Origin of the sequence: Massilia sp. Root335, assembly GCF_001425685.1 — a bacterium.
Lineage (GTDB): Bacteria > Pseudomonadota > Gammaproteobacteria > Burkholderiales > Burkholderiaceae_D > Telluria > Telluria luteola.
The window spans coordinates 2,900-60,305 of sequence record NZ_LMCY01000026.1 but is presented as its reverse complement, the minus strand read 5'-3'; the positions used below and the strand labels follow the sequence as shown (position 1 = coordinate 60,305).

50 protein-coding genes and 2 pseudogenes (1 of these 52 only partly in view) are annotated in these 57,406 nt (G+C 64.6%); 26 read left to right on the top strand and 26 right to left on the bottom strand.

Going from position 1 to position 57,406, the window contains the following annotated elements:
* The 6 genes from ppk2 to ASC93_RS14320 form a co-directional block, all read left to right on the top strand.
* Positions 1–153, top strand: partial view of a polyphosphate kinase 2 gene (gene ppk2, locus ASC93_RS14345; RefSeq protein WP_056443130.1) — the 3' portion only. It extends 768 nt beyond the left edge of the window; only the last 153 of its 921 coding nucleotides appear in the window; its start codon lies off the left edge, out of view; the stop codon is at positions 151–153.
* Between the two features lie 86 nt (positions 154–239).
* Positions 240–1,676 carry a glycoside hydrolase family 30 beta sandwich domain-containing protein gene (locus tag ASC93_RS14340; protein ID WP_056443127.1) on the top strand — a complete coding sequence of 479 codons (1,437 nt, stop codon included), beginning with the start codon at positions 240–242 and terminating at the stop codon, positions 1,674–1,676.
* Positions 1,677–1,897: 221 nt separating this feature from the next.
* Positions 1,898–2,230, top strand: a complete 333-nt coding sequence (locus tag ASC93_RS14335; RefSeq protein WP_056443123.1) for a hypothetical protein — start codon at positions 1,898–1,900, stop codon at positions 2,228–2,230.
* 82 nt (positions 2,231–2,312) lie between these two features.
* Positions 2,313–3,830 (top strand): Do family serine endopeptidase, encoded by a 1,518-nt coding sequence (locus ASC93_RS14330; RefSeq protein WP_056443120.1) that lies wholly within the window; start codon positions 2,313–2,315, stop codon positions 3,828–3,830.
* Between the two features lie 170 nt (positions 3,831–4,000).
* Positions 4,001–4,663: a response regulator transcription factor gene (locus ASC93_RS14325; RefSeq protein WP_056443118.1), complete on the top strand. Its 663-nt coding sequence runs from the start codon at positions 4,001–4,003 to the stop codon at positions 4,661–4,663.
* A 7-nt stretch (positions 4,664–4,670) separates the two neighbouring features.
* The gene (locus ASC93_RS14320; RefSeq protein ID WP_056443115.1) at positions 4,671–5,990 is read left to right on the top strand and encodes an ATP-binding protein; all 1,320 of its coding nucleotides are present in this window, start codon (positions 4,671–4,673) and stop codon (positions 5,988–5,990) included.
* Between the two features lie 99 nt (positions 5,991–6,089).
* Here ASC93_RS14320 and ASC93_RS14315 read toward each other — a convergent pair whose 3' ends face one another.
* The gene (locus ASC93_RS14315; RefSeq protein ID WP_229412727.1) at positions 6,090–8,474 is read right to left on the bottom strand and encodes a TonB-dependent siderophore receptor; all 2,385 of its coding nucleotides are present in this window, start codon (positions 8,472–8,474) and stop codon (positions 6,090–6,092) included.
* 126 nt (positions 8,475–8,600) lie between these two features.
* Between ASC93_RS14315 and ASC93_RS14310 the strand changes: the two genes are divergently transcribed.
* Both ASC93_RS14310 and ASC93_RS14305 read left to right on the top strand, forming a co-directional pair.
* A complete protein-coding gene (locus ASC93_RS14310; RefSeq protein WP_056443113.1) occupies positions 8,601–9,569 on the top strand; it encodes a threo-3-hydroxy-L-aspartate ammonia-lyase in 969 nt (322 codons plus the stop codon).
* Positions 9,570–9,740: 171 nt separating this feature from the next.
* Positions 9,741–10,139, top strand: coding sequence for a VOC family protein (locus ASC93_RS14305; protein ID WP_056443110.1), 399 nt, complete (start codon positions 9,741–9,743; stop codon positions 10,137–10,139).
* A gap of 2 nt (positions 10,140–10,141) precedes the next feature.
* On the opposite strand, the gene ASC93_RS14300 is transcribed toward ASC93_RS14305, so the two are convergent.
* Positions 10,142–10,525, bottom strand: coding sequence for a VOC family protein (locus ASC93_RS14300; protein WP_056443108.1), 384 nt, complete (start codon positions 10,523–10,525; stop codon positions 10,142–10,144).
* Positions 10,526–10,571: 46 nt separating this feature from the next.
* Positions 10,572–11,354, bottom strand: coding sequence for a PhzF family phenazine biosynthesis protein (locus ASC93_RS14295; protein WP_056443105.1), 783 nt, complete (start codon positions 11,352–11,354; stop codon positions 10,572–10,574).
* Between the two features lie 78 nt (positions 11,355–11,432).
* On the opposite strand from ASC93_RS14295, the gene ASC93_RS14290 reads away from it, so the two are divergent.
* Genes ASC93_RS14290 through ASC93_RS14280 form a run of 3 tightly spaced genes read left to right on the top strand, consistent with a single transcriptional unit; the run spans position 11,433 to position 18,096 of the window.
* Complete coding sequence (locus ASC93_RS14290) at positions 11,433–14,663, top strand: error-prone DNA polymerase (RefSeq protein ID WP_082548046.1); 3,231 nt, start codon at positions 11,433–11,435, stop codon at positions 14,661–14,663.
* 56 nt (positions 14,664–14,719) lie between these two features.
* Positions 14,720–15,448: a 4Fe-4S dicluster domain-containing protein gene (locus ASC93_RS14285; protein WP_056443103.1), complete on the top strand. Its 729-nt coding sequence runs from the start codon at positions 14,720–14,722 to the stop codon at positions 15,446–15,448.
* A complete protein-coding gene (locus ASC93_RS14280) occupies positions 15,448–18,096 on the top strand; it encodes a molybdopterin-dependent oxidoreductase (protein ID WP_056443100.1) in 2,649 nt (882 codons plus the stop codon). Before ASC93_RS14285 ends, ASC93_RS14280 begins: the two co-directional genes overlap by 1 nt.
* 14 nt (positions 18,097–18,110) lie before the next feature.
* On the opposite strand, the gene ASC93_RS14275 is transcribed toward ASC93_RS14280, so the two are convergent.
* The 4 genes from ASC93_RS14275 to ASC93_RS14260 all read right to left on the bottom strand — a co-directional run bounded on the left by ASC93_RS14275 (position 18,111) and on the right by ASC93_RS14260 (position 22,731).
* Positions 18,111–18,512: a PRC-barrel domain-containing protein gene (locus tag ASC93_RS14275; RefSeq protein WP_056443098.1), complete on the bottom strand. Its 402-nt coding sequence runs from the start codon at positions 18,510–18,512 to the stop codon at positions 18,111–18,113.
* A 102-nt stretch (positions 18,513–18,614) separates the two neighbouring features.
* Positions 18,615–20,309, bottom strand: coding sequence for a methyl-accepting chemotaxis protein (locus ASC93_RS14270; RefSeq protein WP_056443095.1), 1,695 nt, complete (start codon positions 20,307–20,309; stop codon positions 18,615–18,617).
* 252 nt (positions 20,310–20,561) lie between these two features.
* A complete protein-coding gene (locus ASC93_RS14265; protein ID WP_056443092.1) occupies positions 20,562–21,611 on the bottom strand; it encodes a M48 family metallopeptidase in 1,050 nt (349 codons plus the stop codon).
* A 10-nt stretch (positions 21,612–21,621) separates the two neighbouring features.
* On the bottom strand, positions 21,622–22,731 hold the full coding sequence (locus ASC93_RS14260) for a YjgN family protein (protein ID WP_056443090.1): 1,110 nt from the start codon (positions 22,729–22,731) through the stop codon (positions 21,622–21,624).
* A 157-nt stretch (positions 22,732–22,888) separates the two neighbouring features.
* On the opposite strand from ASC93_RS14260, the gene ASC93_RS14255 reads away from it, so the two are divergent.
* From ASC93_RS14255 to ASC93_RS14235, 5 genes are all read left to right on the top strand, one after another.
* A complete protein-coding gene (locus ASC93_RS14255) occupies positions 22,889–24,568 on the top strand; it encodes a CTP synthase (RefSeq protein WP_056443087.1) in 1,680 nt (559 codons plus the stop codon).
* Complete coding sequence (gene kdsA / locus ASC93_RS14250) at positions 24,565–25,416, top strand: 3-deoxy-8-phosphooctulonate synthase (protein ID WP_056443084.1); 852 nt, start codon at positions 24,565–24,567, stop codon at positions 25,414–25,416. The genes ASC93_RS14255 and kdsA overlap by 4 nt, the downstream gene beginning before the upstream one ends.
* A 238-nt stretch (positions 25,417–25,654) precedes the next feature.
* Positions 25,655–26,941, top strand: coding sequence for a phosphopyruvate hydratase (gene eno, locus ASC93_RS14245; protein WP_056443079.1), 1,287 nt, complete (start codon positions 25,655–25,657; stop codon positions 26,939–26,941).
* Positions 26,942–27,009: 68 nt separating this feature from the next.
* Entirely contained in the window at positions 27,010–27,357 is a 348-nt protein-coding gene (ftsB, locus tag ASC93_RS14240) for a cell division protein FtsB (RefSeq protein ID WP_056443077.1), read from the top strand.
* Between the two features lie 4 nt (positions 27,358–27,361).
* Entirely contained in the window at positions 27,362–27,640 is a 279-nt protein-coding gene (locus ASC93_RS14235; RefSeq protein ID WP_056443074.1) for a hypothetical protein, read from the top strand.
* A 610-nt stretch (positions 27,641–28,250) separates the two neighbouring features.
* Here the strand turns inward: ASC93_RS14235 and ASC93_RS29915 are convergent.
* From ASC93_RS29915 to ASC93_RS14205, 12 genes and pseudogenes are all read right to left on the bottom strand, one after another.
* The gene (locus ASC93_RS29915; RefSeq protein WP_267874943.1) at positions 28,251–28,505 is read right to left on the bottom strand and encodes an RHS repeat-associated core domain-containing protein; all 255 of its coding nucleotides are present in this window, start codon (positions 28,503–28,505) and stop codon (positions 28,251–28,253) included.
* Complete coding sequence (locus ASC93_RS30800) at positions 28,481–28,738, bottom strand: hypothetical protein (protein ID WP_157201925.1); 258 nt, start codon at positions 28,736–28,738, stop codon at positions 28,481–28,483. The genes ASC93_RS29915 and ASC93_RS30800 overlap by 25 nt, the downstream gene beginning before the upstream one ends.
* A 1,099-nt stretch (positions 28,739–29,837) precedes the next feature.
* Positions 29,838–30,377 (bottom strand): hypothetical protein, encoded by a 540-nt coding sequence (locus ASC93_RS14230; protein WP_056443072.1) that lies wholly within the window; start codon positions 30,375–30,377, stop codon positions 29,838–29,840.
* Positions 30,378–30,936: 559 nt separating this feature from the next.
* Entirely contained in the window at positions 30,937–31,446 is a 510-nt protein-coding gene (locus tag ASC93_RS30795; protein WP_157201924.1) for a hypothetical protein, read from the bottom strand.
* Positions 31,443–31,992, bottom strand: a pseudogene (locus tag ASC93_RS32825) (RHS repeat-associated core domain-containing protein); the annotation flags it as partial. The gene ASC93_RS30795 and the pseudogene ASC93_RS32825, both read right to left, overlap by 4 nt.
* Before the next feature lie 182 nt (positions 31,993–32,174).
* Positions 32,175–32,459: a hypothetical protein gene (locus ASC93_RS30790; RefSeq protein WP_157201923.1), complete on the bottom strand. Its 285-nt coding sequence runs from the start codon at positions 32,457–32,459 to the stop codon at positions 32,175–32,177.
* A gap of 26 nt (positions 32,460–32,485) precedes the next feature.
* Positions 32,486–33,038: pseudogene (locus ASC93_RS32140) on the bottom strand (RHS repeat-associated core domain-containing protein); the annotation flags it as partial.
* A 1-nt stretch (position 33,039) separates the two neighbouring features.
* Positions 33,040–36,790: DUF6531 domain-containing protein (locus ASC93_RS32820; RefSeq protein ID WP_368854533.1), on the bottom strand; the 3,751-nt coding region annotated here is incomplete at its 3' end.
* Positions 36,791–37,311: 521 nt separating this feature from the next.
* On the bottom strand, positions 37,312–37,731 hold the full coding sequence (locus ASC93_RS14220; protein ID WP_056443064.1) for a PAAR domain-containing protein: 420 nt from the start codon (positions 37,729–37,731) through the stop codon (positions 37,312–37,314).
* Positions 37,732–38,039: 308 nt separating this feature from the next.
* Complete coding sequence (locus ASC93_RS14215; protein ID WP_056443061.1) at positions 38,040–38,525, bottom strand: Dps family protein; 486 nt, start codon at positions 38,523–38,525, stop codon at positions 38,040–38,042.
* Between the two features lie 136 nt (positions 38,526–38,661).
* Complete coding sequence (hslO, locus tag ASC93_RS14210) at positions 38,662–39,618, bottom strand: Hsp33 family molecular chaperone HslO (RefSeq protein ID WP_056443058.1); 957 nt, start codon at positions 39,616–39,618, stop codon at positions 38,662–38,664.
* Between the two features lie 3 nt (positions 39,619–39,621).
* Positions 39,622–40,146, bottom strand: a complete 525-nt coding sequence (locus ASC93_RS14205) for a gamma carbonic anhydrase family protein (protein ID WP_056443055.1) — start codon at positions 40,144–40,146, stop codon at positions 39,622–39,624.
* 154 nt (positions 40,147–40,300) lie between these two features.
* Here ASC93_RS14205 and ASC93_RS14200 point away from each other — a divergent pair, with 154 nt between their 5' ends.
* The 9 genes from ASC93_RS14200 to bamC all read left to right on the top strand — a co-directional run bounded on the left by ASC93_RS14200 (position 40,301) and on the right by bamC (position 48,426).
* The gene (locus tag ASC93_RS14200) at positions 40,301–41,179 is read left to right on the top strand and encodes an alpha/beta fold hydrolase (protein ID WP_056443052.1); all 879 of its coding nucleotides are present in this window, start codon (positions 40,301–40,303) and stop codon (positions 41,177–41,179) included.
* A gap of 84 nt (positions 41,180–41,263) precedes the next feature.
* Complete coding sequence (locus ASC93_RS14195; protein ID WP_056443049.1) at positions 41,264–42,103, top strand: 3',5'-nucleoside bisphosphate phosphatase; 840 nt, start codon at positions 41,264–41,266, stop codon at positions 42,101–42,103.
* A gap of 194 nt (positions 42,104–42,297) precedes the next feature.
* On the top strand, positions 42,298–43,197 hold the full coding sequence (gene htpX / locus ASC93_RS14190) for a protease HtpX (RefSeq protein WP_056443044.1): 900 nt from the start codon (positions 42,298–42,300) through the stop codon (positions 43,195–43,197).
* Positions 43,194–43,817, top strand: a complete 624-nt coding sequence (locus ASC93_RS14185) for an L-threonylcarbamoyladenylate synthase (protein WP_056443042.1) — start codon at positions 43,194–43,196, stop codon at positions 43,815–43,817. The genes htpX and ASC93_RS14185 overlap by 4 nt, the downstream gene beginning before the upstream one ends.
* Positions 43,818–43,922: 105 nt before the next feature.
* Positions 43,923–44,516 carry a site-2 protease family protein gene (locus tag ASC93_RS14180; RefSeq protein WP_307188999.1) on the top strand — a complete coding sequence of 198 codons (594 nt, stop codon included), beginning with the start codon at positions 43,923–43,925 and terminating at the stop codon, positions 44,514–44,516.
* Between the two features lie 7 nt (positions 44,517–44,523).
* Entirely contained in the window at positions 44,524–45,726 is a 1,203-nt protein-coding gene (locus tag ASC93_RS14175; RefSeq protein WP_056443037.1) for a tryptophan--tRNA ligase, read from the top strand.
* Complete coding sequence (locus tag ASC93_RS14170) at positions 45,726–46,280, top strand: bifunctional 2-polyprenyl-6-hydroxyphenol methylase/3-demethylubiquinol 3-O-methyltransferase UbiG (RefSeq protein ID WP_056443035.1); 555 nt, start codon at positions 45,726–45,728, stop codon at positions 46,278–46,280. Before ASC93_RS14175 ends, ASC93_RS14170 begins: the two co-directional genes overlap by 1 nt.
* Before the next feature lie 101 nt (positions 46,281–46,381).
* On the top strand, positions 46,382–47,278 hold the full coding sequence (dapA, locus tag ASC93_RS14165) for a 4-hydroxy-tetrahydrodipicolinate synthase (protein WP_056443031.1): 897 nt from the start codon (positions 46,382–46,384) through the stop codon (positions 47,276–47,278).
* A 32-nt stretch (positions 47,279–47,310) separates the two neighbouring features.
* The gene (gene bamC, locus ASC93_RS14160; RefSeq protein WP_229412726.1) at positions 47,311–48,426 is read left to right on the top strand and encodes an outer membrane protein assembly factor BamC; all 1,116 of its coding nucleotides are present in this window, start codon (positions 47,311–47,313) and stop codon (positions 48,424–48,426) included.
* A gap of 299 nt (positions 48,427–48,725) precedes the next feature.
* On the opposite strand, the gene ASC93_RS29905 is transcribed toward bamC, so the two are convergent.
* From ASC93_RS29905 to ASC93_RS14150, 3 genes are all read right to left on the bottom strand, one after another.
* Positions 48,726–48,992, bottom strand: coding sequence for a hypothetical protein (locus ASC93_RS29905; RefSeq protein ID WP_082548044.1), 267 nt, complete (start codon positions 48,990–48,992; stop codon positions 48,726–48,728).
* A 276-nt stretch (positions 48,993–49,268) separates the two neighbouring features.
* Complete coding sequence (locus ASC93_RS14155) at positions 49,269–49,748, bottom strand: hypothetical protein (RefSeq protein ID WP_056443025.1); 480 nt, start codon at positions 49,746–49,748, stop codon at positions 49,269–49,271.
* Between the two features lie 2 nt (positions 49,749–49,750).
* Positions 49,751–50,872 carry a cupin domain-containing protein gene (locus ASC93_RS14150; protein ID WP_056443023.1) on the bottom strand — a complete coding sequence of 374 codons (1,122 nt, stop codon included), beginning with the start codon at positions 50,870–50,872 and terminating at the stop codon, positions 49,751–49,753.
* A 127-nt stretch (positions 50,873–50,999) separates the two neighbouring features.
* On the opposite strand from ASC93_RS14150, the gene ASC93_RS14145 reads away from it, so the two are divergent.
* On the top strand, positions 51,000–51,542 hold the full coding sequence (locus ASC93_RS14145) for a peptidylprolyl isomerase (RefSeq protein WP_056443020.1): 543 nt from the start codon (positions 51,000–51,002) through the stop codon (positions 51,540–51,542).
* 149 nt (positions 51,543–51,691) lie between these two features.
* Here the strand turns inward: ASC93_RS14145 and ASC93_RS14140 are convergent, their stop codons facing one another.
* From ASC93_RS14140 to ASC93_RS30785, 4 genes are all read right to left on the bottom strand, one after another.
* Positions 51,692–52,687 (bottom strand): hypothetical protein, encoded by a 996-nt coding sequence (locus ASC93_RS14140; RefSeq protein ID WP_056443017.1) that lies wholly within the window; start codon positions 52,685–52,687, stop codon positions 51,692–51,694.
* Positions 52,688–52,689: 2 nt separating this feature from the next.
* On the bottom strand, positions 52,690–55,335 hold the full coding sequence (mutS, locus tag ASC93_RS14135; protein WP_056443011.1) for a DNA mismatch repair protein MutS: 2,646 nt from the start codon (positions 55,333–55,335) through the stop codon (positions 52,690–52,692).
* Positions 55,336–55,718: 383 nt separating this feature from the next.
* Positions 55,719–56,684: a PA14 domain-containing protein gene (locus ASC93_RS14130; protein ID WP_056443009.1), complete on the bottom strand. Its 966-nt coding sequence runs from the start codon at positions 56,682–56,684 to the stop codon at positions 55,719–55,721.
* A 38-nt stretch (positions 56,685–56,722) separates the two neighbouring features.
* Complete coding sequence (locus ASC93_RS30785; RefSeq protein ID WP_157201922.1) at positions 56,723–57,049, bottom strand: hypothetical protein; 327 nt, start codon at positions 57,047–57,049, stop codon at positions 56,723–56,725.
* Between the last annotated feature and the right edge of the window lie 357 nt (positions 57,050–57,406).

Below are 57,406 nucleotides of genomic sequence, written 5' to 3'. Positions count from 1 at the left end.
CGGGCGCGCCTGAACTGCATCCACCACCTGCTGCGGCAGATCCCGTACGAGGAGGTCGACCGGCCTTCGATCCAGCTGCCCGAACGCGAGTACCACGACGACTACGTGCGGCGTCCCGTGCCGCAAACGATCATCGTCCCCGACGTGTATTGATCCCTCGCTCCCGTTGACTTCGCGAACACAGCTGCTATAGTTGGCGCGGCCAGGTTGGCAACGTTTCCAATTCGAGGAGATGCCGCATGCCGCAACCGTTCGACCCCCGTCGTATTCTGTCCATGCCGTGGGCCGCCGCCTTCGTTGCTCTCGCTGCGCTGGCGCCGGGCGCCGCCGCCGCGCAGGTGCAGGCCTGGATCACCACCGGCGACCAGTCACGATTACTCGCGCGCGCCGCCGATGCGCGCATGGAGGCGAACAACGCCGCCGACCCCGGCGCCGCCACGATCACCGTCGATCCGGCCACGCGCTATCAAGAAATCGCCGGCTTCGGCGCGGCCATCACGGATGCGTCGGCGTACCTGATCCAGCATATGGACCCGACCCGGCGCGACGCGCTGCTGCGCCGCCTGTTCGGCCGCGAGGGCGAGGGCATCGGCCTGTCGTTCACGCGCCTGACGATCGGCGCCTCCGACTTTTCGCGCACCCACTACAGCTTCGACGATATGCCGCCGGGGCAGTCCGACCCGCGGCTCGCGCACTTCTCGCTCGCGCCGCAGCGGGACACCGTGCTGCCGACCGTGAAGGCGGCGCTGGCCATCAATCCGCACTTGAAGGTAATGGCGTCGCCCTGGAGCGCGCCGGGCTGGATGAAGACGAGCGACAGCCTCGTGAAGGGCACGCTGAAGCCGGAAGCGTTCGACGCCTACGCGCGCTACCTGGACCGCTACCTCGCGGAGATGCAGGCCGCGGGCGTGACCGTGTCGGCGCTCACCCTGCAGAACGAACCGCACTTCGAGCCGGACGACTATCCCGGCATGCGCGTCGATCCGTTCAAGCGCGCCGCGTTCATCGGCGGCCACCTCGGGCCGCTGCTGGCGAAGTCGCATCCGGGCACCGCCATCTTCGACTGGGACCACAACTGGGACGAGCCGGAGTCGCCGGCCATCGTGCTGTCCGATCCGACGGCGGCGCGGTACGTGAGCGGCATCGCGTGGCACTGCTACGGCGGCGACGTGCGCGCGCAGGGCCGGCTGCACGGCCTGTTCCCGGCCAAGGACACCTGGTTCACCGAATGCTCGGGCGGGCGCTGGTCGCCGGACTGGGCGAAGAACCTGCAGTATTTTGCGAAGACGCTCGTCATCGACACGACGCGCAACTGGGCGCGCGGCGTCCTGTTCTGGAACCTGGCGCTGGATGCGCACGACGGCCCGCACCTGGGCGGCTGCGCGAACTGCCGCGGCGTGGTAACCATCGATGCGGCCACCGGCGCCGTCACGCGCAACGTCGAGTACTACGCGCTGGCCCACGCCAGCCGCTTCGTGCTGCCGGGCGCGCGCCGCATCGCCTCGAGCGGCGACGACAACGTGGCGTTCGCCAACCCGGACGGCTCGTTCGCGCTGCTGGTGGCGAACGGCGCCGCGCAGCCGCGCGCGCTCGCGGTACGCGTGGGCACGCAGGGCTTCCGCTACACGCTGCCGGCCGCCAGCGTGGCGACGTTCACCTGGCGCGCCGCGCCCTGACGCGCGTTGCGCGCGCACGCCACGTCTTGACCTCGGATTTTAATCGCGACAATCATGCGGCTTGGTTTGGCAACGTTTCTGACTCCCGCACCATCACAACGATGCTGGAGACATGAAGCAAGGCTCAGTGCTTCACGGTCGACCACCGCCGCGGAGGCCGGCTGGCGGCACGCGCGCTGCTCGATCACGCGCACCGCGAGATCGCCGTCATCGCCGGCCCGATGACGGTCGCCGACAACGTCGACCGCATCGACGGCTTCATGGCCGAACTGGCCGACGCCGCCATCGACACGGGCGCCGTCTGGATCACGGAGCGCGACTTTTCATCGGCCCAGGGATGCGCCGCCGCGGCCTGTTCGGCGCCGCGCCTCACCTCCGTGCACATCCCCTGGCGCGAGATGACGAAGAACGGCATCGCCGAACTCCTCAACCTGTGCTACGGCTTCAACCGCCCCGTCACGCGCACCTTCCCGGTCAGCGTGAGCCTGCGCGCCTCGGTGGCCAAGCGCCGGCGCACATCCTCCCGGGCGTCCGCGCGGCCTGCCGATTTTTAAGGAAGGTCTAAGACTGCTGCGCCAATATACTCCCTACGAAAAGCGCAGTCTTCAAACCACTTTCCAATCCGGGAGCACGTCAATGCCTAACCAAGGTACCGTTACTGCCATCACCGCAAAACGTCTCACGCTGGCCCTGTGTGCGGCCGGTGTCATTGGCGGAGCGGTAGGTGCGATCGCAGTCGAACACAAGGACGCCACCGCCGCCGCGGCCGTCGCAACCGTGCCGGCGTCGCCGGCCCCTGTCGCCGCCACCGCGGCGCCGGTGGCGGGCAATCCGGCCGGCGTGGCCTTGCCCGACTTTACCCAGATCGTCTCGCACAACGGCCCGGCCGTCGTGAACATCCGCGTCGTCGGTACGACCAAGGTGTCGCAACGCCAGATGCCGCAGTTCGACGAGGACGATCCGTTCTTCGAATTCTTCCGCCGCTTCCAGCCGCAGCAACCGCGCGGCGGCGGACGCGGGGAACTCGTTTACGGCGCCGGATCGGGCTTCATCGTCAGCCCGGACGGCGTCATCCTGACCAATGCGCACGTGGTGCGCGATGCCGACGAAGTCACGGTCAAGCTGCAGGACCGCCGCGAATACCGCGCGAAAGTCCTCGGCTCCGATCCGAAGACCGACGTCGCCGTGCTGAAGATCGACGCGAAAAACCTGCCCGTCGTCCCGCTCGGGAACACGCGCAACCTGCAGGTCGGCGAATGGGTGCTGGCGATCGGTTCGCCGTACGGCCTGGAGTCGACCGTGACGGCCGGCGTGGTGAGCGCCAAGGGCCGCAACATCGACCAGAACGGCGTGCAGTTCATCCAGACCGACGTCGCCGTCAACCCGGGCAACTCGGGCGGTCCGCTGTTCAACACGCGCGGCGAGGTGGTCGGCATCAACTCGCAGATCTACAGCCAGACGGGCGGCTACCAGGGCCTGTCGTTCGCGATCCCGATCGACGTCGCCGTGCGCATCAAGGACCAGATCGTCGCCACCGGCAAGGTGCAGCACGCCAAGCTGGGCGTGGGCCTGCAGGACGTCAGCCAGGGCTTCGCCGATGCGTTCAAGCTGCAGTCGCCGGACGGCGCGCTCGTGTCGAACGTCGAGCGCGGCAGCGCGGCCGACAAGGCCGGCCTCAAGGCGGGCGACGTGATCCGCAAGGTCAACGGCCAGCCGCTCATCACGGGCGGCGACCTGTCGGCCATCGTGTCGGTGGCCAAGCCGGGCGACAAGCTGGCGCTGGACGTCTGGCGCGACGGTAAAATCGTGCAGCTGAACGCCACGCTGGCCAACGCCAAGGACAAGCCGGATCCGGCCAGCCGCGACAACCTCGCCGGCATCGACAACGGCGCCAAGCTGGGGCTGTCCCTGCGTCCGCTGGACCCGTCCGAGCGCAACCAGTCCGGCATCGCGGCCGGCCTGCTGGTCGAGGATGCGGCCGGCGCGGCGGCGGTGGCCGGCGTGCAGCCGGGCGACGTCGTGCTGGCCGTGAACGGCAAGCCGGTGAGCTCGGTGGGCCAGGTGCGCGACGTCGTCAGGAAGTCCGCGAAGTCGGTGGCCTTGCTGGTTCAGCGCGGAGATGACAAAATATTCATCCCCGTGCCGATCGGCTGACCGGAACGTCGCCAAACCTGCTGCGCGTTGCAGGTTTGGTCTGCGATGCTCGCTGTACTCCTCGTACAGCTGCGCTTCTCGACCAAACCTGCGGCCGCTCGCGACGGTTTTGCGAGGTTCCTTACATTGACGTTTGAAATCGGCAGGGTTTCTGAGAATCGGGGGATTGGATGCGGCTGCTGCTGGTGGAAGACGATACGATGATCGGCGAAGTGGTGCTCGACCTGCTCAGGGCCGAGCACTACGCCGTCGACTGGGTCAAGGACGGCGAGATGGCCGACACGGCCCTGATGCAGAACCAGAACTACGACCTCGTCGTGCTCGACCTGGGCCTGCCCCGCAAGGACGGGCTCGAGGTCCTGCGCGCGATGCGTGCGCGCAAGGACCGCACGCCGGTGCTGGTCGCGACGGCGCGCGACGCCGTCTCGCAGCGCATCGCCGGGCTCGATGCCGGCGCGGACGACTACGTCCTCAAACCCTACGATCTCGACGAACTGCTGGCGCGCATCCGCGCGTTGCTGCGGCGCGCCGCCGGGCGCGCCGAACCCGTGTTCGAGTACAAGAACATCACCATCAATCCCGCCACGCGCGAAGTGCTGGTCGACGGCCAGCCGGTCGTGCTGTCGGCGCGCGAATGGGCCGTGCTGGAAGCGCTCGTCGCGCGGCCCGGCGCCGTGCTGTCGCGCGCCCAGCTCGAGGAAAAGCTGTACAGCTGGCGCGACGAAGTGTCCAGCAATGCCGTCGAGGTCTATATCCACGGCCTGCGCAAGAAGCTGGGCAGCGACTTGATCCAGAACGTGCGCGGCGTGGGTTATATGGTCCCCAAGGTGTGAGGGTCCCATGAAAGTGAGGGTCACGCATTCCCTGCGCGGGCGGCTGCTGTGGTTCCTGCTGGCGGCGATCACCATCGCGGCCGTCGCGCAGGCGTCGATCGCCTACCGCACCGCCCTCAACGACGCCGACCAGATATTCGACTACCACATGCAGCAGATGGCATTGTCGCTGCGTTCGCGCGTGCCGCTGACGAGCGCCGAGGACGCGAACGCCGATGCGCCCATCAGCGGCAACGACGATCTCGTCGTGCAGGTGTGGTCGCCGGACGGCGTGCGCGTGTTCCGCAGCGCCTCGCACGCGCACCTGCCGCAGCGCGCCGTGCTGGGCTTTTCCAACGTGCGCGCGAACGGCACGACGTACCGCATCTTCTCGATCCAGACCGACAACCAGACCGTGCAGGTCGCGCAGGACCTGGCCGTGCGGCGCAGCATGGCGAGCAACCTCGCGCTGCGCACGCTGGGGCCGATCGCCGTCATGATGCCGATCCTGATGCTCGTCGTGTGGTGGGTCGTCAGCGGTTCGCTGGAACCCGTCGCGCGCGTGCGCAAGCAGGTGGCGTCGCGCCAGGCGGACGATCTGTCGCCCGTGTCGGAAGCGGGCCTGCCGGACGAGGTGCGTCCGCTCGTGCAGGAACTGAACCTGCTGTTCGGCCGCGTGCGCACGGCATTCGACGCCCAGCAGCATTTCGTGGCCGACGCCGCGCACGAGCTGCGCACGCCGCTCGCCGCGCTGAAGCTGCAGGTGCAGAGCCTGGAGCGGTCCGACAGCCCGGACGCGAAGCGCGTCGCCGTCGGCCGCCTGACGGCCGGCATCGAACGGGCCACGCGCCTGGTCGAACAGCTGCTCGTGCTGGCGCGCCAGGAGGCGAGCGTCGCGCCGCGCCAGCGGATCGATATCGCGGCCGCGGCCAAGCGTGCCGTCGCCGACATGGCGGGCGTCGCGCAGGCCAAGGGCATCGACCTGGGCCTGCCGCGCGCGGACGCCGCCGAGGTCGAAGGGCAGCCGGACGCGCTGATGATCCTGCTGCGCAACCTGGTCGACAACGCGATCAAGTACACGCCGCACGGCGGCACGGTCGACGTGTCGGTGGTGGCGGAATCGCACGGCGTGCGCGTGACCGTGGAAGACAGCGGGCCCGGCATCCCGCCGGCGGAACGCGAGCGCGTGTTCGACCGTTTCTATCGCGTGCCGGGCAGCGACGCGGCGGGCAGCGGGCTCGGTCTCGCCATCATCAAGTCGATCGCGGAGCGGCATGGGGCGACGCTGGCGCTCGGGGAATCGAAGCGCTTGGGCGGGTTGGAAGCGACCGTCACGTTTCCGGCGTAACGCTTGCGATATGTTGGCGTCCGCGTGGGCTCCCCGAGCCCACGCGGACGCCGGCAGGACGCGACCGTCACTTGCCGGCACCCCGCGCCCACCATGCGGTCAGAACTTGTGCGACAGACGCGCGAAGTACGCCGCGCCGTTCAGGCCGAACTGCACGCTTTCATACTTGAAGCCGTTGTCCGTCTCGTCCGGATTCTGCTGGGTCGGATGCACGTTGAAGATGTTCGTGCCGCCGACGGTCAGCTTGGTCTTGTCGCTGAACGCCCACGTGAACGCGAGGTCGGCCGACGTCTTCGACTTGTAGTACTGGTTCGGCACCGGCGGGCCATCGAACGTGCCCAGCGTCTGCGGGCCGTAGTGGATGATGCGGAAATCCGATTCCAGCTGGCCGAGCGTGTAGTCGAAGTCCAGCGTGGCCTTGCGGCGCGGGCCGCCCTGTTCGATGAACAGGCGCTCGCGGTCGGACAGCAGCACGTCCTCGTAGCCGGCCAGCACGGCCGGGGCGTGCACGCCCGTCACTTCGGTCTTGCTGAAGTTCATGGCGAGGTAGGTGTTCAACTTGCCGCCGCCCACGGTCGTGCGGTGCGACGCGGTCAGGTCCAGGCCCTGCGTGCGCGTGTCGACGGAGTTCACGAAGAACTGCGCCTGGCCCACGCCCAGCGCTTGCAGGGTGGCGCCCAGGGCCGGGTAGTTGTCGGCGTCGAAGCGGCCCGACAGCACGATGCGGTTGTCGATCTGGATGTGGTACAGGTCGGCCGTGACGGAGACGGCCTTCGTCGGCGTCCACGTCGCGCCCAGCGTGTAGCTCTTCGATTTCTCTTCATGCAGCTTCGGGATGCCGGCCGCGTCGGCGACCTTGCCGCCGTTCGGCGCGAGCACGACGTCCATCGGCACGCCGGCGACGAAGTCGGTGAACGTGGACGAGAAGTAGACCTGCTGCAGCGACGGCGCGCGGAAGCCGGTGCTGGCCGAGGCGCGCAGCAGCAGGTCGTCCGTGGCCTTGAAGGCGCCGGCCAGCTTGCCTGTCGTCGTCGAGCCGAAGTCGGAGTATTTCTCGTGGCGCAGCGCGGCCTGCAGCTTGGTGCGCGGAGCGATGTCCGCCTCGAAGTCGAGGTAGGCGGCCGAGCTGTGGCGGTCGCGCGAGGTGGCGTCGCCCGGCTGGAAGCCCGGGAAGCCCTGGCTGCCGGCATTGCCGCCGAAGCCCAGGCCGTCGACGTCGTTGTACGAACCCGGCTCGCCGGCGAAGATCTGGTAGTTCTCCTTGCGGTATTCGAAGCCGAATGCGGCGTTCAGGCCGCCGAGGATGTCGTCGTAGAAGCGGCTGAAGTCCGCGTTGGAGGTCAGCTGGCGGAACGAGAAGCCGCCGGCGTCGAACTGCGACGGGCTCACGCCCTTGCCGCCGTTGATCAGGTCCAGGTTCGCGATCGACGCGTTGAGCGTGTGCGCAATGTTGTAGCGCATGCGGTTGTAGCCATAGGTCTGCGAGAAATCGCTGGCCCATTCGCCGATGCGGGTGCGGTAGCCGACGATGCCGTAGCGGTCGTCGATGTCGCCGTTGATGAACGGGACGAAGCCGTCCGGGTACATGGCGGCCGAGTTGCGCGACGGGATGTCGTCCGAACCGACGCCGCCGCGCGCCCACGCGGCCGACGAGGCGTCGCGGGTCTGGGCGCCGGCCGTCAGGTACAGCTTGCCCGGGCCGACGGGGAATTCGCCGTTCACATAGACGGTCTCGTTCTTCGACTTGGTGTCGCCGATGATGCGCAGGCTGCCCGGGTCGGAGCGGTTGGAGCGGCCGCGGTCGTAGTATTCGCCCGTGATGCCCAGCACGCCGCCGCCGAGGGCGACGCCGCAGTACGCGGACGCCAGCCAGTTCTTGCCGTCGTGCCTGGAGTATTCGCCGAAGCCGGTCACGGCCTCGCAACCGAGGTCCTTGCGCAGCTCGACGTCGATGACGCCGGCGATGGCATCCGAGCCGTATTGCGCGGCGGCGCCGTCGCGCAGCACCTGCACGTCCTTGATGGCCAGCACGGGGATCGCGTTCATGTCGGTGCCCGTGTTGCCGCGGTTGCGCGCGCCGAACAGGTTCACGAGGGCCGTCGTGTGGCGGCGCTTGCCGTTCACGAGCACGAGGGTCTGGTCGGAACCGAGGCCGCGCAGGGCGGCCGAGTCGATCAGGTCGGCGCCGTCGGCGCCCGTCTGGCGCGTCGAGTTGAACGACGGCGAGATGTTGGCCAGGGTCTGGGCCAGGTCGAACTGGCCGCTTTGCTCGGCGGCCTTGGTCAGCGGGATGTAGTCGACGGGAACCGGGGTATCGGTGGACGACGTGTTGCCCACGCGGCGCGAGCCGACGATGGTGACGCTCTGGACGTCGGTGCCGGCGGCGGCCTGTGCATTTTGTGCGAAGGCGGCCGGCGCGAAAGCCAGGGCCGCGCTGCCGTACAAGCCGAGCAGGATGGACTGGCGGATCGGGGTAAGTTTCAAGGGGTATGCTCCGAGGGAAAAATTGCATATTAAAGAATTTCCAAGGAGGCAACCATTTGAACGTCTCATATGTACAACAGGAAGGATTAGAATGCCAGCCACCGATCAACCCGAAAGGAAAACAGGATGAGCCTGCCTCCGCTCCCTACCTATGACGATGTCGTCCAGGCGGCTTCCCGCATCGCCGGCGTTGCCAACCGCACGCCGGTGCTGACCTCGCGTACCGTCGACGCGGCGTTCGGCGCCCGGGTCTATTTCAAGTGCGAGAACATGCAGCGCATGGGCGCGTTCAAATTCCGCGGCGCCTACAACGCGTTGATGAAGTTCACGCCCGAGCAGCGCCGCGCCGGCGTCGTCGCGTTCTCGTCCGGGAACCACGCGCAGGCCATCGCGCTGTCCGCGCAGCTGCTCGGCATTCCGGCCACGATCGTGATGCCGCAGGACGCCCCCGCCGCCAAGGTCGCCGCCACGCGCGGCTACGGCGGCAACGTCGTGCTGTACGACCGCTACACCGAAGACCGCGAGCAGATCGGCCGCGACCTGGCGCAGAAACACGGGCTGACGCTGATCCCGCCGTACGACCACCCGGACGTGATCGCGGGGCAGGGCACGGCCGCGAAGGAATTGTTCGAGGAAACCGGGCCGCTGGACGCCTTGTTCGTGTGCCTGGGCGGCGGCGGCCTGCTGTCCGGCTCCGCGCTGGCCACGCGCGCGCTGGCGCCGGATTGCCGCCTGTATGGCGTGGAACCGGAGGCCGGCAACGATGGCCAGCAATCGTTCCGCAGCGGCGCGATCGTGCACATCGACACCCCGCAGACCATCGCCGACGGCGCCCAGACCCAGCACCTGGGGAACATCACGTTCCCGATCATCCGGCGCGACGTCGACGACATCCTGACGGCGACCGACGATGAGCTGGTACAGTGCATGCGCTTCTTTGCCGAGCGCATGAAGATCGTCGTCGAACCGACGGGCTGCCTCGGCTTCGCGGCGGCGCGGCGCATGCAGGATGACTTGCGCGGCAAGAAGGTCGGCATTCTCGTCAGCGGCGGGAACATCGACCTGGCGCGGCTGGGCGGCTTCCTGGCCGGGTGATGCCCCAAACCGGGGTCAGAGCCCGATTTTGGGCAATTTCCAAAATTCGGGCTCTGACCCCGGTTGTCTAAAAAATTTTTTGATGGCGTTGTCGATTTCGCGATGCCTCATCCGTCGTAGGCATGCGGCATCCACTTTCACCAACACGCTCACCACCACTCAGGAGGCATCATGAACAAGCAGATCTTCGTCAACCTGGCCGTCAAGGACCTGGACAAATCCAAGGCGTTCTTCAATGCGCTGGGCTATACGTTCAATCCCCAGTTCACCAACGAAAGCGGCGCCTGCATGGTGATCGCGGACGGCAGCATCTACGCGATGCTGCTCACGGAACCGTTTTTCAAGACGTTCGTCGACAAGCCCATCGTGCAGGCGAAGGAAGCGACCGAGGTGCTGGTCTGCCTGAGCTGCGAGAGCCGCGAGGAAGTCGACGACCTGGTGGCGAAAGCCGTCGCGGCCGGCGGCCGGGCGCCGCGGCCGCCGCAGGATCATGGCTTCATGTATGGCCACGGGTTCGAGGACCTCGATGGCCATATCTGGGAACTGGCCTGGATGGCGCCCCAGGCCTGACCTTAGTTCATCGAGTGCAGGCCGATGATGTTGCCCTCGGTATCGTGGACGAGGGCGATGTGGCCGTACTGCCCGATCGAGAACTTGTCCTTGAAGATGCGCCCGCCGTTCGCGACGGCGCGCGCCGCTTCGACGGCGCAATCGGCGCAGCTGAAATACACGATCGTGCTGTTGCCGCCCGCCTTGCAGCCTTCCATGTACACGATCGCGCCGGCCGCGCCGCCGGCGTTCGGGTCGCCCGTGAATGCCCACATCTGCAGGCCGGACGCGTCGCCTTCCGGCGCGAGGTTGGACAGCGTCACCTGGAATACGGCTTCATAGAAAGCGCGGGCGCGCTTCATGTCGTCCACATAGATTTCGAACCAGCCTACGACGTTTCGTTCCATTTCGGTCTCCTTGATGCAGTGGGTTGAGGGGTACGACACCTGTGAATCAAATCGTTTCGACCGCGCCGCCGACGAGGATGGTGTGGCCTTCCGTACGCGTGCGGATCAGGCAATCGCCGCCGGTCGCGCGGCCCTGGCGCAGCCGCATGCCCAGTCCGAGCAGTGCCGTCAGCGCACCGGCCGCGACGCCCGTCGCGCTGTCTTCCAGCCTGGGGTCGAGGTGGTTGAAGTTGCGGCCCTCGAACGTGCCGTCGTCGCGCCGGCACCAGGCGTAGATGCCATTGATGCCGGTGTCCTTGCCCCACGCGGCGATGCGCGCGAGGTCGGGCGCGAGGCCGTACAACGCCTCCGTGTCCGCCACCTTGACCAGCAGCTTGGGACTGCCGACCGACGCCACGCGCGGCGGCGTGGCCAGCGACGCAACGGGCACGCCCAGCAGCGCGGCGGCGGTGTCGGCGGTCACGTCCTGCGCCGCTGCCTGCTGCGCGGACAGCCGGACGAAATAGTCGCCGCCGGCGCGCACCAGTTCCAGTTCCTGTCCTTCGGCCGCCGTGCGCACGGCGATGGTGCCGGCGTGCGGAGCGCGTGCGAACAGCACGCCCGCCACGGCCAGCGTCGCGTGGATGCACAGCGGGCTGCGCTTGTGCGGATAGTAATAATCGACGGACAGTACGCCGTCGGCGCCGGTGTCGATGAAGACGCAGGTCGTGTCGCGCGCGCGCGCGAGGGCCAGGCGGGCATCGGCGTCCTGCTCGCCGTTTTCGATGACGAGGGCCGGGTTGCCGGTACCGGGACGGGCACCGAAACAGCGCAAGGAATGGATGTGCATATTTGGCAGGGTCGGGTTCGTTGGCTATACTGTGTTTATGTACAGTATTGCATACTACACCATTTTAGCGAAATTACCATGCCAGATTTTCCGCCGCCGACCCGTCCAGCGCCGCCCGCGCGCGATCCCGCTCCCGGCGCGGCGGCGGGCTTGCCGGCCTATGCGGAACTGTTTTGCCTGTCGAATTTCTCGTTCCTGCAGGGCGCGTCGCACGCGGAAGAACTGGTCGACCGCGCCGTGCAGCTGGGCTACGCGGCGCTGGCGCTGACGGACGAGTGCTCGCTGGCCGGCGTCGTGCGCGCGCATGCGGAGGCCAAGCGCGCGCAGCTTCCCCTGATCGTCGGCGCCCATTTCCACCTGCGGCATCCGGACGGCGGCCGCGGGCCGTCGGTCGTGCTGCTGGCGCAAAACCGCGACGGCTACGGCAACCTGTCCGAGATGATCACGCTGGGGCGCACGCGCGGCGGGAAGGGCACTTATCTGCTGTATCCGTCCGACTTCGACGCGCCCGAGGGCGACCTCGCCCACCTGCGCGGCATGCCGGACTGCCTGGCGATCCTGCTGCCCGCGTATCCCGGCCACCTGCCGGAAGACGTCGACCGCCTGCACGAGCAGGTCGCGTGGATGGCGCAGACGTTCCCGGGCCGCGCGTGGATCGGCCTGAACCTGCTGCACCGCGCGTTCGACGAGATACACCGCACCACCATCGAGGAAGTCGGCTGGCAGCACCGCATGAGGATCGTCGCCTGCGGCCACGTGACGATGCACGTCCGCTCGCGCAAGCCGTTGCAGGACACGATGACGGCCATCCGCATCGGCAAGCCGGTGGCGCAATGCGGCTACCAGCTCGCGCCGAACGCGGAGCAGCACCTGCGCTCGCGCGTGCGCCTGGCGAACATCTACCCGCACGCGGCGCTGAACGAGACGGTCCGCATCGCGCGGGCGTGCACGTTCTCGCTGGAGGAGCTGCGCTACGAATATCCGGACGAGGTGGTCCCGCCCGGCCACACGGCCGCGAGCTATCTGCGCGAGCAGGCCTGGATCGGGGCGCACCGGCGCTTCGCAGGCGGCATCCCGGCCGGCGTGCAGCGGCAGATCGAGCACGAACTCGCGCTGATCGCCGAGATGCGCTACGAGCACTACTTCCTCACCGTGTACGACATCGTGCGCCATGCGCGCTCGCAGGACATCCTGTGCCAGGGCCGCGGCTCGGCCGCCAATTCCGCCGTGTGCTACTGCCTGGGCATCACGGAAGTCGATCCGGCGCGGGGCAACCTGCTGTTCGAACGCTTCATCTCGAGGGAGCGCAACGAGCCGCCCGACATCGACGTCGACTTCGAGCACCAGCGCCGCGAAGAAGTCATCCAGTACATCTACCAGAAATACGGCCGCACCCGCGCGGCGCTGGCGGCCGTCGTCATCAGCTACCGGCCCAAGAGCGCGCTGCGCGACAGCGGCCGCGCGCTCGGCGTCGACCTCGCCATCGTCGACAAGGTCTGCAAGCAGCACCACTGGTTCGACGGCAAGGCCGACCTGCTGAACCGCCTGGCCGAGAGCGGACTCGATCCGGCCGCGCCGCTGTCGCAGCAATGGGCGTCGCTGGCCCAGCGCCTGCTCGGCTTTCCGCGCCACCTGTCGCAGCATCCGGGCGGGTTCGTGATGGCGCGCGGGAAGCTGTCGCGCCTCGTCCCCATCGAGAACGCGGCGATGGCGGACCGCAGCGTGATCCAGTGGGACAAGGACGACCTCGAGGAACTGGGCCTCATGAAGGTCGACGTGCTGGCGCTCGGCATGCTGTCGATGCTGCGCCGCTGCCTGGCCCTGGTCGGGCTGCGCCACGGCACGACGTTCGAGATGCAGGACATCCCGCACGGCGACAAGGCGACCTACGACATGATCTGCCGCGCCGACACCGTGGGCGTCTTCCAGATCGAGTCGCGCGCGCAAATGAGCATGCTGCCGCGGATGAAGCCGCGCGAGTTCTACGATCTCGTGATCCAGGTCGCCATCGTGCGCCCGGGGCCGATCCAGGGCGGCATGGTCCACCCGTACCTGCAGCGGCGCCAGCGCAAGAACGAGGTCGTGTATCCGAGTCCGAAGATGAAACTGGCGCTCGAACGCACGCTGGGCGTGCCGATCTTCCAGGAACAGGTGATGCAGGTGGCGATCCTCGCCGCCGATTTCACCCCCGGCGAGGCCGACCAGCTGCGCCGCGCGATGGCCGCGTGGAAGCGCAAGGGCAACCTCGAACACTACTACCAGCGCATCGTGGGCGGCATGCAAAGGAACGGCTACGACATGGCGTTCGCGCAGCAGATCTTCCAGCAGATCCAGGGCTTCGGCGAATACGGCTTCCCGGAATCGCACGCGGCCAGCTTCGCGCTGCTCGCCTATGCCAGCTCCTGGCTCAAGTGCCACGAACCGGCCGCGTTTTTATGCGCGCTGCTGAACAGCCAGCCGATGGGGTTCTACAGCCCGTCCCAGCTCGTGCAGGACGCGCGCCGCCACGGCATCGACGTGCGCCCCGTCGACATCACGGTGAGCGGCTGGGAGTCCACGCTCGAAGAGCCGGACGCCCAGTGTGCCGACAATGCGCGCGGCCAGCCGGCCGTGCGCCTGGGCCTGCACATGCTGCGCGGGATGGGGCAGGACGCGGCCGACCGCATCGAGATGGCGCGCGCGATCCGTCCGTTCGCCGACGTGGCCGACCTCGCGCGCCGCGCGCAGCTCGACCGCGGCGACCTGCAGGTGCTCGCCGCCGGCAATGCGCTCGGGCCGCTCGCGGGCCACCGCCGCCAGGCCTTGTGGCAGGCGGCGGGCGGCGTGCCCGACAAGGACCTGCTGCGCCCCACGACGCCCGTCGAAGAGGTGCCGGTCCTGGCCGCGCCGAAGGAGGGCGAGGAGATCGTCGGCGACTATCGCGCGCAGGGCCTCACGCTGGGCCGCCATCCGCTGGCGCTGCTGCGCGAGCGGCTGCTGGCCAGACGGTTCCTGCCGGCCGACGTGCTGCACGACTTCCAGAACGGCCAGCTGGCGCGTGCCTGCGGCATCGTCACCGTGCGCCAGCGCCCCGGCACGGCGAAGGGCGTGCTGTTCCTGACCATCGAGGACGAGACGGGGAACATCAACGTGATCGTCTGGCCGCAGCTCGTCGAGCAGCAGCGGCGCGAAGTGCTGAACGCGTCGCTGCTGGGCGTGTACGGCGTGTGGCAGCGCGAAGGGGAAGTGCGGCACCTCGTGGCCAAGCGGCTCGTCGACATGTCGGATTGGCTGGGCAAGCTGGATGCGCGCAGCCGGGATTTTTGCTAGCGATCGTTTATCATCACGGGTTTCGCGCCCGCGCGGTCCACGATTCCACCCACGACATGACACCTGAAAAAAGCCCGCACTGGGGCCTGGCCATCGACACCGAGCGCTGCATCGGCTGCCACGCCTGCTCCGTCGCCTGCAAGGTCGAGAACTCGGTCTACCTCGGCATGTTCCGCACCAAGGTCTATTACCACGACTTCCACGGCAAGAACGCCGCCGGCAAGGACGCGCTGCGGCGCGCCTTTTTGCCTACCCTGTGCATGCAGTGCGAGGACGCGCCGTGCCTCAAGGCGTGCCCCACCGAATCGATCAGCCGCGGGCTTGACGGCGTCGTGCGCATCGACGTGGACAAGTGCGACCGTTCGCGCGACTGCATCGCCGCCTGCCCGTACGGCGCCATCCACATCGATCCGGTGGCGCAGGTGGCGGACAAATGCGACTTCTGCAGCCACCGGCTCGACGCCGGCATGCAGCCGGCCTGCGTGGAGGCGTGCCCCGCCGACGTGTTCGCGTTCGGCGACCTGAACGACCCGGGCAGCGCCATCAGCCGTTTCAACGCGAAGCACAAGGGCGAACTCGCCGTGCTCAAGCCGCAGGAACACACGCGGCCCGCCGTGCACTACCGCGGCATCGGCACCGTCGTGCCGCGCGCCGTCGAAAACAAACTGCCGAAAGGCCGCAACCACGATCCGTTCACCTACGAGATCGACACCTGGGCCGAGCTGCGCGCCGACTACGGCACCGCCGTCGGCAACGCGAAGCACGGTACGAAGGGAGGCAAGTGATGGAGCGCCGCCATTTTCTCAAGTCCGGCCTCGGGGCGCTGGCCACGCTGGCCGTCGGCGAGACCATCCTGCTGACCCCCGGCGATGCCGCCGCGGGCGTCGCCGAGCCGCTGAATTACGCGATCGACGCGGACGGCACGGCGCGCAAGCGCCATATCGACTACGGCAAGGCCACGATGGTCAAGAGCGTGTGCCTGAACTGCTCCACCGTGTGCGGCATCGAGGGTTTCGTCGAGGACGGCAAGGTCGTCAAGATCCGCGGCAATCCGCTCGACCCGAACCTCGGCAACTTCATGACGTGCGCGAAGGGGCAGAGCGGCCCGACGATCAACACGTATCCGGAACGCCTGCTGTATCCGCTCAAGCGCGTGGGCAAGCGCGGCGAGGGCTTGTGGAAGCGCATCACGTGGGATGAGGCGTACGACGAGATCGCGGCGCGCATCCGCAAGAGCATCGCCGCCGGGCATCCGGAACGCGTCGCGATCCACCAGGGCCGCTCGCGCTACGCGTCCGAGTTCGCGCGCTTCCTGAACGCGATCGGCTCGCCCGTGCTGCTGAACCACCGCGCCCTGTGCTCGTCGAACAAGCGCGCCGCCAATTACGTGAGCCTGGGCGAGACCGACTGGGAATCGATCGACGCCGAGCGTTGCCGCTACTTCCTGAATTTCGGTTCCAATTTCTACGAGGCGCACCAGGGCGGCCTGCACCTGGTGAAACGCGTCGTCAAGGCGCGCTTCGACCACGGCGCCAAGCTGGTGACGTTCGACGTGCGCATGTCGAACACGGCGGGCCGCAGCGACGAATGGTTCCAGCCGCATCCTGGCACCGAGGGCGCGATCGCGCTGGCAATGGCCCACGTGATCCTGCGTGAGAACCTGCACGACCGCGCCTTCGTCGCGGACTTCGTGCAGCCCGGCGAGGCGCAATTGCGCGCCTGGCTCGAGGATTGCACGCCGGCGTGGGCGCAGGCCCAGTCGGGCGTGCCGGCCGCCGACATCGAACGCATCGCGATCGAGTTCGCGCGCGCCCGCCCGGCCGTCGCCGCCTTCACCAACCGCGGCACGGGCGCCCACTACAACGGCTTCAATAATGAACGGGCCGTCGTGATGCTCAACGCGCTGGTCGGCTCGGTCGGCAAGCCGGGCGGGTATTGCTACGGGCTCGAGGAAAAGCTGGCGCCGGCCCGGTATCCCGCGCCGCAGCCGGCGCCGCCGAAGGTCGCGGTCCGCACCGACCTCGAAGATCCGCCCGAGTGGCCGCTGGCGAACCGCTGGCAGAAGATGAAGGTCGGCCAGGTCGTGTACGACTACCTCGAGCAGGGCCGCGCGAAGCTCGACGTCTACCTGAGCTACACGATCGTCTCGCCGATGACGTGGCCCGAGGGCCGTGCGACGGCTACCCGTGTCCTCGGCGACGAGACCCTGATCCCGTTCCACGCCTGCTCGGACATCGTATATTCCGAGATGGCGCACTGGTCCGACCTGATCCTGCCCGATGCGACCTATCTCGAACGCTGGGGCATGGACATCCGCAACAACCTCGAACTGCAGCACTACGTGATGCTGCGCCAGCCGATGGTGCCGCCGCCGGGCGAAGCCGTGTCGTTCCCGGACGTGCTGTTCAATGTCGGCAGGCGCCTCGCGCCGGAACAGGCGAAGTATTTCGCGTTCGGCACGCACGAGGACTACGTGCGTACCCAATGTTCGAAGCTGCCGACGACGGGGCCGGACGGCCGCACCTTCGCGTCCGGCTTCGACTACATGAAGCACTACGGCGTGCACGTCGACACGAGCCAGCCCAAGACCTACGAGGTCTACCGGCGCAAGCTCGCGGCGGAGCAGCTGGCCGGCACGCGCGTCGACGCGGACGGCCGCATCCTCAAGGCCGACAAGGCCGGCAAGGAGCGCGCCGTCGGCCTGATGGTGAAGGGCGAGCCGATGCGCGGCTTCGCGACGCCGTCGCGCCGCTTCGAGATCCTCGCGCCGGAAGTGGCGCACGTGGCCGCGCAGGCGGGCATCGCGGACGACGGCATGCCGGCATTCCATCATGTGCCGGGACTCGACAGGCTGGCCGACGACCGCTTCGTCCTGACGACCTTCAAATGGAACGTGCACACGCAGGGCCGCACGGCGGCGCAGAAATACCTGTCCGAGATCGTGCACGACAATCCGATGTGGATGCACCCGCAGGTCGCCGCGCGGATCGGCGTGAAATCCGGCGACATGGTGGAACTGACGACCTACCGGCCGCATTCGGGCGCCCGGGGCGACGCCGCCTTCAAGGCGGCACCGGCCGGCGCGGAGCAGGTCGTGGGCCACGCGCGCATCCGCGTGTTCGTCACCGACGGCATCCATCCGAAGGTGCTGGCCGTGTCGAACTCGCTGGGCTGGCAGATGGGCGGCCGCGCCGCGCAGGGCCGCGCGGGCGTGCGCGACGCGGTCCTCGACGCGTCAAGCCAGGCCGCCACGCGCAAGGGCCTCGGCCCGGCGCCGCGTGTCGACGACCTGAAGAACGGTGTGTGGTGGGATCAGCGCAATGGAGGAAGGGGCAACGGCGTGAACATCAACGCCATCCTGCCCGTCAATCCGGCGCCGCTGGTCGGGATGCAGGCGTGGTTCGACACGGTCTGCAGCGTGCGCAAGGTGTAGGGGGCACGCGCTGGTCAGGCCGGCTGCGTGCCGAAATAGGCATGCACCGCGCCCATCCAGCGCGTGTCCGCCATGTCGGGCCAATGGTCGGTATCGAACCCGGGCGCGTTGTCGATGCGGTCCTTGGGGATGTCCATCGTGAAGCGCTTGTGCCCCGGGTCGAGGGTCAGCGCCTGCCAGGGCACGGCGAAGAGTTTTTCGCCCAGCCCGAGGAAGCGGCTGGACGACATCACGGCATAGGCGATGGCGCCCGTGCGCATGTCCACCATGAATTCCTTGATGACGCCCAGGTGCTCGTTCTGCAGGTTGTGGACGTGGTCGCCGATCAGGGTGTTCGCACCCATCAGTTCGGGGCCGGGCCCCTTGCCGTGCTTGTTCCTGTACATGCCGTAATCATCGCGTTCCTCGTAGGACATTTCTGCCTCCTCTCCTTGACGCCTTCCTGTCGGGAAGCAGAAGGATAACCCGAGTCCGGCGGTTCAGTTCGGACGCACGCGCACGGCGGGGCGCGGACGGCCTCAGAAGGTATCCCACTCCTCGGCGGCGGCAGCGGCAGCGCGGCCCGGGGCCGGCTTGCCGGCGCCGGCGCGGGCCGGCACGGGCACGACGGCGCGTGCCGGTGCACGTGCGGGCGCCGCCACGGCCTTCGGCGCGGCCGCGGCCTGCGTGCTGAGGTGGAACAGGCTGACCACCTCGGCCAGCTTGTCGGCCTGGTCGCGCAGGGCAGTGGCGGCCGCGGCCGATTCCTCGACGAGGGCGGCGTTGTGCTGCGTCGACGAGTCCATTTCGGCGATGGCGCGGTTGACCTGTTCGATGCCGGTGCTCTGCTCGCCGCTGGCGCTGGCGATCTCGGCGACGATGTCGCTCACCTTGCGGATGCTGTCGACCACTTCGCTCATCGTCATGCCGGCCTGGTCGACGAGCTTGGTGCCGTCCTCGACCTTGCCGACCGAATCGACGATCAGCTGCTTGATTTCTTTCGCGGCCGCGGCCGAACGCTGGGCCAGCGTGCGCACTTCGCCCGCCACGACGGCGAAGCCGCGGCCCTGCTCGCCGGCGCGCGCCGCTTCGACGGCCGCGTTCAGCGCGAGGATGTTGGTCTGGAACGCGATGCCGTCGATGACGCTGATGATGTCGACGATCTTCTTCGACGAATCGTTGATCGCGCCCATCGTCTGCACCACCTGGTCGACGACGGCGCCGCCCTGCACGGCGATGTCCGATGCGGCGATCGACAGCTGGCTGGCCTGGCGCGCATTGTCCGCGTTCTGGCGCACGGTGCCCGTCAGCTGCTCGACCGTGCTGGCCGTCGTGCCGAGCGAGCCGGCCTGTTGTTCGGTGCGGCTCGACAGGTCCATGTTGCCGGCCGAGATTTCCGCCGACGCGGTGGCGATGGTGTCGGTGCCGCTGCGCACCTGGGAGACGATGGAAACGAGGCCGTCGTTCATGTGGCGCAGCGCGCGCAGCAGGGCGGCCGTTTCGCCCGTGCCGGTGGCGTCGATGCGCTGGGTGAGGTCGCCGCCCGCGACCTTCTCGGCCACGTCGACGGCCTGGCGGATCGGGTCGACGATGGCGCGCGCCAGCAGCCACGCGCAGATGGCGCCGAACAGCACGGCCACGCCGGCCAGCACGATGATCATGCGTGCGCTGTTGCGGTTGGCGTTGTCGATCTTGCGGGCGATGGCGTCGATGCGGTCCTGCTGCATCTTGACCATTTCGCCCTGCTTGCCTTCGTAGGCATCCGACGTCGGGACGTATTCCTGGTTCAGGATACGCTCCGCCGCCTCGGCGTCGCCGTCGGCCCTGGCCTTGATCGCCTTGACCTTGGAATCCGTGTAGGCCTTGCGCAGTTCGACGATGCGGTTGAACAGCGCGTGCTCTTCCGGGCCGTCGAGCAGCGGCTCGATTTGCTTGACCAGTTCGGTCGAACGGGTGGCCGTCTTGACGCCGTCGGCCTTGAAGAATTCGACCAGGCTGGGGTCCGTGCTCTTGACGATCGCGGCGGTACGGCGCACGGCGGCGAACGTCTGCATATGCCATTCCGTCAACATGCGTTCCTTGGCCAGCGGCACGGCCATCATCGCGCGAGTGGCGTCCGCGATCGCATTCAGGCGCCACACGGCGGCGGTCGCAATGACGAGAGTCAGGCCCAGTACGAGGGCGAAGCCCACACCGAGACGTTTCGCGATATTCATGTTGGCGAGAAAGCCCATATGATTCTTCCTAACTGATCAAGCGTGATTGTTGTACGCGGCCGGCGGCCCGGCCCGGGGGCCATTCCGGTCACTGTCCCCGATTTGGATTCTACTTATGGAGGGGCAAAATTTGTTACTTATGGGAATTTTTTAGCCGAAATGGACGGTTGTTACCGCTATATTGTTGTCGGCAGGTGACAGCTTCATGCATCACAATTAAGAATGTGCGGCAGGCGTGATATGGCGCAGTGGCGAGAGTGACAACAGGCGTTAGGGACGGGCTTCGGCCGCCTGCAGGCGGGCGATGCGCTCGGCGGTGGCGGGGTGCGTCGACAGATAGGTCATCGGCCGTTTCAGCCAGCGCGGGAGCTTGTCCTGCCCCGGCTGCTGGCGCTCCAGCGCCCGCAGGGCGTCCGCGAGACAGTCCGGCGCCAGGCCGTTGCGGCGCAGGACGGTGACCGCGTACGCATCCGCCTCCAGTTCCATCGCGCGCGAGTATTGCATCTGCGTCAGCACGGCGGGCACGCCGGCGGCGACGGCGCTGAAGTCGCCGAACAGGGCGGCCGACACGGCCGCCGTCAGCGACGATCCCGTCATGGCGCGGGTGGCGTGGCGCCGTTCGATGTGGCCGACTTCGTGGCCGATCACGCCCAGCAGCCGGGCCTTGCCGGTGTCGTCGAGTGCATTGTCCTTGTCCAGCACGAGGCGCACCATCCCGTCCGTGACGATGATCGTGCCGTCCGGCAGCGCGAGCGCGTTGGCGCCCAGCATATCGGACGCGCGCACGAGCAGGCGCACGGGCACGCGCGGGTGCGCGGGCAGGGCGCGCGGCAGCAGGGCCTTGACGGCGGCGATGCGGTCGTCGGACAGGCGCGACGGCGCCAGCATGTGCTGCGCTTCCATGCCGGCGAGCGCGGTCCGGCCGAGCGTCGTGTCGACCGAAGCCGGCAGGCGTGCGCCGATGTAGTCCGCCGCGGCCGGCACGCCCCAGACGAAGCCGGCGCCGAGCAGCGCCAGCAGCAGGACGAGCGCGAGCAGGACGGCCGGCCAGCGCGCCTGCCAGCGTTCCACGCCGCTCCTGCGGTAGCCGAGCGCGGCCAGCAGCGCCTGGCGATCCGGACCGCACGGCACTTCGCACGTCGCATCGGCCAGGCGCAGCATCAGCGGCGCGTTGTCGAACGGTTCGGCCAGCACGACGGCCGCCAACGGATAACTGCGCTCGAACCCCGGCGCGTCGACGTGCAGGTGGCCGGCGCGCACGTCCAGGCCGACCGGTTGCAGGCGGGCGCTGTGCCCATCGAAAAAATGTGCCGCGATCATGCTTGCTCCTTTACCACGACAGGTCCACGCCGAGGAAATCGGCGACGCCGTCGCCGGCCGCCGCCACGGGCCGACGCCGCGCCGCCAGCACGGCCTGTTCGAAGCCGTCCGGCGCCTCGATGCTCACGTGCGCCACGCGGTATTTCCACGTGCGTACGACGGCGAACGGGCGGTACAGGCCGAAGGTCAACAGGGTCAGCAGCACGTTCACCGTCTGCAGGCGCAGGTAGGGCCAGACCCGCATCGCGCACGTGATGCGCACGCCGGGGAACGACGTCGCGGACCACGCCAGGTTGTTCATGTGCACCATGATGTAGGGGCCGCTCAGCAGCAGGAAGACGTAGCCGATCACGAGGCCGATGATGGCTGGCAGGAAGGCGGCGGCATTCTTCCATCCGTGGCCGCGCGGGAGGATGACGGCCAGGGCGAAGGCCGCGCCGATGAGCACCAGCAGGCCCAGGCCGAAGAGGAAGGCGCGCACGTACGGCTTGGCGAGGTCCGCCGTGCCGAGCGCGAACGCGGCGTGCTGGTCGCCGGCCATCAGGTGCTTGTGCTGGTAGGCCTTCATGGCGCCGTGCATCAGCGGCCAGCACAGGTAGAGCAGGAACACCGAGCCGGCGATGGGGCGCCCGGGCATCAGCGCCACCAGCGCGCCGGGCAGCACGAAGATCGCCACCGGCAGCAAGTACACGAGATAGGCTTCCTTGATGCCGCCGGCGAAGCCGAACGGCAGCCCGCGGTACACCGTGTTCGCCAGGCGGAACCGGAGCGCGGACCGCATCATGAAGGGCAGGCCGGCCAGCAGCAGCGCGACCGTGACGACGCCGGCCTTGAGCGAGAACCCGAACGCGTAGTGGTAGGCGGCCAGCAGCGCCACGGCGAGGACGCGCCCGCGCAGGATCGCTTTCGGATCGCCGCGGAAGTCGAAGGCGGCGCCGGCCAGCTGGGTGTTGCGGTAAAAATAGCGCAGCCGGCGCGTCTTGGCCCAGGCCGAGTAGATGCCCAGCGTGGCCACCGTCAGCAGCAGGTTGACGATCCAGATGCGGAAGTATTCGGCGCCGCTGCCGGAAAACGTCAGCGGCAGCGGCGTTTCCGCGGGCGAGGTGGGTGACTCGTGCATGGCCGGATTTTTCTTGACATGGAAGAAAGACGTCCAGTGTAGCCCGACTCCCGGCCGTTGTCAGTAAGATATGTTGCCAATATGGAATGAGGAAGTATTTGCGCGTTTAAGGTATAATTTCTATTTCCCGCGCGTGCCGTTCGGCACCTTCTGCACAATGACCAAATTCGTATTCGTCACTGGCGGCGTCGTGTCTTCCCTGGGTAAAGGGATCGCGGCCGCCTCCCTCGCCGCGATCCTCGAATCGCGCGGTCTCAAAGTCACCATGCTCAAGCTCGACCCGTACATCAACGTGGACCCGGGCACGATGAGCCCCACCCAGCACGGCGAAGTGTTCGTCACCGACGACGGCGCCGAAACCGACCTGGACCTGGGCCACTATGAGCGCTTCATCAGCACGCGGATGAAGAAGGTGAACAACTTCACGACCGGCCAGATCTATGAATCGGTGATCCGCAAGGAACGCCGCGGCGAGTACCTCGGCAAGACCGTGCAAGTGATCCCGCACATCACCAACGAGATCCAGGACTATGTCCGCCGCGGCGCCGAAGGCGTCGACGTGGCGCTGGTCGAGATCGGCGGCACCGTCGGCGACATCGAATCGCTGCCGTTCCTGGAAGCCGCGCGCCAGCTGTCGCTGCGCCAGGGCCGCAAGGGCGCCGCGTTCGTGCACCTGACCTTGGTGCCGTACATCTCGTCCGCCGGCGAACTGAAAACCAAGCCGACCCAGCACTCGGTGCAGAAGCTGCGCGAGATCGGCATTTCGCCGAACGCGCTGCTGTGCCGTGCCGACCGCCGCATCCCGGACGACGAGCGCGCCAAGATCTCGCTGTTCGCCAACGTGGAAGAGCAGGCCGTCATCTCCGTGTGGGACGTCGACACGATCTACAAGGTGCCGCAGGTGCTGCACGACCAGGGCCTGGACGACATCATCCTGGATGCCCTCGGCATCGAGGCGCCGCCGGCCGACCTGTCGATGTGGACGAAGCTGATCCACACGCTGGAAAACCCGAAGCATGAAGTGACGATCGGCATGGTCGGCAAGTACGTCGACCTGATCGAGTCGTACAAATCGCTGACGGAAGCGCTGCGCCACGCCGGCATCCACACGGAAAGCCGCGTCAACATCGAGTACATCGACTCGGAAGAAATCGAGTCGACCGGCTGCGCCAGCCTGGCCAAGTACGACGCGATCCTCGTGCCGGGCGGCTTCGGCAAGCGCGGCGTGGAAGGCAAGATCATGGCCGCCCGCTATGCCCGCGAGAACGGCATTCCTTACCTGGGCATCTGCCTGGGCATGCAGGTCGCGCTGATCGAATACGCGCGCCACATGGCCGGCCTGCCGAACGCCAACTCGACGGAATTCGATCCGGAGACCGACCAGCCGGTCGTCGCCCTGATCAACGAGTGGCAGAACCACGACGGCAAGGTCGAGAAGCGCGACAGCAATTCCGACCTGGGCGGCACCATGCGCCTGGGCGCGCAGACCTGCGCCGTGAATCCGGGTACGCTGGCCGCCGAGATCTACGGCAACGTCGTGACGGAGCGCCATCGCCATCGCTACGAGGCGAACAATTACTACCTGCCGAAGGTCGAAGCAGCGGGCCTCGTCGTGGCCGCGCGCACGCCGAACGAAGACCTGTGCGAGATCATGGAACTGCCGCGGAGCAGCCACCCGTGGTACATGGGCGTCCAGTTCCACCCGGAGTTCAAGTCGACGCCGCGCAACGGCCACCCGCTGTTCTCGTCGTTCATCCGCGCGGCACTCGCACACCAGGCCGAACACGGTAATCAACAGGCCGCCAATGCGCCGGCTGTCCAAGGAGATGCGGCATGAAGCTTTGCGGATTCGACGTCGGCCTCGACCAGCCGATCTTCCTGATTGCCGGCACCTGCGTGATCGAATCGCGCCAGATGGCCATGGACGTCGCGGGCCAGCTGAAGGAAATCACGAGCGCGCTGGGCATCCCGTTCATCTATAAATCGTCGTTCGACAAGGCGAACCGTTCGTCCGGCAAATCGTTCCGCGGTCCGGGCATGGAAAAAGGCCTGGAGATCCTGGCCGACGTGCGCCGCGAAATCGGCGTGCCGGTGCTGACCGACGTGCACACGGAAGAAGAAATCCCGGTTGTCGCGAGCGTCGTCGACGTGCTGCAGACCCCGGCCTTCCTGTGCCGCCAGACCGATTTCATCAACGCCTGCGCCCGTTCCGGCAAGCCCGTGAACATCAAGAAGGGCCAGTTCCTGGCCCCCGGCGACATGAAGAACGTGATCGACAAGGCGCGCGCGGCGGCAGCCGAGGCGGGCCTGCCCGACCAGTTCATGGCGTGCGAGCGCGGCGTCTCGTTCGGCTACAACAACCTCGTGTCCGACATGCGTTCGCTGGCGATCATGCGCGAATCGAACTGCCCGATCGTGTTCGACGCCACCCACTCCGTGCAGCTGCCGGGCGGGCAGGGCACGTCGTCCGGCGGCCAGCGCGAGCACGTGCCCGTGCTGGCGCGCGCCGCCGTCGCGGCGGGCGTGTCGGGCCTGTTCATGGAAACCCATCCGGATCCGGCGTGCGCGCTGTCGGACGGCCCGAACGCCGTGCCGCTCGCCCGCATGAAGGATTTGCTGACCACCCTGGTCGATATCGACCGCATCGTCAAGAAGGCTGGATTTATCGAGTCCGATTTCTCTTGATATTCGAAAGCGGGGCTCGAGTGTACCAAGGGGTCCCGCGTTCGGCTGATTCACCAGTACGACAAGTACGACAAATACGTCGTCCCCGCGAAGGCCGGGATCCAGGTCGTGCCGGCGTTATTGAAACGCGAGCAGATTGGGTTCCCGCCCGCGCGGGAACGACGGCAGGGTCACCATGCGGCTCGGTGCACCTGTTCCGCGCTTTGGCTATTTATTAATTTCTGGAGATTGAACTACCATGAGTGCTATCGTTGACATCATCGGCCGCGAAATCATCGACTCGCGCGGCAATCCGACCGTCGAGTGCGATGTGCTGCTGGAATCCGGCGTGATGGGCCGCGCCGCCGTCCCGTCGGGCGCCTCGACCGGTTCGCGCGAAGCCATCGAGCTGCGCGACGGCGATCCCAAGCGTTACTTCGGCAAGGGCGTGCTGCAGGCCTGCGAGAACATCAACACCGAGATCAGCGAAGCCATCATGGGCCTGGACGCCAACGAACAGGCATTCCTGGACCGCACCCTGATCGACCTGGACGGCACCGAGAACAAGAGCCGCCTGGGCGCGAACGCGATGCTGGCCGTCTCCATGGCCGTCGCCAAGGCCGCCGCGGAAGAATCCGGCCTGCCGCTGTACCGCTACTTCGGCGGTTCGGGCGCGATGCAGATGCCGGTGCCGATGATGAACGTCATCAACGGCGGCGCGCACGCCGACAACAACCTGGACATCCAGGAATTCATGATCATCCCGGTCGGCGCACCGTCGTTCAAGGAAGCCGTGCGTTACGGCGCCGAGGTGTTCCACACGCTGAAGAAAATCCTGCACAGCAAGGGCCTGAACACGGCCGTCGGCGACGAAGGCGGTTTCGCCCCGTCCGTCGCGAACCATGAAGAAGCCATCAAGCTGATCATGCAGGCGATCGAGCAGGCCGGCTACGTGGCCGGCCAGGACATCGCGATCGGCCTGGACTGCGCCGCCAGCGAGTTCTACAAGGACGGCAAGTACGTGCTGGAAGGCGAAGGCGGCCTGCAGCTGACGGCCCAGGACTTCACCAACATGCTGGCGACCTGGTGCGACAAATACCCGATCGTCTCGATCGAGGACGCCATGGCCGAAGGCGACTGGGAAGGCTGGGCCACGCTGACCGCCGCCCTGGGCAAGCGCGTCCAGCTGGTGGGCGACGACCTGTTCGTCACCAACACCAAGATCCTCAAAGAGGGCATCCAGAAGGGCATCGCCAACTCGATCCTCATCAAGATCAACCAGATCGGCACCCTGACCGAGACGTTCGCCGCCATCGAAATGGCCAAGCGCGCCGGCTACACGGCCGTGATCTCGCACCGTTCGGGCGAGACCGAGGACTCGACCATCGCCGACATCGCCGTCGGCATGAACGCCCTGCAGATCAAGACGGGCTCGCTGTCGCGTTCGGACCGCATGGCCAAGTACAACCAGCTGCTGCGCATCGAGGAAGACCTGGGCGACATCGCCAGCTACCCGGGCCGCGACGCCTTCTATAACCTGAAGTAATCGAGTAGTATGGACACGGGTCCGGTTCGCCGGGCCCGTGTTTTCATTCCGCACAGCCGTTTTCATCCATGCGCATCATCACCCTTGCCCTGGCAGCCTTGCTGCTGCTGATCCAGTATCCCCTGTGGCTGGGGAAGGGCGGCTGGCTGACCGTGGCCGACCTGGAAGCCCAGGTGGCGGCAACCCATGCCCACACGGAACAGCTCAAGGCACGCAACGCCAAGCTCGAATCCGAAGTCCACGACCTGAAGGATGGCCTCGGCGCCGTCGAGGAACGCGCGCGCTACGAACTCGGCATGATCAAATCGAACGAGATCTTCGTGCAGGTGCTGCGCAAGGACGAGAAGCCGGCCGTCATGATGACGGAACCGCCGCCGCCGAAGGTCAAGAAGGGCGCGCAGAAGGGCGAGCGTTGACGCCATGACCCCCGCAGAACCGTCCCCGCCGGCGCTCGACACGCTCGAGGCCGTTGCCGCCTGCCTCGCCGCCGCCTTCGAGGCCGGCGATCCCGATACCATGACGCAAGCGTTGTCCCGGGTGGCGCGCTCGCCGGGCCTCGCGCACCTGGCCGCGGCGGCCGGCGTGCCGCGCGAACTGCTCGCCGCCTCCATGAATCGCGGCGAGATGGGCCTCGACACGCTGCTGGCGATCATGAAGGTCATCGACCTGCACCGTCCGGCGGACGGTGCGCCGAACTAAGAACCTATGGTCATTATTGATGACAACCAAATTGCCATTGCCATCACAGCCAATGGTTGATGGCATCACCCGATTGCCTTCCCCGTAAAATATAGGCCCGCTGCAATTACCACCCCCCCCAGTTTTCCCCGTTGGCGTCGAAGCGTACCACTGGATTGCCGCCGACAATGGAAGCAGGCGATCGCTGCGCAGGGTCCGTTGTCTCAATTCAAACGGAGCGGCGACTATGAGTCCGTTCTCCCTCGATTGCCCTCATTTTCACCTAACTTCCTGCGCTCGCCAATTCTTATCTTCAAGTCAATTAAAGTCAACATGAAGCTACCGACAGCCCCTAATCCATAAAAAATTTGCGCAGTAGACAATCTCTGATGATCAAAAGCCTCAAAAACACATATGATCATGAATATAAATCCCCAAATAAACATGGGGAGCTTCTGAATCGGCAATATCCAAAATGGCATATTCAGCTACCAATCAATTTATTGAGAAATTATTTTTTTCCGTTGGCATCCACAAGATTCCTGTGCAATCATCATCGCGACACTGGAGAACGGTGTCATTGCCGCACCGGCGACCTCGAAAACTCCTGATGCAACTCCGCCAAACGTACTCAATCCTGCTCCAAGTCCGCCTCCGATGCTTCGCTCATCAGGGTGTAGACCAAAGCCGGACGACCAACTCCTGCCCAATTATCGAGTCCGAGTGGATCAAATCCGCTTATCGGATTGGCATCCACGTACGCGTACGTATTAATGCCACCTTCGAGTCCGATTAGATCGCTCTCAACATGTCGCCCTGTCTGCGGATCATAATCCATGAAGTAGTTGTAATAGGCAAGCTCTACTTGAAAACTGACGCACTCCAATGAAACGAAGATTCTTTCCGAATCACAGTCTCAGCTGCGAGAACCTTATCGTTTTGAATCTCCAGTGCGACGATTTTATTAATCTGCACCGGATGTCCGCTAAGAGCCGACAATAGTTTAATTGGGCCAAACAGGGAGTCACCTTGGACACGTGCAATTACGAGATCAACACCATCAACTTGGCACTGGTAAAGAATTTCATTCGCTTCTGTAATTGCATTCAAACCATCCATTAATCTTCCCTCCGTCGTTATATACTTATGAATTTGTGGCACGGACGCACCCCTTACCCTTGGTATTTGCCGCGCAGAGAGCGGAGAGACCTTAATTTCGTAATTGCTAGCAGTCACAGTGAGCCTCTCGAATAGCGCGAGATATACATCGTCCGCCCGCGCGTTCAAGGCAAGGAAGAGCAACATAGCAACGAAAAATTTTATCTGCACGATCCTAGTTCTTTCATAAAAGTTTTCAATCAATAAATCTCGGCTCTATTAATCCGTATAACCTGGACTCCCGGGAGCACCCGAGGATAGAGTTGGACCAGACGTGTTGGAGCAGGGACATTGACTCTTATAACGCGCAATAACGGCTTTGGCATTATGGACTGCCTGATTGACGTCGGCATCACTAGGGAAGAAATCATGCCATATGTGGCTATTACTCGGGACTCCGCCCGTCCAAGGCTGAAATCCGGCATGGCCTCCTGCTGCTGCGTCCTCTGCCGCATGTAAAGCCCGGGCGCCCCCAAGTTGCGTGCATGTTGCAATTCGCAGTAATATACTGATCATATAGCGCTTGTGCGGCTGCCACACTCTGATTAGTCGTGCCGTCCCTCATTGCGTGCATATATGAATTTTCAGGATCTTGAAGACCAGATAAGAAGTCGACTCCAGCAACATTCAGACCCAGCCCCGGAAAGCTCGTGTCGTTCCCAAGTGCCTGATTCGTTATGGACACATGCATTGGAAAATGAGTCTCTCGTAAAGTCTCGAACGCTATCACCGTTTACATTCGCCATTGGAACAAAACCCTTTGATTTTCCTTGACAAAGGCCTTTGCAGTATCTTTTGATCCAATCGTCCACATGAGTTTGCTCATGCGTCTGGGTACAATCCCTGGTTGGGCTATGGTCATTATTGATGACAACCAAATTGCCATTGCCATCACAGCCAATGGTTGATGGCCTCACCCCATTCAGACCTAGGTAATCGATCGATATTGGCGGATTGATATTTGCATACGCATACGTGTCGATGCCACCCGCAAGCCTAATGGGGTCACTTTGGATGTAGCTCCGCATTGGTGGTCGAAGTGCTTCATGCCTCGCGCTGGCTATCGTTTCGCCTTTACCAATGGGGTAAAGAGCTGCACAAAGCCAGCTACCGTCATACCTGCAATCAGGTCTCCTAGAGCCTCTTCGTCAGCGGACAACCTCGAGTCGACCTCTGCATGTTGTGCCCACAACTTCTTGTCGGTCACGGCGAGTAGATTCGCTATCAGGTCGTAGGTGAAAGGGTCCGTGAGCCGAGAGTCACCTGCAGGATGACCATCATTCACTCCGACTTTCCCCGGCACATGAACGCGCATCACGTCGCCAAGCACCAGGTCAGCTGGCGGCGCGAGGTTCGCCAGGCCAAATGTCCGCGGAATTACATCGATAATGCGACGCGCGCTTTCGAAGTCAGATGGCAAGACTCCGCTTTGCGCAAGAACCTCTTCGACATCGTGGCCCCAAGACGCTGCTTGGAGGCGCTGTCGTGCCAGCGCTCGCGCCGATTCGAGCTCGTCAATCTTGTGGCGATTCAATCTGTTGGACACGAGTGCTGCGGTCAAGCCAACCGCCAACAAGATTGCCAGTGCTGTGAGCATCATTGACCGGCCTCGCAAGCGCAGCGAGCCATGGCCGTCGCTGAGTACGTGGTCGCGAAGGTTCCTACCGCGACTGCAGCTGTTCCATAGGTCCCAGCAAACTTGATTCTCTGCACCGTACCGCTTACGCGGGCGACTGCACCGCCATTTGGATTAGCTCCGGGCAAACCTGGGAACCTTCGGTCGACGCTAGTCCATGGCGAACTTCCGGGGAGGCGCAAGTCGCGAGGTGTCTTGAGGTTGACGGCCGGCAGCAAGGAAAACGGCGCCACATACGGCAACAGCGGGTCGTTCGCCAAGCATTGCTTCCATGCACCAACGTCCATTCCGCGCGATTTCATCCACATCTGTGCTGCACCGCCATTCGCGAGCCCCTTAAAATCAACAGAACTGATTGGGTTACCACCGACATATGCATAAAGGCATGGGCAGTAAGGCTGCCCATCTTGGCGCTCAAGGAACGGCAGAAGAAGCTCCAAGAATTTTTCATCAACTGCGCTTACGATCAAACGGGGCTGGACAATTAAACACTATGCAACAACGCCTCAGCCCGCCCTAAATATTAGTTGTCCGCGGCATTTTCCTGATGATAAACGGTCTCCTCTAATACGAAGTCAGGATCGAAGGGCCCGTAAAGCCGGCGCGACTTTATTCCTGATTTGTCAAATTCGACGATTACTTTATATCCCTCTGATGCATCGCCCCCCTTGAGAATCAAAACAAAGTTCTGCTCATTTTTTCGCAATTCTGCCGTCATCAGGTCTGGAAGTGTCGCCGACACAGAAAGAGGAACGGCAACTTGGCTTCCATCCACCGCAATTCTCAGACTGTCGAGAAAAATACATGGGAACCGGGCGTAGGTACATCCAGGCACGGAAGGCAGGCGCTGCTTCGTATTTGGTTGACGTATGTTGACTTCATGTGTGACAAACTCAGCCACTACCTTGTGTCCATCAATCGAATTCAGGATAACTGTCCTTCCACGAGGCGAAATCGATTCGCTCGCGCTTACGCCCAAGCTGAACAAAGTGAGCGCCAGCGGGAATATCAAGCCTAAAATTCTATTTCTCATGGCACCACCTGTAGGGTCTTGTCGCTACTGCGTCCCATTTTATCTCTTATATTTTGCGGCACGATGATACATCCTTCGGATGCACTGCGGTTATGCCTTGCATTATCGCCATGTATCAAGAATCCTCCTCGTCCAAACATCCAATTTGAAGCGGCCGGGGTAAGGCGGATCGAGCTTTTAAGCGTATGTCCACTTCCAGTTCTGTTGTCTTGCTGGGGGCCCATTGAATAGTCGCCAATTGGAACAGGGCCTATACTTGGAACGAATGAGAGAGCAGGATTGTTGACTCCGATGCCCTGTCCGGTATAAGCGCCGTCGAAAATCGGTTCCGGCGGCCCGACGCCATCTGTTGGGACATGGGTGATTTGGCCGCTCGACTGACTCACCACCCAAGCTAATCCAGAAGGATCCGTAAGCATGGTCGGGGTTCCTCCAACGTATGCATAAGTATTGCCCCCCATTAATCCGATCGGATCGCTCTGGACGTACCGCCCCGTCTGCGGATCATAATCCCTAAAGTAGTTATAGTGATTATTGGTCTCCCTANGAAACCTCAGGTCATAGCCGAACATGCCCAACCCGCTCGGATTCTCATCCGGCGGCACCATTCAAAACGGATCCGCCTGGTCCCAGCGCCACACGATCTGGTTGTCGACTGCGCGGATGAGCACGCGCGGCGCGCGCTAAGTACAGCCCAAGTGACCTGTACTTCACCAAAATCCCATACCTTATTTTCCTAAAGGCGTGTAATTCAAAATGACGTGACTACCGTTTAGTGCGACTTTTAACTCATAATCAGCGGATATGGCCATATAATGTGCAGTTTGTAGCGAAATCATAAACATCGCGCACCAATTTGAAGGCCCCCTCCATGGCCCTTTCTCCATCAATCCAATTTCATTCACCGGCAGCCATAACCCAACCTCTTTGGCAAGTATCTTTCCTCTCCAGCCACCAAGGATCGAAATCTCAAGCGTGTCATGAGCATCAAAAGCTCGCTTTATGTTTTTCATGAATTTTTTACTGGGATATATTATCTTCATCCATGCCCTCCGCCGAGAACCTTTTTGCATATAAGATAAGATGCAATGCATCCGCCGTAGCCGACAAATTTGCTTAAATAATCTTTTGTGAAAGTTTGCACAGACTTCTTGCAAACATCAAAAATCGTCTCACAATCCGGCTTTTGAGGAGGAGGTAACTTAGGGAGCGGCACTTCAACATAACAATTTTCCGGAGCTTTCTTTGGTGGCCAAGATATACCGTTTGGAAAATCCTGTGGTGGAATGATCCCATTCATGCTCCATGTTGGCAGATATGGACTTGGTTTAAACCAATCGTTGTTTTGGCCAAGTGACGGCAACGATGGGTTTGACGGTGTTACTGGAATAGGTAGGAAAGCCGGCCCTGCCGGGATCGGCACAGGCAAAGCGGCTTGTAGTCCATCTGGATCTGCATAATTGGTTGGACCATTAAATACATATCCGTACGTGTTTATTCCGCCACTTAATCCGATCGGATCGCTCTGGACGTAGCGCCCCGTCTGCGGATCATAATCCCTAAAGTAGTTATAGTGATTATTGGTCTCCCTGNGAAACCTCAGGTCATAGCCGAACATGCCCAACCCGCTCGGATTCTCATCCGGCGGCACCATTCCAAACGGATCCGCCTGGTCCCAGCGCCACACGATCTGGTTGTCGGCCGCGCGGGTCAGCACGCGCGGCGCCTGCAGATGGTCGGCATAGACATAGTAGACGGCAGGGCCGGACGCGCCCGGCTTGATGACCGCAACCGGCAGGTCGCCGAGATAAACGGTTTCCTGTAGCGGCTTGCCGTGTGCATCGTATTCGCCAAGCAGATGTCCTTGTTCGTCATACACATAATATGTCGTGCCGGCGGAGGAGGTCTTGAACACGCGCTCACCCCGGCCATTGGTGAGATAGCGCGTCATGATCCCGGCCCTCGTCGCGCTGTCGATCTGGTGATTCGCGTTGTACGTATAGCGGACCACGCCATCGTCAAGCAGATTGCCCGCCGCGTCGAAGGTATTGGTCCTGGCCGGCGCCGGTCCCGTCGTGGCGAGCAGGCGGTTGCTCGTCGCACTGAGCGTGTACGTATAGCTGGCGGCGCCAAAGCTGACCTGCATACGGTTGCCGTTCTTGTCGTACGCATAGCGCTGGCTGGTTCCCATGCCATCGAAGCCGGTCAGGCGGTCCAGGTCATCGTAGGAATATGTCTGATCCAATGCACTTGCTTGCGCATTCCCGGTGTGCGTCGTGGCCGCGATGCGGTCCGCGGCGTCGTAGTGCAAGGCGCGGATCACGCCTTGATGTGCGGGATGGCCGAGCGGATAGCTGACCAGATTCCCGTCGAGATCGAATCCCCTGACGTACCGGTTCGGACTGGTCGAGGTGTGGTTGCCCCAGGTCCAGCCGCTGACGGCACCCATCGGGCGGTAGGCGATCTCGGTCAGGAGCGGCGTCGGCATGGTCGTACCGGGGGCCAACAGCGCCAGGCTGGCCGGCCGTCCCGTGTCGTCATGGGCGATGTCGATGCGGATACCGCTCGGGTAAGTCATCGAGACGAGGTGTCCGGTACCGGGGCCATCGCTTCCGTAGACGTAACGCACGGCGAAGGTCGATGTGACGGCGCCGGTGACGGTCTGGGTCTTGCCGATCAATCGACCGAAACCGTCGTAGGCGAATTCCGTGTGCCCCGAGTCGTCGCGCATCGCCGTCAATTGCCCAGCCGCCTGAGTGTCCGGTGCGCCGTACTGATAGCTGGTGATCCTGATCGACGGGGAAGTGACGCCGGCACGCGTTACGCGTCCGATCGGGTCGTAGCCGTAGCGCGTGACGACGCCACGCGCATCTGTACGGGATGCCAGTCTGCCGGCCCCGTCGAACAGATAGGAACTGGTGCCGGTGTCCGGACTGGACAGCGCGGTACGCTGGCCGAACCCGTCCACTGTATAACGGGTCGTCAAACCCTTCGGGTCCCGCAGCGTGAGCAGTTCACCCTGCTGATCGTAGGTGTAGTCGATCAGGTGCCGGCTCGAGTTCGACATCGGTGTAGGCAGTTGTTCGCGCACGACGCGATTGAAACTGTCGTATTGCCGGGTCGTGTAGCGTCCCAGCGGATCGGTCCATTTGGTGAGATTGCCGTTGCGGTCGTATTCGAAGTTCGTGCCAGTCTGCTGCAGGGCGTGCTGCTCGCGCTGCAAGCGGTTCAACGCATCGAAAGAGCGCGACAATTTGAAGGCCAGCGTGCCCTGGGGATCGTAGACCTGCTCTCCGATCACATTACCGAATCCGTCCAGATCGAAATGCTTGTGGTTGCCGGCGTTGTCGGTCACATCGGTCAAGCGATGAGCGGCATCGTAAGCGTAGGTGAACGACGCGCCATCCGGATCGGTCGTGCGCGTCAGGTTGCCGACGAGGTCATAGCCAAATTCCCGGCGTTCGACGTCGCCATTCCCATCCTCGAGTACCGTGCCCGACAGCCGCTGGTCCGGGCCGTAGCGCAGACGCATGGTATTCCCGTTGGCCAGGCGAATGACAGTGGGCTTTCCGGCAAGCGAATATTCGGAATAGTGCGTCACGTCTCCAGCCGCATTGGTCACGCTGGCGAGGTCGCCGGCGTTATGTGTTGCCGAGCCATCCTGATAATAGACGTAGGTGGTCGTGGCGCGGCGCCCTTCCGCATCCGCGGGATCGCGCGCTTGCAGGATCCTGCCGTTGGTATCGTAGATGTAATCCCATACCCGCGCGGCGCCGATGCGCAGCGCCGATAGGCCAGCACTGCCATTCACGTCGGACGTCGCCTGAACGCTTACCGAACATAATAGGGGAACGGGCTTGCCGTTTGCGAGCACGGCTTCGGGAGCGCACGCGGCTGTCATACCGCTGGCGTCAGGCTGGCCATTGTAGCGATAGGTCGTTATGCGGTTGGGTTCCGCAACAACGGTCTGGAGGGGGAAATCGGGATGCCACTGGGTGGCCGTCCTGCGTGCCGTTTTCCTGGGCTGCACAGCAGTATCGCTGGCCGGGCAGCCATCGCTGTTCAGCAATCCATCGACTCTGCTCGTCTCCAGATTGCGGGCGTCGTAGCGATAGCAAGTCATGTTGCCGTTGAAATCCGTCCGGCTGGTGACATTCCCTTGCGGGTCGTGCGTGATCGCGTTCGATCCAGCCGTGCAGCCAGCCCCGCCTGGCTGGCTTTCGCCTGTGGCGACGCCTAAATTATTGATATATTGCAGCCCGATCGTGCGTTGGGTGCCCAGCGGATCGGTAATGATCCGCGTGAAGTCGTCCGGATAAGCGAAGCTGTAGCGATAGGTGCCGCCGGCATGTTCCGATGACACAGTGCGGCTATTTCCATCGTATGCATACGTCGCGAATCGCTGGCCGTTCTCATCGGTGATTCCGGTGAGCAGAAAGGGGTTGTGCGTGTCTTCGTAATGGTAATGCCTGCTGCCGAGAACCACGCCAAACGCATCCGTATACTCGACCGATATTAGGCGCGCTTTGGTGCCCCAGGACGGATAGTCGCCCCACGGGGTGTCATAACTGTAGAGAACCTTGCCATCGGGGCCGCTGATCGAAGCGACTTGGCCGTTCGAGCCCCAGTCCACGTCGAGCTTCCGGCCCTGATCGTCGAGCACTTCCTGGAGCAACAGGCTATCCGAAGCATAAGTAAAATGCTGGGTGGCGCCGTCCAATGCCTGGGAGCTGAGCAGAACGAAACGGTCATTTGTCCCCGAGGCGATTCTCTTGTAGTGCTCGGCCCGTCCATCCTGGATCAGCAGCCAATCCTCATACGACGCATCGAGGGCCTCCAGCGTCGCCGCTTGGTCTCGAGACGATTTATATTTGCCGGCAACGGCGTTCCAGTCGAATTTGAAATCCGTTCCGTCGCCCAGGCTGCCTTCGATCGTCAGAGGCCGGGCATTTGTCGCCGAGCGCCGTGTGATGCTGAAAGCGCGGTCGAACCAGAAGAACCAGGTTGCGCCTCCCGATGATGCCGTCGAAGCGTCATTGAATATCCGGTAAGTGCGCGTGACGGCTAGCGATTCCGTCACGCCGCCCACCAGATCGGTTTCGCGCTGGACTTTCGCGCCAGTCGAGACGATCACCGGATTACCCTGCGCAAAACCCGCTTGCCCGGACTGGCAAGCGAGCGGCACCGCCGGTTCCTGGCGTTTGACGCAGATGCCTTCGCGGGTCGCATGATAACCCGACTGACACGCCAGGTAGGTCAAGCCAAACCAATCGACACCGCCAGCCTGGATAAAACTCGGATATTTGCACTGGACCAGCAGACTGTTAGCGCTATACGGCCGCATGTCCACCAAGGTCGTGCCCATGTGGTTTTTCGCCGTGCGCCTGCATGCCTCTTCGGGCGTAGCGGCGTAATCGCCCGGGGCATTGGTACCCGTGTAGTACCACCAACCGATTGTTCCCTCGGGCAATCCAGTATCGGACGCGCTTGCATATCCGGCCATCCCAAGCGCGAGAAGCCAAGTTGCTTTGTATACCAGGGAGGTATTTTCCATTGCCGTTCCATGAGAAATGTACGGACGGAACGGTAGCCTCCCACATCAAAGTGAATTTTGAGAAATTGCAATATACATAACTTAATTGTAAAAATTTTATTTTTATGAAGTATCGGAAATTGATGATTCGTCAAAATTTGGCGCGGGTCTGTCCTGACTCAGAGGCAACTTCGTCGATTCGGTCAGTTCTGGCGCCTGGGATTACTGGCACGCGCTGCGTTCGATGACAAAGATCGATGGCGGACAAGTCAGTTCGCGCCGCCGGCGTGCGATGCCGCCCGAGGCAGCGCCGCACGCCGGCGGCGAGCGCGTCAGGCGCCTGCGCCGACGCCGGCCGGCAGCGCATAGCCCGGCTCCAGCAGGCCGGGAATCGGTTCACCCTCCACCACGACGATCTCGCCGATGCTTTGCGCGCGCGCGACGATGCGGTCGCCGTTCGCGATGTGGCTGCCGACGAGGGCGATGGGGCGGTTCGCATACGTCGATGCATGCCCGGCACCCGACACGATCACGCTTTCGCTGCCGTCCGGGTAGCGCACCCGGTCGCCGACGCAGGCGATGCGGAAATCGTCCGCGGGTTCGCCCTGGGATGCGAGGACCACTTCGCCGCCGCGGCGGGTGCGCGAGCCGATCGTCGCGATGGGGTAGCGGGCGATGACCTTGCGCGGCGCGGCTGCGCCCTGGGCTGTGTTGGTGGCAGAGGCTGCATCATTGGCACGTACTGATTTCATCCGGTTCTCCAGAAGTTTGCAAATGAGTGGGATGCTATCGCCGCTTATGATTGTCAAAAGGCTGTAAAAAAGCGACACATTCCCGGCAACGGGTACACGGGTTCGTACACCGGAGCTCATTGAAGCGCGGGGTTGATTTATGCCAATTGATGCAGCGCAAGTCAAAACTGGCACTCGCCGGGAATCAGGGGATTCCGACAGGCCCGCTGGTTAACTTCCGATCAGCAATAAAGACGATGCCGCATCGACCGGCGGTTACAGGTCGATGCGGCATGAAAGGAGAGGTGCCCGTCGTACCGGGCGCGAGTTCAGGAAGCTTGGCCGTTCTCGAGGAAGGAACGCAGCATCCACGCATTCTTTTCGTGGATTTCCATGCGGTCGCTCAGCATGCCGGCGCTGGGCTGGTCGTTGGCGTCGTCGGCGATCTTGAACGCTTCGCGCACGGTGCGGATCAGCGCTTCCTGGCCCTCGACCAGCTGGCGGATCATTTCCTGCGCGTTCGGCACGCCGGCTTCTTCCTTGATCGACGACAGTTCCACGAAGCGGGCATAGGTGCCGGGCGCGAAATGGCCCAGGGCGCGGATGCGCTCGGCGATGTTGTCCAGCGCGTTCCACAATTCCGTGTACTGTTCCATGAACATGATGTGCAGCGTCTGGAACATCGGGCCCGTCACGTTCCAGTGGAAATTGTGCGTCTTCAGGTACAGCATGTAGCTGTCCGCCAAAACGCGCGACAGCGACGCGGCGATGTTGGCGCGGTCTTCGGTGCTGATGCCGATATTGATCTTGCTCATGGTGTTCTCCTGTCAGGTTGTCGTTGCTGCATGGATGAACGACAGCTTAACAGGATTAACCAATAGACGTTGTTTATATTCCTAATCAAATTGATAGGAAAAGCCGATGATGGGATGCCCCATCACCGGCGCTGCGTCAGTGCTTGACGCTGGACGCGGGCGCCACGGCATCGGCCGTCGTGTCGCTGGCGAACAGCTGGGCGCAGTCGACGGCGTCGAAGCCGTAGTGCTTGCCGCAGAAGTCGCAGTTGATGCCCAGCTCGCCCAAGTCGTGCAGGGCGGACTCGACCTCCTGCTGGCCCAGCATCTTGAGCATGTTCGCGACTTTTTCGCGCGAGCACGTGCAGTGGAACTCGGGATGCAGCGGGTCGAACACGCGGATCGTCTCTTCCCAGAACAGGCGCTTGAGTAATGTTTCCACGTCGGCCGTGAGCAGCTCTTCCTGCTTCAGCGTCTGGCCCAGCATGACGGCGCGGGTCCACGTTTCCAGATCTTCTTCCTCGCTGGCCTGCTTGACCTGGCCTTCGACGGCGCTGTTGCGCGGCAGCTTTTGCAGCAGCAGGCCGCGCGCGACGTTCTCGTCGGCCGCCAGCCACAGCTTGGTGTCCATCTGTTCCGAGCGCAGCATGTAGTTTTCGATGACGGTCGCGATGTCCTCGCCGACGAGCGGCACGACGCCCTGGTAAGGCTGCTGGCCCGGGACCTTGTCCTGCGGGTCGAGCGTGATCACGAAGCGGCCGCGACCATGCTGGTTCAGCAGCTGGACGACGGTCGCGTCGTCCGGCACCTCGGCACCGTCGCGCAGCTTGGCGGTGGCGCGCAGGCGCAGGTTCGCGTCGCACTCGACGACGAGCAGCTTCACCAGGCCGTCGCCATGGATCTGCATCACGATCGAGCCGTTGAACTTGAGGTTGGCCGACAGCAGCGCCGCCGCGGCAACCATTTCGCCCAGCAAGGCGCGCACCGCCTTGGGATAGGCGTGGCGCGACTGGATCTCGCGCCACGCGTTGGAAATCTCGACGAGTTCGCCGCGTACGGCCGCATTGTCGAAGATGAATTTCTGGAGGATGTCCTTGCTGGTTTCAGTCGTCATTCTTTATCCGATTTTCTTGAGCTCCGCCTTGAAGCGCCTGCCGCGCTCGATATAGCTGGCGGCATTGCCCTGCAGGCGGAGCAGGTCGTCTTCCGTGAGCGTGCGTACCACCTTGGCCGGGGCGCCCAGGATCAGCGAGTGGTCCGGGAAGTCCTTGCCTTCGGTCACGACGGCGCCGGCGCCCACGAGGCAGCCCTTGCCGATCTTCGCGCCGTTCAGCACCACGGCCTGGATACCGATCAGCGCGCCGTCCCCGACGGTGCAGCCGTGCAGCATCGCCTGGTGGCCGACGGTGACGTTCTTGCCGAGCACGAGCGGAAAACCCATATCCGTGTGCATCACCGTGCCTTCCTGCACGTTGCTGCCGGCACCGATCGTGATGCGTTCGTTGTCGCCGCGGATCGTCACGCCGAACCAGACCGAGGCATCCGCCTCGACCGTGACCTTGCCGATCAGGTTCGCCGAATCGGCGACATAGGCCGAAGGATCAATCTCGGGCGCATGCTCGCCCAACTGGTAAATTGCCATGGGGTGCTCGCGGAAGGTTGAGATGGCCGTATTTTACGCCCTCCCGCCTGCATCGTCCGGCAAGTCGCCCAGATGGGGCCGGCCAGCGGAAATACAAGCTTCATGCTTATAATGCGAACGGTCGTACTAATTTAAATCCCAGACAGGAAACGCCATGACACCGTCCCGCTCCGAATTCCTCACCATCCGCGGCCTAGCAACCCACGTCCGTCACTGGGGCCGCGCGGGCGCGCCCAAGCTGTTCATGGCGCATGGCTGGATGGACATGTCGGCATCGTTCCAGTTCGTCGTCGACGCGCTGGCCGGCGACTGGCACGTGATCGCCCACGACTGGCGCGGCTTCGGCCTCACCGACCGCACGGGCAACGACACCTACTGGTTCCCCGACTACTTCGCCGACCTGGAAGCGCTGCTGGACCATTATTCGCCCGACGCGCCCGTGAACCTGCTCGGGCACAGCATGGGCGGGAACATCGTGAGCGTGTACGCGGGCGTACGCCCGGCGCGCATCGCGAAGCTCATCAACCTGGAAGGCTTCGGATTGCCCGCGACGCATCCCGCGCAAGCGCCGGGCCGCTACGCCAAATGGCTGGACGAGGTGAAGGCGCCGCCGGCCATGAGCGGCTATGCCAGCCTGGAAGCGGTGGCGGCGCGCCTGCAGAAGACGAATCCGCGCCTGCCGGCGGACCGCGCCGCGTTCCTCGCGCAGCACTGGTCCGCGCGGAACGCGCAGGGCGCGTGGGAAATCCTGGGCGACCCGGCGCACAAGATGACGGGACCGCTGCTGTACCAGGTGGAAGAAGTGCTCGCCTGCTGGCGCCGCATCACGGCGCCCGTGCTGTGGGTCGAGGCCGAGCACACGGACATGTGGCGCTGGATGGGACCGAAGGAGGAGGCGCGCCACGAGGTCGACCGCCGCCTGGCCCAGCTGGCGGACGTCACGCCGCGCATGATGCCGGACGCGGGGCATATGCTGCATCACGACCAGCCGGAGGCGCTGGCGCGGATGATCGAGGAATTCCTGGCCGCTTGACGTCTCGTGGGCACGGGGTGCCCACGATTCGCGCCGGATGCGAACCGCGTACAATGGTATTTCGCAAAGACACCCAAGGTCCGGATGCCGCATATGAAAGTCGATCTCCACTGCCACTCCAACGTCTCCGACGGCGTGCTCACGCCCGCCGCCGTGGCCGCGTATGCCCGCAAGGGCGGCGTCGACGCGTGGGCGCTGACGGATCACGACGAGCTGAAAGGCGTCAAGGCCGCACGTGCGGAGGCATTGGCGCTCGGCATGCGCTTCGTGCCCGGCGTGGAGATTTCCGTGACGTGGGCGAACGAGACCGTGCACCTCGTCGGCCTGCAGATCGATGAAGACAATCCCATCCTCGTGCAGGGCCTGGCCGCCACGCGCCACGGGCGCGACGCGCGCGGGCGCGAGATCGCCGCGCAGCTGGACAAGGCCGGCATCCCGAACGCGTACGAGGGCGCGCTGAAATACGTCGGCAATCCGGACCTGCTGTCGCGCACCCATTTTGCGCGCTATCTGTGCGAGATCGGCGCGTGCTCGACGACGTCCGAGGTGTTCCGCCGCTACCTCACCGAAGGCAAGCCGGGCTATGTGCCGCACCGCTGGGCCACCCTGGCCGACGCGATGGGCTGGATCCGCGCCGCCGGCGGCATTCCCGTGATCGCGCACCCGGGCCGCTACCGCTTCGACGCGACGGCCGAGGGCGCGCTGTTCGACGAATTCAAGCAGCTCGGCGGCAATGCCATCGAAGTCGTCACGGGCAGCCACACGCCGGACCAGTACGCGACCTATGCCGAGGTGGCGCGCCGCTACGGCTTCCTCGCGTCGCGCGGGACCGATTTCCATGCGCCGGGGGAAGCGCGCGTGGAGTTCGACCAGCTGCCGCCGCTGCCGAGCGGGGTGGTGCCGGTCTGGCATGACTGGTTTTAAGCGATAGCCCATGCATACGTCGTCCCCGCGAAGGCGGGGATCCAATTCACGCCGCGTCGACGCACAAAACTTGGGTTCCCGCCTTCGCGGGAACGACGGCTTTTCGGCCGCGTATCATCGTCGACGCTTGAAATTTCATCATCCCGCCCTTATCTTGTCCGACTGATATCGAACCCGGCCGGAGATCCTTCCTCATGAAGCGCATACTGCTGTTCCTCGCCACCAACCTCGCCGTCGTGCTGGTGCTGTCGATCGTGCTGAACGTCCTCGGCGTCGGGCGTCCGGTCGGCGGCGCCGGGATCAACGTCGGGGCGCTGCTCGTGTTCTCGCTCGTCGTGGGCTTCACGGGCGCGATCATCTCGCTGTTGATGAGCAAGCCGATGGCCAAATGGTCGACCGGGGCGCGCGTCATCGAGCAGCCCGGCAATGCCACCGAGGCATGGTTGATGAACACCGTGAGCAACCTCGCGCAGCGCGCCGGCATCGGCATGCCGGAAGTGGCCGTGTACGAGGGCGAACCGAATGCGTTCGCGACGGGCGCCTTCAAGAATTCCGCATTGGTGGCGGTGTCGACGGGCCTGCTCGCCAACATGAACCGCGAGGAAGTCGAGGCCGTGCTGGGCCACGAGATCGCGCACGTGGCGAACGGCGACATGGTCACGCTCACCCTGATCCAGGGCGTCGTCAACACCTTCGTCGTGTTCCTCGCGCGCGTCGTCGGCTTCTTCGTCGACAACGTCGTGTTCCGGCGCGGCGACAACGGGCGCGGCCCCGGCATCGGTTACGCGGTCACCGTGTTCGTGTGCGAGATCCTGTTCGGCCTCGTCGCGTCGCTCATCGTCGCCTGGTTCTCGCGCCAGCGCGAATTCCGCGCGGACGCCGGCTCGGCCCAGCTGCTGGGCAGCGCGCTGCCGATGCAGCATGCGCTGGCACGCCTGGGCGGCCTGCAACCCGGCGCGCTGCCGCAGTCGATGGCGGCGTCCGGCATCTCCGGCCACGGCAGCGGCTGGGGCGCGCTGTTCGCGTCGCACCCGCCGATGGAAGAACGCATCGCGGCATTGCAAGCCTTGCGCCAGACGGGGTTGGCGCGATGACGCAATATTTCGAAGTCCACCCCCACAATCCGCAGGCGCGGCTGATCCGCCAGGCCGCCCAGATCATCCAGTCGGGCGGCATCGTCGCCGCGCCGACCGATTCCGCCTATGCCCTCGTGTGCCGCCTGGACGACAAGGCGGCCGTCGAAAAACTGCGGCGCATCCGCGGCGTCGACGAGAAGCACCACCTGACGCTGCTCGTGCGCGACCTGTCCGAGATCGCCACCTATGCGCGCGTCGACAACCGCCAGTACCGGCAGCTGAAAGCCGTCACGCCGGGACCGTACACGGTGATCCTGGAGGCGACGAAAGAGGTGCCGCGGCGCCTGTCGCATCCGTCGCGCAAGACGATCGGCATCCGCGTGCCGGAAAACGCGATCCTGCTCGCGCTGCTGGAAGAACTGGGCGAGCCGCTGATCGGCACCACGCTGCAACTGCCGGGCGACGACCAGATGCTGTCCGATCCGGACGAAGTGCGCGCGCGCCTCGACCGTCAGATCGAGCTCGTGATCGACGGCGGCGCCGGCACGCTCGAACCCACCACCATCGTCGACCTCACGGGACCTGACGCCGAGCTCGTGCGCGAGGGCCGCGGCGACCCCGCCGCGTTCGGCCTCTAGCGCCCGCGGCCGTCGTGACCGCGCGCTCTGATAGAATCGCAGTCTATGGATGAACTCATACGCAATCTGGCAGTGTATGCACTGCCTGTCCTCTTTGCGATCACGATGCACGATGCCGCCCAGGCATTCGCCGCACGGTACTTCGGGGACAACACCGCCCACGCCGCAGGGCGTACCACTTTCAATCCCCTTGGCCACATCGATCCCATCGGCACCATCGTCATTCCGGTGGTGATGTACCTGATGTCCGGCTTCGTGTTCGGCTATGCGAAACCGCTGCCGATCAACTACGGCCAGATGCGCCATCCCAAGCGCGACATGGCGTGGGTGGCGCTGTCCGGTCCCGGCGCCAATTTCGTGATGGCCCTGATGTGGCTGCTGATCGCGATCTTCCTGCAGTATTTCGGCGTGCAGGAAGATTTTCCGCACCTCGTGGCCGACGCGGGCGTCAAGACCAACCTGTGGCTGATGGCGTTCAACCTGCTGCCGATCCCGTCGATGGATGGCGGCCGCGTGCTGTTTTCCATGCTGCCGCACAAGGCCGCGTTCCAGTTCGCGCGCCTGGAGCCGTACGGCTTCATCATCCTGCTGGCCCTGATCTTCCTGAAGGTGATCGGTTACTGGCTGTTCTTCGTCGAGCTGATCGCGAAGCTGCTGCTGCACCTGATCGTCTCTCCCCTGAACATTCTCTTGACCTGATACCGCTATGTTTCCCGACCGTGTCGTTTCCGGCATGCGCCCCACCGGGCTGATGCACCTTGGCCACTACCACGGCGCCCTGAAGAACTGGATCCGCATGCAGTCCGAACTGCCATGCCTGTTCTTCGTGGCCGACTGGCACGCGCTGACCACCCACTACGACGACCCGACGATCATCGAAAAAAGCACCTGGGACATGGTCATCGACTGGCTGGCGGCCGGCATCGATCCGGCCCAGGCCACGATCTTCATCCAGTCGAAGGTCCCGGAACACGCGGAGCTCCACCTGCTGCTGTCGATGGCCACGCCGCTCGGCTGGCTCGAGCGCGTGCCGACGTACAAGGACCAGATCGAGAACCTGTCCAGCCGCGACCTGGCCACCTACGGCTTCCTCGGCTACCCGCTGCTGCAGGCGGCCGACGTGCTGATCTACCGCGCCACGCAGGTGCCGGTCGGCGAGGACCAGGTCCCGCACATCGAAATGATGCGCGAGATCGCGCGCCGCTTCAACCACCTGTACGGCAAGGAACCGGGCTTCGAGCAGAAGGCGCTGGAGGCCGTGAAAAAGCTCGGCAGCAAGCGCGCCAAGCTGTACGCGGAACTGCGCACGTCCTACCAGCAGGACGGCATTGCCGCCGCGCTGGAGCAGGCGCAGGCCATGCTGGACGAGGCGGGCAGCCTGTCGAACATCGACCGCGAGCGCCTGTTCGGCTATCTCGAAGGCAGCCGCAAGATCATCCTCGTCGAGCCGCAGGTGAAACTGACGGAAGCGTCGCGCCTGCCGGGCCTGGACGGCCGCAAGATGTCCAAGAGCTACGGCAACTCGATCTCGCTGCGCGAAGATCCGGAATCGGTCACGAAGAAAATCCGCACGATGCCGACCGACCCCGCGCGCGTGCGCCGCAGCGATGCGGGCGATCCGCTCAAATGCCCAGTGTGGCAATTGCACGAGGTCTATTCCGCGCCGGCGACGAAGGACTGGGTCATGAAGGGCTGCACGAGCGCCGGCATCGGCTGCCTCGAGTGCAAGCAACCCGTCGTGGAAGCCGTGCTGGCCGAGCAGGAACCGATGCACGAGCGCGCCCAGCAATACATCGACGACCCGTCGCTCGTGCGCGCCATCGTCGCCGACGGCTGCGAGCGGGCCCGCAAGCTGGCGCAGGAGACGATGCGCGACGTGCGCGAAGTCATGGGCCTCTCGTACAGCTGATGCACGGCGCCGGCGACAATCCATCGGCCTGGGTCGCGCGCTGGGCGCGCTCGATGCCGCAAGGCGAGACGCTCGATCTCGCCTGCGGCGGCGGCCGCCATGCGCGCCTGCTGGCCGCGCTCGGCCACCCCGTGCTGGCCGTCGACCGCGACGCGCAAGCGCTGGCGCTGGCGGCCGGGCCCGGCATCACGACGCTGCAAACCGACCTGGAAGCGGAGGGCGCCACGTGGCCTTTCGCGCCGGGCCGCTTTGCCGGCATCGTCGTCACGAACTACCTGCACCGGCCGCTGTTCGCGCACCTGGCGGCGGCGCTGACGCCGGACGGAATGCTCGTCTACGAAACCTTCGCCCTGGGGAACGAACGCTTCGGCAAGCCGTCGAATCCGGCCTTCCTGCTGGCGCCCGGCGAGCTGCTCGACATGGCCGCGAGCCATGGCCTGCGCGTGCTCGCGTACGAGGACGGCGTGGTCGACGCGCCGCGTCCGGCACGCGTGCAAAGGCTGTGCGCGGCGGGGCCGGCATTCGATCCGGCGGCGGTCAGACTGGATATGTAACCAACCTGTAACCATGCCATTTATATGGTGTGGAATGAACCATAACGCCAGGCTATCCGCTACAATCGACAATTATTTATTAACGGCACGGTCCACTGATTATGATTAAGGGCAGCATAGTAGCAATCGTCACACCGATGTTCGAGGATGGAAGTTTGGACAGGGACAGCCTGCGCAAACTGCTCGACTGGCATGTGGCGGAAGGTACGGACGCGATCTGCATCGTCGGTACCACCGGCGAATCGGCCACCGTGAGCCCGGAAGAGCACTGCGAACTGATCAAGCTGACGGTCGACCACGTGGCCGGCCGTGTCCCGGTCATCGCCGGCACGGGCGGCAACTCGACGGTCGAAGCGATCGCGCTCACCCGCCACGCCAGGGAAGTCGGCGCCGACGCCTCGCTGCAGGTCGTCCCGTACTACAACCGTCCGTCGCAGGAAGGCATGTATCGCCACTTCAAGGCGATCGCCGAATCGACCGACTTGCCGGTGTATCTGTACAACGTGCCGGGCCGTACCGTGGCCGACATGAGCAACGAGACCGTGGTGCGCCTGGCCGCCATCGACAACATCGTCGGCATCAAGGACGCGACCGGCAACCTCGCGCGCTGCATCGAACTGCTGCGCGACATCGACCGTTCGTTCGCCGGCAAAGGCAAATCGTTCGGCGTGTACTCGGGCGACGACGCGAGCGCACTGGCGCTGATGCTGTGCGGCGGCGCCGGCAATATTTCCGTGACCGCGAACGTGGCCCCGCGCGCGATGGCCGAGATGTGCAAGGCCGCGCTGAGCGGCCAGACCGCGCGCGCGATCGAGATCAACAACAGCGTGCTCGACCTGCACAGCAAACTGTTCGTCGAACCGAATCCGGTGCCGGTCAAATGGGCGCTGGCCGAGATGGGCAAGATGCCGGCCGGCCTGCGCCTGCCGCTGGCGCCGCTGTCCGCGCAATACCACGACACCGTCCGCGCGGCCCTGCGCGCCTCCGGCGTCCTTTGATTACCAGCTTTAACGATATGACGAACCGCAAGATGATGACCTCCACCGCAGCTCGCACCCTGGCGCTGACCGCCATCGCGTTCAGCCTCGCCGCGTGCACGACCGTGTTCGAATCGGACAAGGTGGACTACAAAGCCTCCAAGAAGGCCGCGCCGCTGGACATTCCGCCGGACCTGACCCAACTGCAAAAGGACAACCGCTACGCCGTGCCGGATGGCCGCGGCGTCGCCACCGCTTCCGGCTTCCAGCAGCAGCGCAGCGCCAATCCGGCCGTTGCCGCGGCGTCGGGCGAACAGATCGGGCAAGTACCCACCGACACCATCCGTATCGAGCGCAACGGCAACCAGCGCTGGCTCGTGGTCAAGGAAACCCCGGAACAGCTGTGGCCGCAACTGCTGGAGTTCTGGCATAACTCGGGCTTCACCGTCGAGACCGAGTCGGCCCAGACCGGCATCATGGAAACCAACTGGGCCGAGAACCGCGCCAAGATCCCGCAGGACTTCATCCGCCGCACGATCGGCAAGGTGTTCGACTCCGCGTATTCGACGGGCGAGCGCGACAAGTTCCGCACCCGCCTCGAGCGCCGTCCGGACGGCATGACCGAGATCTACATCAGCCACCGCGGCGCCGAGGAAGTGCTGACCGGCCCGCAGAAGGAAACGTCGACGTGGACCGCGCGTCCGAACGATCCGGAGCTGGAAGCCGAATTCCTGGGTCGCCTGATGGCCCAGCTGACCGGCACCAAGGTCAAGGAAGCGACCGCGTTCGTGACCAACGCCCCGCTGGAGCCGCAGCACGCCAAGCTGGAAGGCAGCAAGGTCGTCGTCGACGAAGGCTTCGACCGCGCCTGGCGCCGCGTCGGCCTGGCGCTGGACCGCGTCGGCTTCACGGTGGAAGACCGCGACCGCGTGCAGGGCATTTATTTCGTGCGCTACGTCGACCCGGACGCGGTCAAGAAGGAAGGTTTCTTCAGCAAGCTGTTCGGCAGCGACGACAAGAACAAGGAAGCGCAGAAGTTCCGCGTGCTCGTCTCGACCGTGCCGAACGCGACGTCGACCGACGTGACCGTCCAGACGAACGACGGCAAGCCGGAGACGTCGCCGACCGGCGCCAAGATCCTCAAGCTGCTGGCGGACGAGTTGAAATAAGCCCGTATTGCTCGAACGAAAAACCGGCCTGAGCGGCCGGTTTTTTATTGCCCGGCGAATGCGTCGTGGGCACGGGGTGCCTACCCTACGAATTGAACCGGGCCGTGGTTTGGCTGATGCGTCGTGGGCACGGGGTGCCCACCCTACGAATTACACCGGACCGAGTTTGGCTGATCCGCGATGGGCACGGGTGCCTAAGCCTGGCCGTAGGGTGGGCACCCTGTGCCCGCCAACCTTTTGCAAAACCTGCAGGCGTAAAAAAACCGGCCCGCAGGCCGGTTTTTTCAGCGCGGTGCTGATTACTTCGAAGCAGCCGGAGCAGCAGCAGCCGAAGCGGCATCAGCAGCAGCCGAAGCAGCCGAAGCAGCAGCCGAAGCGGCCGAAGCAGCAGCTTCAGCAGCGGCCGGAGCAGCCGGGGTAGCGGCAGCGTCAGCAGCCGGAGCGGCCGGAGCAGCAGCCGGAGCGGTGGTCTCAGCAGCCGGAGCAGCGGCCGGAGCTTCTTCTTTCTTCGAGCAGGCAGCCAGAGCAACAGCCAGCAGGGAAACGATCAGCAGAGATTTTTTCATGGTTTTTCCTTAATTGATTCAAAAGGGTGGTGCGATGAATAATTACCGGTAATTATCGCTCGTCAGGAATTCTCTTGTTTGTATACTTTGGAAAAAGTGCCTACAGACAACGGAACCTTCCTAACCCGATATTATAGCCAAATTTACTGAATCGCAATAGAAAAGTCGTGTCAAGACGTAACAGTTGCCAGAACAGGCAATCTTCATTTTGTTGTAACATGACGGCGCCTGTCCGTGCGCTAGTTCTCATAGGCGAAAGCAAGCGAAAACTAGTGATTACAACCCGGTAACACCGGCCTGCAGACCAGGCTGTGATTCTGCCCAAATTCCATCGAAGCGCAGGCGTGACAGCTCGGTTTGTTGCGGCGCATCAAAAGCGGCTTCGCCGCGCATGTGATTGCTGTGGAAGCGCCGCACGATGTGCAGGTCGTCCGCGATGCAGAACGAATCCGGGAGGTCGCGCAGCCCGCGCGGCGTCCGGCGACACTCGATGGCGTGGGCGTAATCTCGCAGCAGGCGCAGGAAGCGCGGCGCCTCCCGCTCCAGGTGCGCGGCATCGTGCAGCGCCAGGCGCAGGCGGCCGCCGTCGTGCAGGAAGCGGCGCAGGGCGGCATCGACGTCCGGCGCACCCAGGCGGAACGGGACGAAGTCCGGATCGAACATGACGAGCGTCGTCCGCGCCCGCGCCAGCACGTCGCCAAGGCGCTGCTGGAACGCGGCGCGGGTGTCGAAGGGTTCGGGCGCGGGCGCGGCCATGGTCAGTTCAGCTCCAGCCAACCGTCCTGGTACCACGTGTACAGTGCTTCCAGCACGTCGTCGGACGCCTGGGCGAGCAGGGCGCCGGCCAGGCCGCGCTCGTTGGCGAGCACGTCCAGCACGGTCTTGTCGGCGCGTCCGACGGCAAACGATTCGCCGTTGATGAACACGTGCTTGCCGCGATACAGCATCAATGTCTTGGGCGACAACTTGAGGCCCTTCTTCGCCGCCTGCTCCATGAAGCGGCCCATCGTCAGCGGCTTCGCCACCGGCGTGAAGAACACGTTGTGCTTGGGCTCGGACAGGTGTTCGCCCAGGAAGATCGTCACGTCTTCCTCGTCCCAGCGCACCTTGTTGAGCTCTTCGGTGACGGTCGCCAGCATGTCGCGCGGGATCTCTGCCGGGTTCTTCGCGGGCGCCAGGCCCGGATCGGCGTAGCGGCCCGGCAGGTCGATCGAATCGGCCATGAATTGCAGGAAGGCTTCGCCCAGTTCCTGGAACGACGGCGAGCGGAAGCCGATCGAATACGTCATGCATTCGCCCTCGGCCACACCGTCGTGCGCGTAGTGCGGCGGCAGGTACAGCATGTCGCCCGGTTCCAGCACGAATTCTTCCTCGGGCTCGAAGTTGGCGAGGATCTTCAGCGGCAGGCCGTCGACGAGCGTCAGGTCCTGCTGCGCGCCGATGCGCCAGCGGCGCCTGCCCTGCGCCTGCAGCAGGAAGACGTCGTAGGAATCGAAGTGCGGGCCGACGCCGCCGCCGTCCGTCGCATAGCTGACCATCAGGTCGTCCAGGCGCGCGTCCGGCACGAAGCGGAACTGGCGCAGCAGCGCGTCCGCCTTCGCATCGTGCAGGTTCACGCCCTGCACGAGCATGGTCCACTCGCGCTGCGTGCGCGGCGGCAGCCCGGCCAGCGGGCCGTGCTGCATCTCCCAGGTGCCGTCCGCAAGCGTGACGAGGCGCGACTCCACGTGGTTCAGCCGCGCCAGTTCGGCCAGCTTCTCGAACTTGAGCAGCGGCTTGAAATCGGGGATCGCCTGACGGATCAGGAGGGGTTTCTTGTGCCAGTAGTCGCGGAGGAACTGGGCGGGGGTGAGGTTCCCGAGGAGCTGTAATTTTTGCATGCGTCATTATAACCAGCGGCCGTTGTCGCAAGTGGCTTCTAAAACCCTGCAGTGCGACGCGCAGTAGGTTTTTGGAGCCACTGGTGGTAGGGTTATAATCGCAACCTTACCCACGAAAGGAAGTGCAATGAAGATTGCCCAGAACACGGTTGTGTCGGTGAACTACAAACTGTCCGACGCCCAGAACAACCTGATCGAAGACGGCGCCCAGCCGATGGTCTACCTGCACGGTGGCTACGAGAACACGCTGCCCAAGATCGAAGAAGAGCTGGACGGCAAGGACGTGGGTTACACGTCGACGATCCAGATCGAGCCGGAAGACGCATTCGGCGACTACGACCCGAACCTGGTCAAGGTCGAAGAGCGCAACCGCCTGCCGGAGCCGATCGAAGTCGGCATGCAGTTCGAAGGCATGGCCGAGGGCGGCGACGAGGAGCCGGTGATCTTCACCGTCACCGAAATCGCCGACGACAAGGTCGTCCTCGACGGCAACCATCCGCTGGCCGGCATGGCCTTGCGCTTCGACCTGTCCGTGATCGACGTGCGTGCGGCGACGCCGGAAGAGATCACGCACGGCCACGTGCACGGCGCCCACGGCCATGATCACGGCCACGACGACATCGGCGACAGCGAAGAGGGCGACCACTTCCGTAGCCAGCCGCTGCAGTAATCTGCAGCTGGCCTGCGCGGTAACGTCGTTACTTCGTCGTTCCCGCGCAGGCGGGAACCCAATGTCTTCGGCATCGGACGCAAAGCTTGGGTCCCCGCCTGCGCGGGGACGACGTGCGTATTGCGGCGGACGAATCCACCGTTACGTGATCACTGGCCTTTCGCTGGCTTTGCCGGCTTCGCCGCCTCGACCTTGCGCTGATCGACCCTGAACAGGCTCTTCATCGCCGGGTCCACGACCACCTCCAGCGCATCCGCGCCGGCCGCCAGGTGGCCGACGTTGCCGCGCCATTCGATCGCCGGCTTCGCGCGCACGCGCGTGCCGTCGACGAGCAGCACCTTGCCCCGGAATTTTTGCGCCAGCGACAGGATCAGCCGGCGCGGTTCGGCAAAGCCGTCGTTGTCCGGCACGGCGCTGCGCAGCAGGGCGCGCAGGCCGGTCGGTTGCGAGAGCGCCTTCACGTCGCCCTCGGAAAACAGCACGAGCGCTTCCAGCTTGTCGCGCCGGGCGATGGCGAACAGCCGGTTCAGCCAGAACCGGTTCGCGACGAGCCGGTCCTCATACTCGCTGTTGCGGCCCGCCTCGTTGAGGTAGTGGTTGTTATTGGCCGGCATGTTGACGGTCGCATATAACACCTTGCCGACCGACCAGTGGGCATTTTCCGCATAGCTGCGAAAACGCGGGCTCATCGACTGACGCGTCAGCGCCAGCTTGCGCGCGCCCAGCGTGTTCGGCTCGCCGTAGAACAGTTCACGGATGCGGTTCAGGCGCTCGATCGCGTCGGAGCGGCCGGCGCTGTTCTTGCATTCGCTCCAGTCGCTGCCGGCCGGCAGCACGACGACGGGCCGGCGCGCATCGTCGATCAGTTCGCGCCGCTTCTGGTACAGCTTGTCGGTGCACGGTTCGTTCGCACCCTTGATGCCCGTGACGACGAGGAAGGCGACGTCATTGTCGTCGTTGTCGCGCAGTGCCTGCGTGAGGCGTTTTTCGCCGCCATCCGTGAAGCCGTGGCCGATGATGGCGAAGCGGTGCGCGTCGTCCTCGTACGTGTTGCGGATAAGCCCATCCGCGCGCGCGCCGCCCGCGATGGCGCAGGCGCTGGCAAACAGGACGGACAGGATGAGCGAAAAGCGGCGCCGCTGCATCGTCAGGCCGAGGCCAGGCGCTTGAGCTCGTACAGGCGTTCGAGCGCTTCGCGCGGGCTCAGGGCATCCGGATCGATGGTATCCAGCAGCACCAGCGCGGGCGAGTCGGCCGCCTCGTGCAGCGGCGCCGGCGCGGCCGGGGCCGCGGTGCCGGCATCGGCATCGGCATCGGCGTCGGCGTCGTCGCAGGGGGTCGGTGCGAACAGGTCGAGCTGCGGCGTCGCATCGAGCGCCTGCGCCTCCAGCCGCGCCAGGTGCTTGCGCGCGGCGCGGATCACGCCTGGGGGCACGCCCGCGAGCTGCGCGACCTGCAGGCCGTAGCTCTGCGATGCCGGACCATCCTGCACGGCGTGCAGGAACACGATGTTGTCCTTGTGCTCGACGGCCGACAGGTGCACGTTGGCCGCGCTCGGATTCTGCTCCGGCAGCTGGGTCAGTTCGAAGTAGTGGGTGGCGAACAGCGTGAAGCTGCGGCTCGTCTCGATCAGGTGGCGCGCGATGGCCCATGCGAGCGCGAGGCCGTCGAACGTCGACGTGCCGCGGCCAACTTCGTCCATCAGCACGAGCGAGTGCTCCGTCGCGCCGTTCAGGATCGCGGCCGATTCCGTCATCTCCACCATGAACGTGGAGCGGCCGCCCGCCAGGTCGTCGGACGCGCCGATGCGCGTGAAGATGCGGTCGATGGGACCGATCGTCGCGCTCGTCGCCGGCACGTAGCTGCCCACGTAGGCGAGCAGCGTGATCAGCGCGACCTGGCGCATGAACGTCGACTTGCCGCCCATGTTCGGGCCCGTGATCAAGAGCAGGCGGCGCTCGTTCGACAGGATGCAGTCGTTCGCGATGAAGCGCTCGATCTGGTTCTCGACGACCGGATGGCGGCCTTCGACGACCGTCAGGCACGGCGCCTCGACCAGCTGCGGCATGCACCAGTTGTTGCGCACGGCGTGGTCCGCGAGGGCGGTCAGCGTGTCGAGCTGCGCGATGCCGGACGCGATGCGCTGCAGGCACACGATGTGCGGCGCGAGGTCGGCCAGCAGCAGATCGTACAGCAGCTTTTCGCGCGCCAGCGCGCGGTCCTGCGCGGACAGGGCCTTGTCTTCGAACGCCTTGAGTTCCGGCGTGATGTAGCGCTCGCAGTTCTTCAGCGTCTGGCGCCGGCGGTAATCGTCCGGCACCTTGTCGGCCTGGCCGTTCGTCACCTCGATGTAGAAACCGTGCACGCGGTTGTACTCGACGCGCAGGTTGGCGATGCCCGTGCGGGCGCGTTCGCGCGCTTCCAGGTCGACGAGGAACTGGCCGGCGTTCTCGGACAGCGCGCGCAGTTCGTCCAGCTCCGCGTCGAAGCCGCGCGCGAACACGCCGCCGTCGCGCACCATCGCGGCCGGTTCCGGCGCGACGGCGCGCCGCAGCAGGTCGAGGCACGCCTCGGGAATCGCGATGGCATCGAAGATGTCGCGCAGCAGGCACGAGTCGCCCGGGATGAAGCAGCGCGCCACCTGGTCGCGCAGCGCCGGCAGTTGCGTGAGGCCGTCGCGCAGGCTGGCGAGGTCGCGCGGACGCGCCGTGAGCAGCGCGATGCGCGTCGTGATGCGTTCGATGTCCGGCACGTGCGTGAGCGTCGCCGCCAGGTCGGACATCGCTTCGCGCTGGGCCAGCGCGGCGATCGCCTCGTGGCGCGCGCGCGCCACGCGCTGGTCGCGCCTGGCATGGTGCAGCCAGTGGCGCAGCAGGCGCGAACCCATCGCCGTGCGGCAGCCGTCCAGCAGGGAAAACAGCGTGGGCGATTCGTGGCCGCGGATCGTCTCCGTGAGTTCGAGGTTGCGGCGCGTGGACGCATCGAGGCCGATGAATTCGCTCTCCGATTCGACGGCGAGACGCTTCACGTGCTGCAGGCCGCGGCCCTGCGTCGCCTGGGCATAGCGCAGCAGCGCCCCGGCCGCGCCGAACGCGGCGCCGAGACCGTCCGCGCCGAAGCCGGACAGGGTCGCGACGCCGAGCTGGTCGAGCAGCGTCTTGTGGCCGTGCACGACATCGAAATGCCATTCCGGCACGCGCGCCGTGTGGCCGACCGGGCTTGTGTCGAACAGGTCGGCGCCGTTGTTGGCAACCGAGTCCGCGCGCAGCACTTCGGCCGGCGCGATGCGTTCCAGTTCCTGGACCAGGCGTGCTGCGGCCGCGCGCGCATCGCCCGTAAATTCCATCAGCTTGAGCGCGCCGCTCGCCAGCGACATCCACGCGAGGCCGGTCGTGACGACCTTGCGCGTCGCGACCGTGCACACGGCGAGCAGGGGCCGCTCGGCCTTCTCGGGCAGCAGGTCGGCGTCCGTCAGCGTCCCCGGCGTGACGACCCGCACGACCTTGCGCTCGACGGGGCCTTTGCTGAGCGCCGGATCGCCGATCTGTTCGCAGATCGCGCACGACTCGCCCAGCTTGACCAGCTTCGCGAGGTAGGGATCGAGCGAGTGGAAGGGCACGCCCGCCATCTTGATCGGATTCCCGCCCGAGCTGCCGCGCGCCGTCAGCGTGATGCCCAGGATGCGCGCGGCCTTCTCGGCATCCTCGAAGAACAGCTCGTAGAAGTCGCCCATCCGGTAGAACACGAGCATCGTGGGGTAGTCGGCCTTGATGCTCAGGTACTGCTGCATCATCGGGGTGTGCTGGCTTTTTCCGGGCTTCGCACCCTGTGGATCCTTAGGGGTATGTTTTCCGGCGGATGGTTGGGTAGCCGGCGTGTTTGCTGCGGCAGCGCTAATTTCGTGTAGTGCACTCATCGTTTTGGGCAGGGGCGGCTGCGGAAAGGCTTGTACAGTGGTGAGGGTGCCATTTTACCGCTAAGCTCAGCGAACGGAGCGCGGGGCGTCGGCCCCGAAGACGAAAGCGGCCGCGGCGACTGCCACGGCCGGTGATGTGGGCGAGGCCGGTTGCGTTGTCGACCTCGAGGACGGCGCCATTCCTTGTGGATTTTGGCGTGCACGTCCGTGAGGTCACGAGCGCAGTGAGCCCCACGGTCCGCACCATTGCTCAAGCAGGGTCACCCTTTCGGCTGGAGCGCCTTCAGCATGCCGGCCGGCGGCCGCCCGATCAGGCTGCGCGGCAAATAGCCGTAATCGGCCGCACCGGGCTTTTTCCATGCAAGCATCAATGCGAGATCGGGGCCCGGGCCCTGGAAGTAGCGTACGCGGAAATTGTGCGGCCCCTTCTCCAGTTTCACCTGGGTCGCCACCGGCGTCGGTGCGTGGATGCCATCGTTGTCGATTACGTTCTCGTCATCGATGCTGAGAATGGCGCCGTCGTCGGCCAACAATAAGATTTCCCATGTGGCGGGTTCGGCAATGGTCACCGTGAAGCGGATATCCAGCCCGAACCATTCGACCGTCGAGCCCATGCCTGGAAATCCCTCAAGGAAGCTGCGCGGCGTAATATCGAGCTGGGCCAGACAGACGCGCTTAACGGGCTGGCCCCGCATCTCGGTGACCGATCGGGCGTCCCTGCGCAGGCGATAGACGTCGGCAACCATATGCCGATCCGATGCGCCCCCGCATTCTTCGAACAGCTTGGGCGGTGCGGCAGGTGCCGTTACGGCGGCACTGGCCACGGCTGCGGCCTCGACCGGTGGCGGGCGGGGCACGGGAGCGCTGACCGGCGCCGGAGCGGTGACCGGCGACCGAATCGCGTCGGGCACGACGTCGGGCACTGGCGGCGGGGGGACTTTGATCTCGGGCATCGTGGGGGGCGGCAGATCGAACGCCTTCGACTCCGCCGGCTTGGATTCGAGGATCTTTTCCTTCGGCACTTTCTCCTGGAACAGGGTCACATTGGTAGTGCTCGCTTTAGGCAGCTTGGGGCGGGGGACGCGCGACAGCAGCACCGTCGTCAGCAAGGCTATATGGATGAGTACGACAATGGCCAGCGCATGGCGCCTGCTTGCACGTCGCCACTGCGGATCGGGTGCAGCTTCAGGCTGGCGGGGGCTGGGTTCCTGCTGTGTCGCGCGCATTCGTTTCCAAAAATAATGTCGTTCAAATCTGTCGAAATCTAACCGGCTGAGCTCATTTTGCCCGCTACCCAGCGGCGGCGATATTGCCCAAATCGCCAACAAGGTGAACCAAATTTCATGGCCGGCGGCGTCGCTGCGTCGGCGGCCAGCTTGGCCATGCCGCCGTACTCGTGCTTGTCATCGTCGAAGCGGAGCCAGGTAGAAAAATCGCCGGCTGCTGGTGCGTTTCGGGCTGGCGCCTGATAAAAATTGGCGGCCTCGCCCGGCGAAAAATGACTCCGCGCATTGGCAATTTGGAGAATTGCGACGCACACGAGGAGTACGCAGAATGGAGCACAACCCGCTGGAGACCATTCGTGCGGCATCACACCGTCCCGGGCCGCTCATGCCGGCACTTGCCCTGGCAAGCACAGCGCAATGCAGTCAGGTTTTTCTCGTCTGCTACCCAGGCAGGTTTGGTAGCTGCGGCTGCCTTTTTTCAGAACCATGGCGCGGCCGGCACTGGCCGGTCGCGCTTCCACCATCACGTAGCGAGATGCAAATGCGCACACTGACACAACCTTTGGCGATCAAGAACCGGTTACTTCGTTCGGCGGGACTTCTGGCAATGGTCCTGCTGGCCGGTTGCGGTGGCGGTGGTGGCGGCAGCGGCTCGTCCGGGAATGCAGGCGGGGCGGCTTCGGATGTGCCGGCCCCCGCCCCGACGCCCACGCCAGCACCGG

Coding starts and splice junctions, on each gene's coding strand:
- ASC93_RS14340 (WP_056443127.1), top strand. CDS start 240: ATGCCGCAACCGTTCGACCCCCGTCGTATTCTGTCCATGCCGTGGGCC.
- ASC93_RS14335 (WP_056443123.1), top strand. CDS start 1,898: ATGACGGTCGCCGACAACGTCGACCGCATCGACGGCTTCATGGCCGAA.
- ASC93_RS14330 (WP_056443120.1), top strand. CDS start 2,313: ATGCCTAACCAAGGTACCGTTACTGCCATCACCGCAAAACGTCTCACG.
- ASC93_RS14325 (WP_056443118.1), top strand. CDS start 4,001: ATGCGGCTGCTGCTGGTGGAAGACGATACGATGATCGGCGAAGTGGTG.
- ASC93_RS14320 (WP_056443115.1), top strand. CDS start 4,671: ATGAAAGTGAGGGTCACGCATTCCCTGCGCGGGCGGCTGCTGTGGTTC.
- ASC93_RS14310 (WP_056443113.1), top strand. CDS start 8,601: ATGAGCCTGCCTCCGCTCCCTACCTATGACGATGTCGTCCAGGCGGCT.
- ASC93_RS14305 (WP_056443110.1), top strand. CDS start 9,741: ATGAACAAGCAGATCTTCGTCAACCTGGCCGTCAAGGACCTGGACAAA.
- ASC93_RS14300 (WP_056443108.1), bottom strand. CDS start 10,525: ATGGAACGAAACGTCGTAGGCTGGTTCGAAATCTATGTGGACGACATG.
- ASC93_RS14295 (WP_056443105.1), bottom strand. CDS start 11,354: ATGCACATCCATTCCTTGCGCTGTTTCGGTGCCCGTCCCGGTACCGGC.
- ASC93_RS14290 (WP_082548046.1), top strand. CDS start 11,433: ATGCCAGATTTTCCGCCGCCGACCCGTCCAGCGCCGCCCGCGCGCGAT.
- ASC93_RS14285 (WP_056443103.1), top strand. CDS start 14,720: ATGACACCTGAAAAAAGCCCGCACTGGGGCCTGGCCATCGACACCGAG.
- ASC93_RS14280 (WP_056443100.1), top strand. CDS start 15,448: ATGGAGCGCCGCCATTTTCTCAAGTCCGGCCTCGGGGCGCTGGCCACG.
- ASC93_RS14275 (WP_056443098.1), bottom strand. CDS start 18,512: ATGTCCTACGAGGAACGCGATGATTACGGCATGTACAGGAACAAGCAC.
- ASC93_RS14270 (WP_056443095.1), bottom strand. CDS start 20,309: ATGGGCTTTCTCGCCAACATGAATATCGCGAAACGTCTCGGTGTGGGC.
- ASC93_RS14265 (WP_056443092.1), bottom strand. CDS start 21,611: ATGATCGCGGCACATTTTTTCGATGGGCACAGCGCCCGCCTGCAACCG.
- ASC93_RS14260 (WP_056443090.1), bottom strand. CDS start 22,731: ATGCACGAGTCACCCACCTCGCCCGCGGAAACGCCGCTGCCGCTGACG.
- ASC93_RS14255 (WP_056443087.1), top strand. CDS start 22,889: ATGACCAAATTCGTATTCGTCACTGGCGGCGTCGTGTCTTCCCTGGGT.
- kdsA (WP_056443084.1), top strand. CDS start 24,565: ATGAAGCTTTGCGGATTCGACGTCGGCCTCGACCAGCCGATCTTCCTG.
- eno (WP_056443079.1), top strand. CDS start 25,655: ATGAGTGCTATCGTTGACATCATCGGCCGCGAAATCATCGACTCGCGC.
- ftsB (WP_056443077.1), top strand. CDS start 27,010: ATGCGCATCATCACCCTTGCCCTGGCAGCCTTGCTGCTGCTGATCCAG.
- ASC93_RS14235 (WP_056443074.1), top strand. CDS start 27,362: ATGACCCCCGCAGAACCGTCCCCGCCGGCGCTCGACACGCTCGAGGCC.
- ASC93_RS30800 (WP_157201925.1), bottom strand. CDS start 28,738: ATGGATGGTTTGAATGCAATTACAGAAGCGAATGAAATTCTTTACCAG.
- ASC93_RS14230 (WP_056443072.1), bottom strand. CDS start 30,377: ATGATGCTCACAGCACTGGCAATCTTGTTGGCGGTTGGCTTGACCGCA.
- ASC93_RS30795 (WP_157201924.1), bottom strand. CDS start 31,446: ATGAGAAATAGAATTTTAGGCTTGATATTCCCGCTGGCGCTCACTTTG.
- ASC93_RS30790 (WP_157201923.1), bottom strand. CDS start 32,459: ATGAAAAACATAAAGCGAGCTTTTGATGCTCATGACACGCTTGAGATT.
- ASC93_RS14220 (WP_056443064.1), bottom strand. CDS start 37,731: ATGAAATCAGTACGTGCCAATGATGCAGCCTCTGCCACCAACACAGCC.
- ASC93_RS14215 (WP_056443061.1), bottom strand. CDS start 38,525: ATGAGCAAGATCAATATCGGCATCAGCACCGAAGACCGCGCCAACATC.
- hslO (WP_056443058.1), bottom strand. CDS start 39,618: ATGACGACTGAAACCAGCAAGGACATCCTCCAGAAATTCATCTTCGAC.
- ASC93_RS14205 (WP_056443055.1), bottom strand. CDS start 40,146: ATGGCAATTTACCAGTTGGGCGAGCATGCGCCCGAGATTGATCCTTCG.
- ASC93_RS14200 (WP_056443052.1), top strand. CDS start 40,301: ATGACACCGTCCCGCTCCGAATTCCTCACCATCCGCGGCCTAGCAACC.
- ASC93_RS14195 (WP_056443049.1), top strand. CDS start 41,264: ATGCCGCATATGAAAGTCGATCTCCACTGCCACTCCAACGTCTCCGAC.
- htpX (WP_056443044.1), top strand. CDS start 42,298: ATGAAGCGCATACTGCTGTTCCTCGCCACCAACCTCGCCGTCGTGCTG.
- ASC93_RS14185 (WP_056443042.1), top strand. CDS start 43,194: ATGACGCAATATTTCGAAGTCCACCCCCACAATCCGCAGGCGCGGCTG.
- ASC93_RS14180 (WP_307188999.1), top strand. CDS start 43,923: ATGCACGATGCCGCCCAGGCATTCGCCGCACGGTACTTCGGGGACAAC.
- ASC93_RS14175 (WP_056443037.1), top strand. CDS start 44,524: ATGTTTCCCGACCGTGTCGTTTCCGGCATGCGCCCCACCGGGCTGATG.
- ASC93_RS14170 (WP_056443035.1), top strand. CDS start 45,726: ATGCACGGCGCCGGCGACAATCCATCGGCCTGGGTCGCGCGCTGGGCG.
- dapA (WP_056443031.1), top strand. CDS start 46,382: ATGATTAAGGGCAGCATAGTAGCAATCGTCACACCGATGTTCGAGGAT.
- bamC (WP_229412726.1), top strand. CDS start 47,311: ATGATGACCTCCACCGCAGCTCGCACCCTGGCGCTGACCGCCATCGCG.
- ASC93_RS29905 (WP_082548044.1), bottom strand. CDS start 48,992: ATGAAAAAATCTCTGCTGATCGTTTCCCTGCTGGCTGTTGCTCTGGCT.
- ASC93_RS14155 (WP_056443025.1), bottom strand. CDS start 49,748: ATGGCCGCGCCCGCGCCCGAACCCTTCGACACCCGCGCCGCGTTCCAG.
- ASC93_RS14150 (WP_056443023.1), bottom strand. CDS start 50,872: ATGCAAAAATTACAGCTCCTCGGGAACCTCACCCCCGCCCAGTTCCTC.
- ASC93_RS14145 (WP_056443020.1), top strand. CDS start 51,000: ATGAAGATTGCCCAGAACACGGTTGTGTCGGTGAACTACAAACTGTCC.
- ASC93_RS14140 (WP_056443017.1), bottom strand. CDS start 52,687: ATGCAGCGGCGCCGCTTTTCGCTCATCCTGTCCGTCCTGTTTGCCAGC.
- mutS (WP_056443011.1), bottom strand. CDS start 55,335: ATGATGCAGCAGTACCTGAGCATCAAGGCCGACTACCCCACGATGCTC.
- ASC93_RS14130 (WP_056443009.1), bottom strand. CDS start 56,684: ATGCGCGCGACACAGCAGGAACCCAGCCCCCGCCAGCCTGAAGCTGCA.
- ASC93_RS30785 (WP_157201922.1), bottom strand. CDS start 57,049: ATGCCGCACGAATGGTCTCCAGCGGGTTGTGCTCCATTCTGCGTACTC.